This is a genomic window from Streptomyces sp. NPDC047981, from assembly GCF_040653315.1.
Classification (GTDB): domain Bacteria; phylum Actinomycetota; class Actinomycetes; order Streptomycetales; family Streptomycetaceae; genus Streptomyces.
In genome coordinates this window covers 1-45,736 of the sequence record NZ_JBEZNQ010000064.1, presented here as the reverse complement: position 1 = coordinate 45,736, position 45,736 = coordinate 1, and the positions used below count along the sequence as shown (strand labels likewise).

The following is a 45,736-nucleotide window of genomic DNA, read 5'->3' as shown; positions in this document are numbered from 1 at the left end:
TTCGGGGTCACCACCCAGCTGCTCAGCGAGACGGACAAGGGGTTCAACACCGGCTCCATGCGCGGCAGGCCGACCTGCCCGAGGGTCTCGCGCCTGCCTCCGGGCCGCGTGCCCCGCTCCGCCGCCGCCTGGACCGCAGCCCCGTCGCCTCTGTGAAGCTCGCCTCCGGCTGCGACCGCCGGTGCTCGTTCTGCGCCATCCCGTCCTTCCGCGGCTCCTTCGTCTCGCGTCGGCCCTCCGATGTCCTCAACGAGACGCGCTGGCTCGCCGAGCAGGGGGTGAAGGAGGTCATGCTGGTCTCCGAGAACAACACCTCGTACGGCAAGGACCTTGGCGACATCCGCCTCCTGGAGAGCCTGCTGCCCGAGCTCGCCGCCGTCGACGGCATCGAGCGGATCCGGGTCAGCTACCTCCAGCCCGCCGAGATGCGGCCCGGCCTGATCGACGTCCTGACCTCGACCGAGAAGGTCGCCCCGTACTTCGACCTGTCCTTCCAGCACAGCGCCCCCGACGTGCTGCGGGCCATGCGCCGCTTCGGCGACACCGACCGCTTCCTCGATCTCCTGGAGACCATCCGCGGCAAGGCCCCGCTGGCCGGTGCCCGGTCGAACTTCATCGTCGGCTTCCCCGGCGAGACCGAGGCGGACTTCGCCGAGCTGGAACGCTTCGTCACGCACGCGCGGCTCGACGCCATCGGCGTCTTCGGCTACTCCGACGAGGACGGCACCGAAGCCGCCACGTACGAGCAGAAGCTCGACCAGGAGGTCGTCGACGAGCGGCTCGCCCACCTCTCCCGGCTCGCCGAGGAGCTCACCGCCCAGCGTGCGGAGGAGCGGATCGGAGAGACCCTGGAAGTACTGGTCGAATCGGTCGACGAGGAGGACGGCGTGATCGGCCGCGCGGCGCACCAGGCGCCGGAGACGGACGGCCAGGTCGTCGTCACCGCGGACTCCGCCGCGAGCCTGGAGCTGACTCCTGGCCGTATGGTCGTGGCGAAGGTCGTGGCGACGGAAGGCGTCGACCTGGTGGCCGAGTACTGCGGATCTCTGGGGAGCGACCCCCAGACCCCCGGGAGTTTCGAGGAGGCGGGCAGATGACCGGAGTCCCGGCATCCGCGGCGGGCGGGACCGGTAGGCCCGCGCCCGGCGGCAAGCTGGGCTCCGCGGCGGTCGATCAGGCCAGCCTGTGGAACATCGCCAACATCCTCACCATGGTCCGGCTGGTGCTCGTGCCGGCCTTCGTGGTGCTGCTGCTCCAGGACGGCGGGCACGACCCCGTCTGGCGTGCCTGGGCGTGGGCCGCCTTCGCCGTCGCCATGATCACCGACGTCTTCGACGGCCATCTTGCGCGGACGTACAACCTGGTCACGGACTTCGGGAAGATCGCCGACCCGATCGCCGACAAGGCGATCATGGCGGCCGGTCTCATCTGTCTGTCGTCGCTCGGGGACCTGCCGTGGTGGGTGACGGTCGTGATTCTCGCGCGAGAGCTCGGGATCACGCTGATGCGCTTCTGGGTGATCCGGCACGGGGTGATTCCGGCCAGTCGCGGCGGCAAGATGAAGACCTTGGCGCAGGGCACGGCGGTCGGAATGTACGTGCTGGTGCTGACCGGTCCACTCGCGACGTTGCGCTGGTGGGTGATGGCGGTGGCCGTCGTGCTGACGGTCGTCACCGGTCTGGATTACGTCCGGCAGGCGATCGTGCTGCGACGCAGGGGGCTCGCGGAGGAGCGGGCGGCCCGTCGTTCCGATGGTGCCGCGGGCGGCTCCGCGGGCGCTGTGGGTGGTGCCGCGGCGGCTGCCGAGGCCACCGGGTCCGTTGCGGCTTCCGGAGGCTCCGAGGGTCGTGAGGGTGCCGAGAGCGCCGCGCAGCCCGTGCCGGGGCCGGCGAACGGGCCGACGGCCTCCGGGGCGCCCACGAGCGACGCCCCGACGGCAGGGCCCGCTGCGGGGTCGGCGCGATGAACCGGGCCGCCCGCGTGCTGGAGCTGCTGGCGGAGCGTGGTCAGAGCCTCGCCGCCGCGGAGTCCCTCACGGGCGGTCTGGTGGCCGCGGAGCTCACCTCCGTGCCTGGAGCGTCGAAGGTCTTCCGCGGGTCCGTCACCGCCTACGCCACGGCCCTGAAGAGGGATCTCCTGGGTGTCGACGAGTTCCTGCTCGGTGAGCACGGCGCGGTGGACCCCGAGGTCGCACTGCAGATGGCGGTGGGTGCGCGGGTCAGGCTCGGCGCCGACTGGGGCCTCGCGACGACCGGTGTCGCCGGTCCGGATCCGCAGGACGGCCAGCCCGTCGGCACGGTGTACGTGGCGGTGGCGGGGCCCGTGGGGGCCGGGAAAGTCGTCGCGTTGCGGTTGAACGGCGACCGTGCGGAAATCCGTAGAGAGAGCGTCCGGAGCGTGCTGGACCTGCTCGGCGACGAACTCTCGGGAAATGGGCGGGCACAGGATACGGAACAGAACGGGGGGAATTGATGTTTGCAGCCCTGAGTGAACACGACATCGCTCCCCGCACGGCCGCAGCGCGAGGCGGTACGGTGGGGCGTGAAGGATGCGGCTACGCGGTCCGAGGAGGGAGCCACCGATGATTCTGCTCCGTCGCCTGTTGGGTGACGTGCTGCGTCGGCAGCGCCAGCGCCAGGGCCGTACTCTGCGCGAAGTCTCCTCGTCCGCCCGAGTTTCGCTCGGCTATCTCTCCGAGGTGGAGCGGGGGCAGAAGGAGGCTTCCTCCGAGCTGCTCTCCGCGATCTGCGACGCGCTTGACGTACGGATGTCCGAGCTCATGCGTGAAGTGAGCGACGAGCTGTCGCTGGCCGAACTGGCCGAGTCGGCAGCGGCGAGCGAACCGGTGCCGGCGCCGGTACGCCCGATGCTCAATTCGGTGTCGGTGACGTCGGTGGCAGGTGTGCCCACCGAGCGGGTGACCATCAAGGCGCCCGCAGAAGCGGTGGACGTCGTCGCTGCCTGATCCGAAGTGGGCGAAGCCCCGTCGGTGTCCTTGGTGGACATCGGTCGGGGCTTTCGTCGTTCTTTTGGTGGTTCAGAGGTAATTCTTTGGCATTTTGTGGCTCTGGTCACAGATTGTTCCGAGATGCCCCGACTTTGTGGTTCGTGCATGGTGGGGAGCACGTACGACTGGTTGGAGATTCCGTATGTCTGTCGTCAAGAGCCCCCTGTCCGACGCCGACCTGAAGACGGTCGGCTCCGCTCTGCAGGGTGCGCTGGTCGACCTCGTCGATCTGGCCCTGGTCGCGAAGCAGGTGCACTGGAACGTGGTGGGGCCCCGGTTCCGGTCGATCCATCTGCAGCTCGACGAGGTCGTGCTCACCGCCCGTCAGCACTCCGACATCGTCGCCGAGCGCGCCTCGGCGATCGGCGTGAACCCGGACGGACGAGCCGCGACGGTCGCCTCGACGAGCGCGGTGGGGGCGGTCGAGGTGGCGAACGGCTGGATCAAGGACAAGGACGCGGTGGCGATCCTGGTCCAGGCGCTCGACGCGGTGATCGTGGGGATGCGCGAGCGCATCCAGGAGACCGGTGATCCCGACCCGGTCAGCCAGGACGTACTGATCGGCCTGACGGCCGATCTCGAGAAGCATGCGTGGATGTTCCAGGCGGAGAGCGCCTAGCGTGGCGCCCGCGCTGTGCGGCTCGTGCGCCGGGGCTGCCTCCCGTGCGCCCTCCCGCCGGGTGATACGGCCGGTCTAGCGTCGAGCGCAGGAGGCGGCCATGGTACGGCGACGGGTTGCGCTGGTGACGCTCGGGTGGGTGGCGGGCGGCCTGGCGGCCGGCGGGCTGTGGTGGTGGGCGGTGCTGCGGCTGGTACTGGTTCCCGATCAGGCGGGGCTGGTGGAGGGGGCGGTCGCGGCCGGTGGCTGGGGGCTGAGCCTGCTGCCGGTGCACGTGACGGCGTCCGCCGCCGTGGGCGGCCGGACGCCTGGCCGGACCCGGGCGGGGTCGGCGCGCTCCGGACGGGGCGTGCGGGGCGCGGGGGATGCCGGACGGGGCGTGCGGGGCACGGGGGGTGCCTCGCGGGTCACCACGGCATCGCGACGCCGCCGTTGGGGCGGAGGATCTGACCCGTCGTGAAGGCGGCGGCGTCGGACGCGAGGTGGAGGACCGCGTGCGCGATGTCCTGCGGTTCGCCCACCCGGCCCAGGGGGGAACGACGGGCCATGGCCGCCTCCGCCTGCTCCTGCGCCGCGGGCTCGTGCCGGTCGGTCATGGGGGTACGGATCCAGCCCGGAGCGATCGCGTTGACCCGGATGCCGTGCCGGCCGACCTCGGTGGCCAGCGTCTTGGTCAGCTGGACGACGGCGGCCTTGGTGACGCTGTAGCAGAGCAGGCCGGGGCTCGCGGTGTCCATGGCGCCCGAGGCCATCGTGACGATCGAGCCGCGGGTGCCGGTCGTGATCATCGAGCGGGCCGCCTCCTGGCAGGCGTACAGGACGCCCTTGAAATTGACCGCGAGGACGCGGTCCAGATCCTCGTCGCGGGTCTCCAGGACGGTGCTCGTGTGCATGATCCCGGCGACGGCGACCATCGTGTCGAGCGGGGCAGCGCCGGCGACGGCCGCGGCGAGTGCGCGGCGGTCGGTGACGTCGAGTACGTGGAGGTGTGCGGTGCCGCCGCGCTCGGATACCAGTTTCGCGGTCTCGTGGAGGCCGAGTTCGTCCCGGTCCGCGCAGTGGACCGTGGCGCCCGCCTGGGCCAGGAGCGTGGCGGTGGCGCGGCCGATGCCGCTCGCGGCTCCGGTGACGAAGGCGGTGCGTCCGGTGAAGTCGTACGCCGTGAGGGCCATGACCGGACCGTACGACCGGATCTGACGGTCCGTCAATTGGTGTGGAGTGACTTACCGGGCGCGGCTCGCGGTCAGGCCGAGGGGCCCCGCTGGCAGCCCGGGCACCAGTACGTGACGCGGTCTCCGAGCTCGGCGCGGCGGACGGCGGTGCCGCAGCGCAGGCAGGGGCGGTGCTCGCGGCCGTACACATAGAGGTGCTGTGCGGGGTGGCGGGTCGTGGTGGTGCGCCGGTCCGGGCGGTCCTTGTTCGCCTCCAGGAGGCGGTGCGCGGTGGCGACCAGGCGCTCGGGGATGCCGGGCGGGAGCGCACCGATCGGGAGCCAGGGTGTCACGGCGGCGAGGAACGCCAGCTCGGACTTGTACACGTTGCCGATGCCCGCGAGGTTCCGCTGGTCGAGGAGGGCCTCGCCGAGGGAGCGCTCCGGGTCGGCCGTGAGGCGGCGGACGGCCTCCGCCGGATCCCAGTCCGGGCCGAGCAGGTCCGGGCCCAGGTGGCCGACCACGTCCTGCTCCTCGGCCGTACGGATCAGCTCCAGGACCGGGAGGCGGTAGCCGACGGCGGTGTGCTCGGCATTGGCGAGGATCGCCCGGATCTGATGGGCGGGGCCCCCGCTCCAGCGCTCACCGGTGGCGAACACTCGCCAGGCGCCCTCCATCCGGAGATGGGAATGGAGGGTGAGTCCGCCGTCGATCCGGGCCAGGAGGTGCTTGCCGCGTGGCGTCACGTCCAGGACGGGGCGTCCGGTGAGGTCGGCGGTGGCGAAGCGGGGCACCCGCAGATCGGACCGGGTCAGCACGCGGCCGGCCAGCGCCGCGTGCAGGCGGTGGGCGGTCTGCCAGACCGTGTCTCCTTCGGGCATGGCTCCATGATGGGCCTCCTGCGGGCGCCGATCCACGATGGGCCTTCCACGGGCGTCGCTCCCCGATCGGACTTCCTCAGGAGTCGCCTTCTTCAGGAGTCGCTCCACGATGGGCCTTCTACGGGCGAAGGCGCAGTCCTCTCGGGGTGGCGTGGAAACCGGCGGTCTCGAGCGCGCGGGCGAGGGGCGAGGTGAGGGCCGTGGCTCCGTTGACCCGCTCCACCGTGACCGTCCCGAGCGAGCCCGCCAGCGCGGCCGCCGCCAAGGCCTCGGCCGCGGCTCTGAGCGCCGGGTCCTCGGGATCGTCCGGCCAGCACAGCAGGGACTTGCCGCCGCGCTCCATGTAGAGCGTCAGCTCACCGTCGACCAGGACCACCATGGAGCCCGCCTTCCGGCCGGGCTTGTGACCGGCGCCGCTCGGCGGCTCGGGCCAGGGCAGTGCCGCTCCGTACGCGTTGGCCGGGTCGGCGGCGGCAAGGACCACCGCGCGCGGACCCGCGCCGGCCTCCACACCGCGGTCCCGGGCCGTCGCCGCCGCGCGGAGCCGGTCCACGGCCCCGTCCATGGCGAACTGGGCGGCGCCGAGGCCCTCCACCACATAGCCGCGGCGGGCCTGCCCACTGTCCTCGAAGGCGGACAGGATGCGGTACGTCGCGGAGAAACCGCCCTCGACCCCCTCGGCGGCGACGGCGCCCCGGGTGACCACACCGTGGCGATCGAGCAGGGTGCGGGCGAGCGCGTGGGCGCGGTGGGTCGGTTCCGGTTCGGCGGGCGGGAGCAGCGACCAGCGTCCGCTGACGGTGGGCGGACCCGTCCGGGACGCGGGCCGGGCGGCGGCGGTGAGCGTGCCGTAACGGCCGCGTGGGACGGTCCGCTTGGCGCGGTGGGCCGTCGACCCCGCCGTGCGGCCCGAGCCGAGGAGGGAGCGCAGCGGGGCGAGCGTGTCGTTGGTGAGCCGGCCCGACCAGGCCAGGTCCCAGAGGGCGTCGGCCAGTTGGGGGTCGGTGGCGTCCGGGTGGGTGGTGGCCCTGACCTGGTCGGCGATCTGGCGGAAGAAGAGGCCGTAGCCGCCGGACAGGGTGGTGAGCACCGACTCGTGGAGCGCGGTCTGCTCCAGCGGGTGCGGAGGTGAGAGCAACAGGGGGGCCGCGTCCGCGAGATAGAGGGAGATCCAGCCGTCCTTGCCGGGGAGGGCTCCCGCCCCGGCCCAGACGACCTCGCCGGTCGTGGTCAGCTCGTCGAGGAGAGCGGGGGAGTAGTCCCTGACCCGGGACGGCAGGATGAGCTTCTCCAGGGCCGAGGCCGGTACGGGCGCTCCCTGCAGCTGCTCGACGGCGCGGGCGAGGCCGTCGATCCCGCGCAGGCCGTTGCTTCCCAGGTGCTGCCACTGCGGGAGGAAGGTGGCGAGCGCGGCCGGGGGGACGGGCTCCAGTTCGTGCCGGAGCGCGGCGAGCGAGCGGCGGCGCAGGCGGCGCAGCACGGCCGCGTCGCACCACTCCTGGCCGATCCCGGAGGGGTGGAACTCGCCCTGGACGACCCGGCCCGCGGCGGCCAGCCGCTGCAGGGCGCCCTCGGTGACGGCGGGGCCCAGGCCGAAGCGTGTGGCAGCCTCGGAGGAGGTGAAGGGGCCGTGGGTGCGGGCGTGGCGGGCCAGGAGGTCGCCCAGAGGGTCCTTGACCGGCTCCGTGAACGCCTCGGGCACGCCCACCGGGAGGGCCGTGCCGAGGGCGTCCCGCAGTCGGCCGGCGTCCTCGATCGCGGCCCAGTGCTCCGTGCCCGCGATCCGGACCCTGATCGCGCGGCGTGCCGCGCCCAGCTCGTGGACCCAGCCGGGCTCGCCGCCCCGCGCGGTCAACTCGGCCTCGGTGAGCGGGCCGAGGACGCGCAGCGCGTCGGCCACTCCCTCGGCGTCCTTGATCCGGCGGTCCTCGGTGAGCCACTGGAGCTCCCGCTCCAGCTCCGTCAGCACGTCGGCGTCGAGCAGCTCGCGCAGCTCGGCCCGGCCGAGCAGCTCCGCGAGGAGGCGGGAGTCCAGGGAGAGGGCGGCGGCCCGCCGCTCGGCGAGCGGGGAGTCTCCCTCGTACAGGAACTGGGCGACGTAACCGAAGAGGAGGGAGCGGGCGAAGGGGGACGGCTCGGGGGTCGTCACCTCGACGAGCCGGACGCGACGGGACTCGATGTCCCCCATGAGCTCTTCGAGCCCGGGGACGTCGAAGACGTCCTGGAGGCACTCGCGGACCGCCTCCAGGACGATCGGGAACGAACCGAACTCGCTCGCCACCTGGAGCAGTTGGGCGGCGCGCTGACGCTGCTGCCAGAGCGGGGTGCGCTTGCCCGGATTGCGCTTGGGCAGCAGCAGGGCGCGTGCGGCGCACTCGCGGAAGCGGGAGGCGAACAGGGCCGATCCGCCGACCTGGTCGGTGACGATCTGGTTGATCTCGCCCTTGTCGAACAGGGCGTCCGCCGCGCCGATCGGGGCCTGGTCCGCGTCGAACGTCGTGTCCAGGTGCCGTCCGGGGTCGACCGGCTCCTGGTCCAGGAGGTCGAGGCCCATCAGATCGGCGTCCGGCAGCCGGAGCACGATGCCGTCGTCGGCGTGCATCACCTGCGCGTCCATGCCGTACCGCTCGGCGAGCCTGGCCCCCAGGGCCAGCGCCCAGGGGGCGTGCACCTGGGCCCCGAAGGGGGAGTGGATGACGACCCGCCAGTCGCCCAGCTCGTCCCGGAACCGCTCGACGAGGATCGTCCGGTCGTCCGGCACGTGGCCGCAGGCCTGGCGCTGCTCGGTGAGGTACGCGAGCACGTTGTCGGCGGCCCAGGCGTCCAGGCCCGCGGCGACGAGGCGCAGCCGGGCGTCCTCGGTCTCAAGGGAGCCGACCTCGCGCAGGAACGCGCCCACCGCGCGGCCCAGTTCGAGCGGGCGGCCCAGCTGGTCGCCCTTCCAGAACGGCAGCCGGCCGGGCACCCCGGGGGCGGGGGAGACCAGGACCCGGTCGCGGGTGATGTCCTCGATCCGCCAGGAGGTCGTGCCCAGCGTGAAGACGTCCCCGACCCGGGACTCGTACACCATCTCCTCGTCCAGCTCGCCGACCCGTCCGCCGCCCTTCTTGGGGTCGGAACCGGCGAGGAAGACCCCGAAGAGGCCCCGGTCGGGGATGGTGCCGCCGGAGGTGACGGCGAGCCGCTGCGCGCCCGGGCGGCCGGTGACCGTGCCGGCGACCCTGTCCCAGACCACGCGCGGGCGCAGTTCGGCGAAGGCGTCCGAGGGATAGCGTCCGGCCAGCATGTCGAGCACGGCCGTGAACGCCGACTCGGGCAGCGAGGCGAACGGAGCGGCCCTGCGGACCGCCGCCAGCAGGTCGTCCACCTGCCAGGTGTCCAGGGCGACCATCGCCACGAGCTGCTGCGCGAGGACGTCCAGCGGGTTCGAGGGGATGCGCATGGACTCGATGGAGCCGCTGCGCATCCGCTCGGTCACCACGGCCGCCTGCACCAGATCGCCCCGGTACTTCGGGAACACCACGCCCGTCGACACGGCGCCGACCTGGTGTCCCGCACGCCCCACCCGCTGGAGGCCCGAGGCGACCGACGGCGGCGACTCGACCTGCACGACGAGGTCGACCGCGCCCATGTCGATGCCCAGCTCCAGGCTGGAGGTGGCCACCACGGCGGGCAGCCGGCCCGCCTTCAGGTCCTCCTCGACCTGCGCCCGCTGCTCCTTGGAGACCGAGCCGTGGTGCGCGCGGGCGAGGAGCGCGGGCGCGCCCTGCGCGGCCCCCGACTGCGCCATGATCTCGGCCGGTGGCCGGCCGTCGTCGGGCAGCGGCTCGCCCATGGCGCGCTCGTACGCGATCTCGTTGAGCCGGTTGCACAGCCGCTCGGCCAGCCGGCGCGAGTTGGCGAAGACGATCGTGGAACGGTGGGCCTGGACGAGATCGGCGATGCGCTCCTCGACATGCGGCCAGATCGAGGGCTTGTCGCCGCCGTCGGTGCCCTCGGAGGCGGGGGAGCCTCCCAGCTCCCCCATGTCCTCGACCGGGACGACGACGGAGAGGTCGAACTCCTTGCCGGACGGCGGCTGGACGATCTCCACCTTGCGCTGCGGGGAGAGATAGCGGGCGACCTCGTCCACCGGGCGGACCGTCGCCGACAGGCCGATCCGGCGGGCCGGGCGCGGCAACAGCTCGTCGAGCCGCTCCAGGGAGAGCGCGAGGTGCGCGCCGCGCTTCGTCCCGGCGACCGCGTGGACCTCGTCCAGGATGACCGTCTCGATCCCGGCGAGCGCGTCCCGCGTGGCGGAGGTCAGCATCAGGAAGAGCGACTCGGGGGTCGTGATCAGGATGTCCGGCGGCTTCGTGGCGAGCGCGCGGCGCTCGGCGGGCGGGGTGTCACCGGAGCGGATGCCGACCTTGACGTCCGGCTCGGGCAGGCCGAGGCGGACCGACTCCTGGCGGATACCGGTCAGCGGGGACCGAAGATTGCGCTCGACGTCGACGGCCAGGGCCTTCAGCGGCGAGACGTACAGGACGCGGCAGCGCTTCTTGGGGTCCGCCGGCGGCGGGGCGGACGCCAGGCGGTCCAAGGAGGCCAGGAAGGCGGCGAGGGTCTTGCCCGAGCCCGTCGGGGCGACGACGAGCACGTCCGAGCCCGCGCCGATGGCCTGCCAGGCACCCTCCTGCGCCGCCGTGGGCGCGTGGAAGGCCCCGGTGAACCAACCACGGGTCGCGGGGGAGAACGAGTCGAGCGCGGACCTGACCATGCCCCCCATCGTGCACCCAGCCACTGACAACCGCCCGGACCTGGGGATATCCGGTTCGTGGCACGGACGTCCCGTGGCGCAGAATGGGGACATGGCGACTGGCGAACGCGCACGGTACTGGCGGTACGCGGAGCTGCCCGGCGTCGACCTGCTGCACGCCCACTACGTGCGCAAGGCCTTCGCCCGGCACACGCACGAGACCTTCGTCTTCGCCGCGATCACCGACGGCGTCGAGGCCTTCCACTACCGCGACGACCTGGTGCACGCCGGGCCGGGACAGATCGCCCTGGTCAACCCCGACACCCCGCACACCGGGCACGCGGGCGTGCCCGAGGGGTGGACGTACCGCACGATCTACCCCGACGCCGCGCTGATCCGGTCGATCGCCGCCGACACGATCGCGCTCCGCGGCGACGTCGGGTTCACCGCCCCGGTCGTGGACGATCCGTACGCCGCCCAGCTCGTCATCGGCGTCCACCGCGCCGCCGAGGAGGGCAACGCGCTGGCCGCCGACAGCCTGCTGCGCCTGGTGACGGCGAGGATGCTGCGCAGTCACGGCGGCCGGATCGCGCCGCTCGCGCCCCGCTCGGCGGGCGCCCGGAACGCGGCACGCGCGCGTGCCGTCCTGGAGGAGCGGATGACCGAACCGCCGACCCTGGAGCGCCTCGCCGCCGACCTCGGCACCAGCCCGTTCGCCCTGTTGCGGGCCTTCCGCGACGCGTACGGGATGCCGCCGCACACCTGGCTCACCGACGCGCGCGTGCGGCGGGCCCGGCGGCTCCTGGACACCGGGACGGCACCCGCGGAGACGGCCGTCGCGGTCGGCTTCACCGACCAGTCGCATCTCAGCCGGCACTTCGCACGGAGCGTGGGGGTGCCGCCCGGCGCGTACCAGCGCTCGCGGGCGGCGTAGCCAGGAGGAGGGCGAGGGTCCCGACCACGGATGCCAGGCGCCCGAGCGGGGAGGCCGGGCGCCCGAGCGGGGAGGCCAGGCGCCCGAGCGGGGAGGCCGGGCGCCCGAGCGCGGGGACCAGGGCGCAAGAACGTACAAGACCGCGCGCGGGCACCCCCCGTACCGTCGCTGACGTGGCAGAACAGACAGCACCCCCAGTCATACGGGAGTCGACCAAGGCGGACTCGGCGGTCGTGCGCGACGCGCTCGGTGTCGGGATCGCCGTCGGCCTCTCCGGCTTCGCCTTCGGCGTCACCTCCGCCGGGTCCGGGCTCACCCTGCTCCAGACCTGCGCGCTCAGCCTGCTCGTCTTCACCGGCGCCTCGCAGTTCGCGCTGGTGGGAGCGCTGGCGGCCGGCGGGAACCCCTTCACGGCCGCGGCCGGCGCCTTCTTCCTCGGCACCCGTAACGCCTTCTACGGGCTGCGGCTGTCCCAGCTGCTCGCGCTGCCCCGCCCCGTCAGGCCCTTCGCCGCGCAATGGGTCATCGACGAGACGGCCGCCGTGGCGCTGGCCCAGCCGACGAGGCGGGCCGCGCGGATCGGGTTCACCGTCACCGGACTCACGCTGTACGTCCTGTGGAACCTGACCACGCTTCTCGGCGCCCTCGGCGCGGAGGCGATCGGCGACACCAAGGCCTGGGGTCTGGACGCGGCGGGACCCGCCGTCTTCCTCGCCCTCCTCGCGCCCATGCTGAAGACCGCGACGGAGCGGTACACGGCCGGTCTGGCGGTCGTGCTCGGCCTCGGACTGCTGCCCGTGCTGCCCGCCGGCGTCCCGGTCCTGGCGGCGGCGCTGGCCGCGCCCGCGGTGCTGTGGCTGCGGGGCCGCCGCCTGACGTTCGAGAGCGCCGACGGCGAGAGCGCCGACGGCGAGGGTTCCAAGGCCGAGGGCGCCAAGGCCGAGGCCGCGAAGGACAAGGAGGACGACCGATGACCGTCTGGATCGCGATCGGCCTCACGGTCGTCGGCTGCTACCTGGTCAAGCTGCTCGGGCTCCTGGTGCCCGCGGGCGCTCTGGAACGACCGCTCGTCCAGCGTCTCGCCGCCCTGCTCCCGGTCGCCCTGCTCGCGGCGCTGACCGCCCAGCAGACCTTCGGGGAGGGCTCGGGGGTCGTCCTGGACGCCCGCGCGGCCGGTGTGGCCGCGGCGGCCGTCGCCCTGGTCCTGCGCGCCCCCTTCCTGGTCGTCGTCGGCGCGGCCGTGGTCGTCACCGCGGGGGTACGGGCCCTGGGCGGGTAGCGGGCTCACCCGACCCGGGCCACCGCCTCAGTGCGCCACCGGCACCCCGACCGGTGGCGTCTCCGGCACCCCCAGCCGTCGCGCGTCGCGCTCAGGGCGGAGGAAGGCGGTGGTCGCCGCCCCGGCCACGGCCAGGAGGGCCGCGGTGAACAGCCAGCCGCTCTCGTAGCCCTGGGCCGTCGTCGCGGCGGCGTCCACGATGCCGCCGAGGACCAGCGGCGCGAGGACACCGCCCAGCGCGAAGACGCCGACCACCGCGCCCAGCACCACTCCGCGCTGGGACGGCGGGGTGATCCTGGCGCAGGCCGTCTGGCCGACCGTCATCATCACCAGCGCCAGTGCCATCGGGCCGAACATCATCGGCACCCGCAGCCAGTCGGCGTCGGCCGTCGCGAAGACGGTCACTGCCGCCGCCGACAGCAGGAGCAGCACGCCCGCGCCGGCCCCCGCGGGCAGCAGGCCCCGGCGACCTCGGCGGGCCGCCCGCTGCGCCAGGAGGCCGTGGACGAGCAGGACGACGCCGTTGGCGATCGCCCCCGCGCCCACCATGAGGCCCACCCGGTGCGCGTCCCAGCCGAGGACCGTCTCCAGATAGTCCGGCAGCCAGGTCAGCTTCGAGCTCATCAGCCAGTACGCGGCGAAGGAGCCGGCGCAGGCGGTCAGGAACGTACCGCTCAGCAGGATCCGCCGCAGCGGGACCTCGCCGTCCCGCGCGGTCCCGTCTCCTACGGTCCCCACCGGCGGCGCCAGCGGCCCCTCGGAGCCGTACCGCCGCCACACCGCCGCCCAGACGAGCCCGATCAGACCGACCGCGCCGAACGCCCAGCGCCAGCCCCACGCGGAGATCACCGCGGACAGGGCGGGCGCCGCGACCGCCACTCCGGCCGCCGCCCCCACCATCAGGACCGCCGTCGGCAGCGTCCGGTCCCGCTGGCCGAACCAGCCGTGCAGATGGTGGACGGCGACCGGCGCCGCGGGCCCCTCCGCCGCGCCCAGCAGGATCCGGGTGGCCACCAGGGTGCCGAAACCGGCCGCGGTCCACACCATCGGCAGTTGCGCCGCCGACCACAGCAGCGCCATCGCCAGGAGCAACAGCGGCGTCCGGATCCTCCGGGTGAGCGCCGAGACCGCGAGCGCCGACACCGAGAAGAGGGCGAAGAAGGCCGCCTGCGCCATCCCGAACTCCTGCCGGGAGATGCCGAACTCGCGCATGATGCCCGGGCCCGCGAGCCCCAGGACCGCCTTGTCCGCGAAGTTGACCAGCATGAAGCAGAGCAGGAGCCAGGTCGTCGCCCAGGGACCCGTCGTGCTCGTGCTCCGCCCCACCGCCCTGCTCAGCAGCACGGGTCCGCGCCGTCGGGCGTAGCGGCGGACGGCGACGACCCACCGGCGGACGGGCCGGACTCCTGGACCACCCCGACACTGATCGCGCCGCCCGCCCGCGCCCGTCCCTCGGCCGAGCGGGTCAGCTCGGTGGTGACGTCCGTCCCCTCGGCGACCGCCGCCGACTCCGCGGCCGCCCAGTGGAACACCCCGCGCGCCATGGTCGAGGTCTCCCGCTCCGCACGCGTCGCGTAGACCTCGGCGCGCACCCGGGCCACCTCGACGTCCTCGGGCGCGGCCAGGGCCGCCGTCTCCGCGAGATGGGAGGCGAGCCGCAGCTCGCCCTCGGCGAGGAGCCGGGACGCGCGTCGTGCCAGAACGAGCGCTCCACCGGCGGCCGCCGCGAGTTCGGCGGCCACCGCCGCCTCCGGCGCGGGCTTGAGGTGCGCGGGGTTCTGGTCGTACCAACCACCCCAGAGCCGCCACAGGTTCCGTACGACGAACTCCGGCTCGTCGTAGGCGGGACGGAGGTACGGCTTCGCGAGCAGCTCCTGGGGGGCCTTGACGCCGTGGATCACCGCGTCCAGGCGGAGCCCCGCGTTCATCAGGTCCCTGGTCTGCGCGCACAGCGATTCGAGCAGGCTCGCGGTGTCGTCCAGGGCCTGCGCCACCCGGTCCGCGCCGACGATCGGGATGCCGTGGCCCGGGAGCAGCACCTCGGCGCCCAGTCCGGCCATCGCCCGCAGGGCCCGCGCCCACTCCTCCGGGTAGCGCTGGGCCTTCTGCGGGTTGCCCGCGTTGGGGGAGTTCCAGATGAAGAGATCACCGGTGCAGAGGGTCCGCACCTCGGGGACCCACACATAGGTGTGGTCGTCGGTCTCCCCGCGCGCGTGGAACAGCTCGAACGTCAACCTGCCGTGACGGACGGTCATCCGGTCGCGGTAGGTGGTGTCCGGGTGGCGGTACTCGGTGGGCCACTCCAGGGACGGTACGCCGAACTGCCTGCGGTTGATCCAGGTGTTGTAGCCGGAGGTCTCGACGTACCGGTCGAAGCGGGCGGCGACGGCCTCGTGCGCGATGACCTCGGGGCGTACGGGCTCCTGGTCGAAAGGGCCTACCCCGAAGACATGGTCGACATGGCCGTGGGTGTAGACGACCGCCCTGACGGGGTCGGGGCTGAACGCGCGGACGGCCGTGTGCAGGAGACCGGCCGTCCGTATGTCGCCCGAGTCCACGAGGACGAGGCCGGCGCCCGTGTCGAAGGCGGCGACGTTCGCGAACGCGGGGAAGAAGCCGACCCCCTCGCGGACCGTGAACAGCCTCTCCGAGGTGAAGGCGCCCGTGACATGCGCCAGCAGCGTGTCCTCGCCCCGCCAGACCCGGTCGATGTACGTCGGATAGTCGAGCGCGCCAGGGTTGTGCTCGGTCATATCGGGGGCTCCTTCGGTGCGGGTGCGGCGGAACGCCTGGCCACCGAGTTTCGGCCCGTCGACGGAGCTACGACACCCGGCCGCGTCACACCCTCCGGGCGCCGGTACTGTGACCCGTCACAGTCGGGAGGTGGCGTGATGGCCGAGGTGTCCGAAGCGGCGCGGGCGCTCGCCCAGCGCTGCGAGCCGAGGGTCAACGAACTGGCCCGGCGCATGGCCCGCGAATCCTTCGAACGGATCCCCGGGTACGCAGGTCTGCCCAACGAGATGAAGGACCTGGAGATCGCCGCGACCGTACGGCACGGTGTGCGGCTCTTCCTCCGGCAGGCCCTCGACCCGGACGCGGCCGCCACCCCGGGCGCCGGGCGGCTGTTCCGCGAGAGGGCCGCCCAGCGGGCCGAGGAAGGCATGCCGCTGCATCTTCTGCTGCGCACCCACGCCCTCGGGATGTACGTGCTGTGGCAGGCCCTCCGCGAGGCGGCCGAACCCGGCGACGAGGCGGCGCTCGTCGAGCTGGCCGACCTGCTCCTCGCGTCCCACGACGAGATCGTCGGCGCCGTCGCCGAGACCTACCTCGACGAGCGCTCCGCCCTGGAGGCCGAGCAGCGCGCCCAGCGCCGCTCGCTCGTACGCGGTCTCCTCGACGGCACCTCGCCACCCGGCCCCGGCCTGCTGGAGCGGCTCGGCATCGACGGGCCCTGTCTGGTCCTGGCCCTGGGCGCGGACGGAGTACCGCCCGAGGAGGACGTCGCCGTGCGCCGGCGGCTCCGCCGGATCCAGACCGCCCTCGACCACTCCTTCGGAGTGGAGGTGCCCGCCCTGCTCGACGCGGGGACGGATCTGGGACGGGCCATCGCACCCGGTGGCGGAGAGCCGCCCGAGGATCTCACCGCGCGCCTCGCGCGCGCCGCCGGTTCGCCCCTGCGGGTCGCCGCGGTCCCCGCGGCGACGCCGGCCGACGTACCCGAGGCGGCCCGCACCGCGGGGGAGATCCTGCGGGTGGCACGCGCGTGTGGACTGCCGCCCGGGCTCCACCGGCTCGACGACGTCCTGCTGGAGTACCACCTCTCCCGGCCGGGAGAGAGCGGGCGCCGTATCGCCGCCCTCCTCGACCCGGTCGCCGACCGCCCCGAGCTGCTGGAGACCCTTCGGGTCCACCTCGCCGGGGGCCAGGACCGCCGCGCGACCGCGGTCGCCCTCGGCCTGCACCCCAACACCGTCGACAACCGCCTGGCCAAGATCGCCGAGCGCACCGGCATCGACCTGGCCACCCCGCGCGGCACGGCCACGGCCCTCGCGGCGCTGCTGCTGCGCGAGTCCCCGGACGACTCCGGCTGAGCAGGGCCGCCGCACCGCGTGGGAGGGCGCCCGGCGTCAGTCGATCGGGCGGCCGTGGGCGCGCAGCGTCCGCAGCGCCTCGATCGTCACGATCGGCCGCGCCTCCAGCGCCGTCCCCGGTGCCCATCGGCGCCAGGTGACCGGCCAGCCGCCGTCCTCCTGCTGGGCCGAGGCCAGGTGGTCGAGCGAGCGGGCCATCTCCTCCTCCGTGAACCAGCGCCGGGCGAGCGAGTCCGGCACGCGCGCGTAGTCGTACGGGAAGTGGTGCTCCTCCGGCGCGTACCCCGGTGCCACGGGGAACTCGTCGAGCCGCTCCGGATCCAGGACCGCAAGGCGTTGCTCGCGCACCAGCCTCCCCAGCCGGTCGGCGACGGCCTGGGCCCGCGACCGGTCCGGGACGCCGTCCAGGAAGGCGACGGCGGCCTCGATCTCGTACGGGTGCGACTTCTCCAGCGACTCGACCGCCGACCAGCAGAACTCGGTCGCCCGGAACAGCCAGGCGTGCCACACCTGGTTGCGGTGGAGCAGGCCGACCACGGGGCCGGTGGTGAGCAGCGCGCTGGGCGGATCGTCGACGATCGGCACGAACGGCGCCGCGGGGTAGCCGCGCTGGGACGGGTGGACGGCGGGCAGCGCCCCGTCGTGGGTGGAGACCTCGGTGAGGTACCGGCAGATCCGCTCGATCCGCAGCCCGCCGCAGCGGCCGACGGAGTCCAGGACCCGCAGGGCGTGCCCGGTGTGCAGCGGCTGGCTGACCGGGCCGCGCAGATCCGGTTCGAGGGCGTGGCCGTAGCCGCCGTCCTCGTTGAGGTAGGCCGAGAGCGCCACCTCGACCGGTTCCGCGCCACCGCGCAGGAAGTGGTAGGCGAACCGGCGCTGTTCGAGCACACGGGCCGTCAGCCAGACGAAGTTTTCGGCACGCGCGCGTGGAGCGGTGTGCGGAGCCACGGGAGGAGTTCCAGCCATGGTCCGACCGTAGGGCGCCGGGGACGTGTGACAAGGGTTACCGACCGGGCTGCACTCTTGGGGGCGGGATACTGGATTCATGCGGTTGACGATTTTCTGGGAGCGGATGGCGGACCACTTCGGTGGCTCCTACGCCGAGTCCTTCGCACGGGACCATGTGATGTCCGAACTGGGCGGCCGTACGGTGCACGAGGCACTGGACGCCGGGTGGGAGGCGAAGGACGTGTGGCGGGCGGTCTGCGCCGCCATGGACGTCCCGGCCGACAGACGCTGACCGAGACCGGTGTCACGCCGGGGACGGAATGTCGGCGCGGTGCGCGAGACTGGCGGGGTGGCTCCGACTGACGACACCGACGCGACCGGCAACGAGACCGGCAAGACGACCGCCGACGGAACCCTCGACCAGGCCGTGACCGGGCGAACCCCGGAGGCACGGCCGGAGGGGCGATCGCGCGTGGGCAGAGTGCCCGGGGCGACGCCCGACGCCGCCCCCCTGCACGGCGAGCCGGCGCCCGCGAGCCCGGCGGCGGGAGCGGCCGCGTCCGGCTCCGTGCCGGCCCCGACCCGGGGCGCGATCCCGAGCCCGGCGAGCGGGCCCGAGACCTCCCCGGCCGGAGCCGGGGCCGGCGCCGGTGGGCCGGGTTCCGGAATGCGGGCCGGGCCCGCCGCCCGGATGCCCCGCTGGCTGCCCCGGGCCATGGTCCTCGCCCTCGCGCTCTACGCCTGCTTCCAACTGGGCAGCTGGGCGTTCCACCAGCTCATCGGGCTGCTCGTCAACATCGTCGTCGCGTTCTTCCTGGCCCTCGCCATCGAGCCCGCCGTCGGCAGGATGGCCGCCCGGGGCATGCGGCGAGGACTCGCCACGTTCCTCGTCTTCCTCGCCGTGCTCGTCTTCGGTGTGGGCTTCGTCGTCCTGCTCGGCTCGATGCTCGCGGGCCAGATCGTCGACATGGTCGAGAACTTCCCCAAGTACCTCGACTCACTGATCAACTGGATCAACCAGACGTTCCACACCGAGCTGTCCCGCGTCGAGGTCCAGGACAGTCTCCTGCGCTCCGACTGGCTCCAGAAGTACGTGCAGAACAGCGCCAGCGGCGTCCTCGACGTCTCGGCCACCGTCCTCGGCGGCCTGTTCAAGCTGCTGACGATCTTCCTGTTCTCGTTCTACTTCGCCGCCGACGGGCCCCGGCTGCGCCGCGCGCTCTGCTCCGTCCTGCCCCCGGCCCGGCAGACCGAGGTCCTGCGGGCCTGGGAGATCGCCGTCGACAAGACCGGCGGCTATCTGTACTCCCGCGGCCTGATGGCCCTGATCTCCGGCGTCGCGCACTTCATCCTGCTGGAGATCCTCGGCGTCCCCTACGCGCCGGCGCTCGCGGTCTGGGTGGGCCTCGTCTCGCAGTTCATCCCCACCATCGGTACGTACCTGGCGGGCGCGCTGCCCATGCTGATCGCGTTCACCGAGGACCCCTGGTACGCGCTGTGGGTGCTGACGTTCGTCGTGGTCTACCAGCAGTTCGAGAACTACGTCCTCCAGCCGAAGCTGACGTCCAAGACGGTGGACATCCACCCGGCGGTCGCGTTCGGCTCCGTGATCGCCGGTACGGCCCTGCTCGGCGCGGTCGGTGCCCTGATCGCGATCCCGGCAGTCGCCACCCTCCAGGCCTTCCTGGGCGCCTACGTGAAGCGGTACGACGTGACCGACGACCCGCGCGTGCACGGCCACCGGCGCTACGGGGAGGCCGTCGTGGCCCGGCTCCAGAAGGCGCTGCACCACAAGAAGGATCAGGGGCAGGCCCCGTCCGACGAGGACGGCGCCCGCCCCTGAGCGGCGGTTCGACCGGACGTCAGGCGCGTTCCAGCCGGACCTTCGGCAGGATCCGAGCCAGCGGGGCCGGGAGCCACCACGCGCGCCGGCCCAGCAGCTGCATCACGGCGGGCACGATCAGACAGCGGATCACCAACGCGTCCAGCAGGATCGCCACCGCGAGGCCGAGCCCGAACTGCTGGAGCATCCGGTCGGGGCTGAGGACGAAGGCGGAGAACACCACGATCATGATCGCCGCGGCGGCCGTGATGACCTTCCCGGTCGCCGCGAGGCCCTCCCGTACCGCCCCTTCCGGGTCCTGGGTGCGCTCCCACTCCTCGTGGATCCGGGACAGCAGGAAGACCTCGTAGTCCATCGAGAGACCGAAGACGATCGCGAAGATCATCACCGGGATGAACGCCTCGACCGGGCCAGGCTCCACCCCGAACCAGCCGTGCTGGAAGACCAGGGTGATCACCCCGAGGGCCGCTCCGATGCTCACCAGATTGAGCAGCGCCGCCTTGACCGGGATCAGTACGGACCGGAAGACGAGGAGCAGCAGGAGCATGGAGAGGCCGACGACGACGGCCACGAAGAGCGGCATCCGGTCGGCGACCGTGGCGGCGAAGTCCTCGGTCGCCGCCGTCGGTCCGCCGACCAGCAGGTCGGCGCCGGTCGCCCGCTCCACCGGCGGCAGGACGTCCGAGCGGAGCCGGTCGACGAGCTCCGAGGTCGCCTCGGCCTGGGGCGCCGACTCGGGGAAGGCGATGACGGTCGAGACGGCCGCGTCCCGTGTCGGGATCGGCGCGGTCGCCGCCGCGATGCCGTCGGTGTTCTGCAGGGCCTGACGCAGCGCGGCCCCGGCCTGGTCGCCGCCGCCGTCCGCGACCACGATCAGAGGCCCGTTGAAACCGGGCCCGAAGCCCTCGGCCAGCAGGTCGTACGCCTGCCTGCTGGACTTCGCCGGGGCGTCGTTGCCTGCGTCGGCGAAGCCGAGCCGCAGGTCGAGCGCGGGCGCGGCGAGCGCGCCCAGGGCCACCGCGGAGACCAGCAGCGCCGTCCACGGCCGCTTCTGCACGGCCGTCGCCAGGGCCCGCCACCGGGCGCCCTCCGGCCGGGTCGCCTTCGCGGCCCGCCGGGCGACCTGCCGCTGGATACGCCGCCCGAAGAGGGCGAGCAGCGCCGGGAGCAGGGTGAGCGAGGCGGCCATCGTGACGAGGACGGTCAGGGCGACGGCGAGCGCCACGCCCTGCAGCGAGCCGAGGCCCAGCACGACGAGCCCCATCAGCGCGATGATCACCGTGCAGCCCGCGAAGAAGACCGTGCGCCCGGCCGCGTCGAGCGCGGTCCTGGCCGCCTGCTCGGGCTCGGCGCCGTGCAGCAGTTCGGCGCGGTGCCGGGAGAAGATCAGCAGCGCGTAGTCGATGCCGACCCCGAGGCCGACCAGCATCATGATCGGCGGGGTGAAGTCCGCGACGTTCGCTACGTGCGAGGCGAGCGCGATGAGCCCGATGGAGCTGCCGACCGCGAAGAGCGCGGTGACCACGGGCAGGCTCGCCGCGACGAGGGAGCCGAACAGGAAGACCAGGATCACGAGGGCGCCCAGCATGCCGGCGCCCTCGGCCGGACCGCCGCCGCCCTCCTCGGCGCCGCGCGCCGCCTCTCCGCCGACGGCGGCGGTCAGTCCGTCGCCCTGGGCCGCCCGCACGGTGTCGATGATCTTCAGGACCTCCTCGCGGTCGGCGTTCTCCGCGGTCCCGTCGAGGGTGACGGTGGCGTAGGCGACGGCGCCGTCGGCGGAGACCGCCGCCCTCTCCTCGTACGGGCTGCGGACGTCCGTCACGCCGGGGAGCTTCTCGACCGTCTCGAGCAGCCCCTCCACGCGCGCGTGGACGGTCTTCTCCCGGACGCCCCGCTCGTCCTTGACGACGATCTGGAGGGTGGCGTCCGTGGCCTGCCCGGAGCCGTGCCGCTCCAGGACGGTCCTGGCCGCCTGCGCATCCGTGCCGGGCAGCGAGAAGTCGTTGTGGTACGCGCTCCCGACGGCCGTCGACGCGCCGGTCGCGGCGGCGACCACCACGATCCACAGCAGCACCGCGGACCAGCGGTGGCGGTACGAGAAGCCGGCCAGGCGCTCGAAGACGCTGCCCCGCCGCGCGTTCGGCGGAGGCGACGGCAGCGGTGGTGCGGTGTCCCGCGTGGTGGTCATGATCGTTTCCCTTCTGGGAGTCGCAGGTAGGTCCGGGAGTCTCGGTACGTCCGGGAGTCACAGGTACGAGGGACGGGTCACCCGGTGCCGGAAGGTGCGCCAGGTCCACACCTGGGCGGCCACGAGGAACGGGGTGACGACGAGCAGGGCGGGCACGAGCAGGGCGAGCGTGGCGCCGTCGGCGGCCCGCTCGGTCAGCGGGAGGGCGCTCCCGGCGAGCAGCGGCAGGGCCCCGAGGAGGGCCGCGGTGAGCGCGAAGGACTGCCACCTTCCGGTGCGCCCCACCAGCAGTCGGGCGCGTTCGTACGGCAGCCCCGTCAGCCGGAGCGTGGCGAAGCCGAGCCCGTGCGCGGCGAACAGAGCCGCCGTGGCGAGCGCGACGAGCACCGCGGTCGCGCCGTCGGCCCGCTCGTACGGCGAACCGGTCAGCGGCGCGGCCAGCAGCCACCCCCAGGACAGCGCGACCGTCCAGCTGCCGCACACCACGGCGCCGTCGCAGGCCGCCCGCCAGCGTCGGCCCGGTCCCCGGCCGCGCGACCACAGCCCGATGTCACGGACGATCCAGCCGCCCAGCAGGGGCACGAGGACCGCGAACTGGCCGGACAGCAGCTCCCCTTCGAGGTCGGGGAAGCAGCCGACGAGCACGCCCGCCGTGGCGATCAGCCACACCTCGTTGCCCAGGAAGAAGGGCGCGAAGGAGGCGATGACGAGCCGGCGTTCGTGGTCGGAGCGCCCGAGGTACGGGCTGAGCATCCCGGTTCCGATGTCCGCGCCCGCGAGCACGAAGTAGCCGGTGGCGAAGAAGGCGAGCAGGACGATGGCGAGGGTTTCCACGGCCGGGCTCCTCAGTAGCTCGTGGCGGGCAGGGAGTCGGCGGGGTCCTCGGGGCCGCCGTCGGGCCCGTCTCCGGACGTGGTGTCGGGCCCGTCGCCGGATCCGCCCCGGTCGTCGTGGCCGAGGCCCTCGTCGACCGGGCCCCGGCGGGCGGTGCGGGCGAGCAGCCAGGCGTTGAGGACGGCGAGCAGCCCGAAGAGGCTGGTGAAGACGATCAGCGAGGCGCGCATGGCGCCGGGGGAGAGGTCGGAGACCGCGTCCTCGGTCTTGAGCAGGCCGTACACGACCCAGGGCTGGCGGCCGGCCTCGCGGAACACCCAGCCGCTGATCATCGCGAGGTACGGCAGCGGCACGGCGGCCATGAGGGCCAGATGCCAGAGCCGGAAGCGGAGGACGACCTTCTTGAAGCAGGCCAGGATCACGCCGGCGAAGGTGAAGTACATCATCAGGGCGAAGCAGATGAGCATGATGAGACCGCCGCCGCGGGTCCACGCCTCGGAGGGGACGTAGTCCCCGGGGCCGAACCGGGCGACCATGTCCGCCTGGATCCGCGCGATCTCGGATGTCTTCTGGCCGAACACGGCCGACTTCATGGGCTGGAAGGTGCTCAGCGCGGCGAACTGGATGCCGCCGAAGACGGCCGTGACCATCAGCGCGGGGAAGGAGAGGAACACCCCGATCCGCAGGCTCCGGCCGAAGAACTCCCACTCGGGCGTCCGCCGGAACAGGTGGTACGCGCTGACCCCGGCCACGAAGAAGCCGGCCGTGAGCAGCGCCCCCGCGAGGATGTGCCCGAAGGCGAGCAGCGCCGAGGGGTTGGTCAGGACGGCGACCGGGTCGTCCAGGACGAGCGTGTCGCCGCCCTCGGCCACCCGGTACCCGACCGGGTGGTTGAGGAAGCCGTTGGAGACGAGGATCCAGTACGCCGAGAGGTACGCGGTCAGGGTGACGACCCAGATCATCGCCAGATGGACCCACCGGTAGCCCCTCTTTCCAGGGGAAACCCCCGGACCCCCGAGCTGCCAGCCGAAGATCCACAACCCGAGGAAGGTCGACTCGACGAAGAACGCGACGATCGTCTCGACCGCGAGCGAGGCGCCGAAGACATTGCCCGCGTAGTGCGTCAGGCCGCTCCAGCTCATGCCGAACTGGAACTCCATCACGATGCCGGTGACGATCCCGACCGCGTAGTTGATCACGTACAGCTGGCCCCAGTAGCGGACCATGCGCGCGTGCAGGGGCTTCCGCCCGATCGTCGCCACCGTCTGGAGGACCGCGACCACCGTCGCGAGCCCCAGCGTCAGTGCGACGAAGAGGAAGTGGCCGCCCGCCGTGAGGGCGAACTGGAGCCGGGCGAGATCGAGGACGTCTGGGTTCACGCCGTCAGCGTCGGCGTACGGCTACGGCGCCCGCGTCGCCCCGCGGTGGTCAGTGGCCGTACCCCAGGGGTTGCGGCGCCCCACGCGCGCGTACCCCGGCAGTTGCGCCCACGCGCGCGTGCCCCCTAGGGGACACGGGCCCTCAGCCCGTGCCCCCTAGAGGACGCGGGCCCTCAGCCCGTGCTCCTTGGGAAACGAGGGCTCTCAGCCCATCCAGCCGGGCGTGATCATCCCCGACTCGTAGGCCAGGATCACCAGCTGCGCCCGGTCCCGCACATCCAGCTTGGTCATGATCCGGCTGACGTGGGTCTTCGCGGTCGCGGGAGAGAGCACCAGGCGCTGGGCGATCTCGTCGTTGGAGAGCCCCGCCCCCACGAGGCCCATCACCTCGCGCTCCCGCTCGGTGAGGGCGTTCAGGCGCGGGCTCGGATCCGGCTGCTTGGAGCGGCCGGCGAACTCCGCGATCAGCCTGCGGGTCACGGCCGGGGCGATCAGCGCGTCGCCGCGGGCCACCACCCGTACCCCGTGCAGCAGTTCCATCGGCTCGGTGTCCTTGACGAGGAAGCCGCTCGCCCCGGCGCGCAGCGCGCCGTACACGTGGTCGTCGACGTCGAAAGTGGTCAGGATGACCACCCGGACGCCTTCCAGGCGGGCGTCGGAGGTGATCCTGCGGGTGGCCTCCAGGCCGTCGAGGACAGGCATCCTGATGTCCATCAGGACCACGTCCGGGCGCAGTTCGCGGGCGAGCACGATCGCCTGCTCGCCGTCCCCGGCCTCCCCGACCACCTCGATGTCGTCCTCGTCGGCCAGGATCGACCGGAAGCCGGCCCGGACCAGGGTCTGGTCGTCGGCGAGTACGACGCGGATCATCGGGGGTCCCCCTCGGACGTGGTGGTCGTGGACGCGGGTGCGCCGAGCGGCAGCCGGGCGTCCACCCGGAAGCCCTCGGCGGTGCTGTGCGCGGTCAGTTCGCCGCCGAAGGCCCGGGCCCGCTCCGCCATGCCCCGGATGCCGCTGCCCAGCGGCAGCTCCTCGGGCGCCCCCTCGCCGTCGTCCTCGATGCGCAACCGCAGCTCGTCGGCGCGCCAGTCGAGGGCGATCGTGGCGGTACGGGCACCGGAGTGCCGGGTCACGTTCGTCAGCGACTCCTGGACGATCCGGTACGCGGCGAGGTCCACCGGCGGCGCCAGCGGTACGGGAGTGCCCGTCAGCTCCGTGCGGACGTCGAGGCCCGTGCTCCTGGCCCGCTCGACCAGCTCCCCGAGCAGGGCGAGCCCGGACGTCGGGCCGGTCGGCGCGGCCTCGTCGGCCTGGCGGAGCACCCCGAGCGTGGCGCGCAGCTCGCGCAGCGCGTCCTTGCTGGTGGCCTTCACCGCCTCCAGCGCCTCCTCGGCGGAGGCCAACGCGATCTCGGGCTCCGGCTTCTTGCTCAGCCGGTGGAGCACCGCCCCGGACTGCACGTTGATCAGCGAGATGCTGTGGCCGAGCACATCGTGCAGCTCCCGGGCGATCCGCAGCCGCTCCTCGGTGGCGCTCTGCCGTGCGCGCGCCTCCTGCTCGCGCTCGGCGGCCAGCGCCCGCTGCTCCACTTCGTGGAGATAGGCGATCCGGGTCCGCTGGGCGCGGCCGACGGCGACGAGGCTGATCAGCCAGCCGGACAGCATCGCGAGCGAGGTGTCGTCGATCTGCCGATGCCCGCTCTCCTGCCGGAGTTCGCCGAGGCCGACGGCGAGCAGGGTGACGGCGGCCAGCGCGACCGCGGCGACGAACCGACCCTCCGCGGCCGTCGTGTAGAGCGCGAGAGCGAAGGAGATCATCAGCGGCCCGTCCTGCGCCGACACCGGGTAGTAGCCGACGCAGGCGAGCAGGGTGACGACGGCCACGGCGACGGGAGCCCGCCTCCGGAAGGCGAGCGCCCCGCAGCCGACCGCGATCAGCGCCCAGGCGACGACCGTCCTGGCCACCGGCTCGTCCACGTTCCGCGCGGACAGGAGCGTCCAGACGGTCACGACGAGGGTGACGACCAGGGCCACGACGGCATCGGCGGTCCGCGGGGGCATGCCGCCGCCACGGACGCGGAAGGGGAGGGCCATGTCAGGAAGGATAGGCGGGTGCGGCGGGGGGCCGTTCAGACGCGTCGACGCTCCTCACGCGCGCGCATCAGCTCCTCGACCGCGGTCGGCAGGGTCGTGTCGAAGTCGATCAGCTTCGCCCACGTCGGGGTCACGACGATCCGGACCATGCCGTCGGTGTAGAGCGAACGGACCTCGGCCTCCCAGACGACCCGCTGCTCGGGCGTCATCACGTACGAGCTGTTCGCCTGGAGGTACTCGTCCGGGATGCCGTCGACGGCGTCCAGCGCGGCCCGGCCGCGGATGAGCAGGATCTTCGGCGGGTGGACCTCGGTGTCGATGGTCAGGGCCACCGCCGGGTTGACGCGCAGGGCCGCCAGCTTGGGTGCGTTGGGCGGGGTGCACATGACGACTTCCGCGCCGTTCCAGGCGAAGCCGATCGGAATCGCCCGGGGAGTGCCGTCCTCGGCGACGTACGCCAGCCGGGTCACGTCGCGGGCCAGCAGCTCTCGGCTGATCGGACGGTTCAGGACCTCGGTGATCTCACTCGGCTGCACGGTCGGACCCACCTTCCTGGGCGTTGCGCCGGTCCCCCGGCAGTCCCGCAGCAGCCCCCCAGCGGTCCCTCCAGCTTAGGAGGGCCGACCCGCGTGGTGCGCTTGACACCAAAATCGAACATCCATTCTTATGGGATTCCGGCCCTTGGTATCGCGGGGTTGTGGGCGAGTTATCCACAGGTCGGAGGGACGCCGGGGCCCATTGTCAGTGGCAGGGGTTAGCGTCTTTCACATGAAGCGATCGACTCAAGCAAACCGGGTGGAACCCATGGCAGGTACCGACCGCGAGAAGGCTCTCGACGCCGCGCTCGCGCAGATTGAACGGCAATTCGGCAAGGGTGCCGTGATGCGCATGGGCGACCGCACCCAGGAGCCGATCGAGGTGATCTCCACCGGCTCGACCGCCCTCGACGTCGCGCTCGGCGTCGGCGGCCTGCCCCGCGGCCGTGTCGTGGAGATCTACGGCCCGGAGTCCTCCGGTAAGACGACCCTGACCCTGCACGCCGTGGCCAACGCGCAGAAGGCCGGCGGTCAGGTCGCCTTCGTGGACGCCGAGCACGCCCTCGACCCCGAGTACGCCAAGAAGCTCGGCGTCGACATCGACAACCTCATCCTGTCCCAGCCGGACAACGGTGAGCAGGCCCTCGAGATCGTCGACATGCTGGTCCGCTCCGGCGCCCTCGACCTGATCGTCATCGACTCCGTCGCCGCGCTCGTCCCGCGCGCGGAGATCGAGGGCGAGATGGGCGACTCGCACGTGGGTCTCCAGGCCCGACTGATGAGCCAGGCCCTCCGGAAGATCACCAGCGCGCTCAACCAGTCCAAGACCACCGCGATCTTCATCAACCAGCTCCGCGAGAAGATCGGTGTCATGTTCGGCTCGCCGGAGACCACGACCGGTGGCCGCGCCCTGAAGTTCTACGCCTCGGTGCGTCTCGACATCCGCCGTATCGAGACCCTCAAGGACGGCACCGACGCCGTCGGCAACCGCACGCGCGTCAAGGTCGTCAAGAACAAGGTCGCGCCGCCCTTCAAGCAGGCCGAGTTCGACATCCTCTACGGCCAGGGCATCAGCCGTGAGGGCGGCCTGATCGACATGGGCGTGGAGCACGGCTTCGTCCGCAAGGCCGGTGCCTGGTACACGTACGAGGGCGACCAGCTCGGCCAGGGCAAGGAGAACGCCCGCAACTTCCTGAAGGACAACCCCGACCTCGCCAACGAGATCGAGCGGAAGATCAAGGAGAAGCTGGGCGTCGGCGTCCGGCCGGGTGCCGCTCCGGCCGAGGAGACCGCGGACGGCGCGGAGGCGGCTGCCGCCACCGCGACGGACGACACGGCCAAGACCGCCCCGGCGGCCAAGGCCACCAAGGCGACCAAGGCCCCGGCGGCCAAGAGCTGAGCCAGTGACCGGTCGCACCGAATGGCCGGGCGACAGCCCCGACTCGTCGAGGGCCGAGAAGGAGCTGTCGCCCCAGGATCCGGCTGAGCGGGCGCGGGCCATCTGCCTGCGCCTGCTCACCGGGACCCCCCGTACGCGCAAACAACTCGCCGACGCCCTGCGCAAGCGTGAGATCCCCGACGAGGTCGCCGAAGAGGTCCTCTCCCGCTTCGAGGACGTCGGGCTGATCGACGACGCCGCCTTCGCCGACGCCTGGGTGGAGTCCCGGCACCACGGGCGAGGACTCGCCCGCCGGGCTCTCGCGCGCGAACTGCGCACCAAGGGCGTCGACCCCTCCCTCATCCAGGACGCCGTGGGTCAACTGGACTCCGAGCAGGAGGAGATCACGGCCCGCGAGCTCGTCGACCGCAAGCTCCGCGCCACCCGGGGCCTCGACCGGGACCGCCGGCTGCGCCGCCTCGCGGGGATGCTCGCCCGCAAGGGCTACCCCGAGGGCATGGCCCTCAGAGTCGTCCGCCAGGCCCTGGAGGCCGAGGGCGAGGACACGGAGGGCCTCGACGAGCCCTTCTGACCCCGGGGCACGGGGACCCGGGCACAGGGCCCCGGGGATCCGGCGGTCCCGGGCCCGAACCGCTACGCGGGCGTTCCCGGTGGGCCCGGTGGCAGGACCGGCAGGCCGGCCTCCTTCCAGGCCTGGAAGCCGCCGATCACGTCCGTCGCCCGGTGGAGCCCCAACTGCCGCAGGGACGCCACCGCCAGCGAGGACGCGTACCCCTCGTTGCAGAAGACCACCACCCGCAGGTCGTGGCTGTCCGCCTCCGGGGCCCGGTGGCTGCCCCACGGGTCGAGCCGCCACTCCAGCTCGTTGCGCTCCACGATCAGCGCGCCGGGAATCAGCCCGTCCCGCGCGCGCAGCGCCGCGTACCGGGTGTCGACCAGCAGCGCGTCACCCGCCTCGTACGCCTCGTGGGCCGCCCGGGCCTCGATCCGGTCGATCTCCGACCTGACCCGCTCCAACAGCTCGTCGATCCCGACCGGCTCGGCCACCCGCTCCCGCTCGGCCACCCGCTCCTGCTCGGGCACCCGCGCGCCCGCGCCCTCGCCCGCCAGTCGCTCCCGGCGCTCCACCCGCTCACTCACTGCCAGTCCTCCGGACGCTCGACCTGCTCAAGACGGAGCACCGCGCCCGACCGGCTGAAACGCCGGATCAACGGGAGCGGCGGATAGTACGCGTGGACCGAGACGGCGTGCGCGTCGGCGGAGTCGTTGAGCACCTCGTGCACGTGGTGCTGCCCGAACGCGCGCCCCTTGCCCGCCGGCAGGCGCCGCGCCCGGTCGACACCGTCGGCCAGCTCCAGGGTCTTCCAGCCGCCGGCCGGCAGGCGTACCGCGAGGGAGCTCTCCCGCAGCGCGCCGCGCGCCGTGGTGAACGCGCCGTGCGACTCGGCGTGGTCGTGCCAGCCGGTGCCCGTGCCGGGCGGCCAGCCGATCAGCCAGGCCTCGCTGCCACCGGGGCCGTCGAGCCGCACCCACGTACGGCCCTCGGGATCGAGGGGGAGGGAGTCGATCAGCGCGTCGTCCGCGGCCGTCCGACGGACGAAGTCCAGCAGATCGGCCGCCGTCGGCGCCACCGAGGCGGGCGGGCCGACGGGGCGCGAGGAGGCGACGGAGGGCGAGGGTACGGCGGGGGAGGGGAGGGCGGGCTGGGGCACGGAGAACCGTCCTGGAAGTTCGCGGGAGAGCCGCGCGACGGGCCACGCCGACATCGGTCGGCGGCCGGGAGCGCGCGAGGGAAGGGCGAATTCAGCAGGACGGGCGACACACGCAGCCCGCGAAACGGAGGAGATCCATATGGACCCTCCGCCACAGGCGCACATCGGTGTCGGTCACGCTCCGGAGTACACCATGTGCGCCCGCGAGGGTCAATTGATGTCCGCGGTACGGTCGCTCGGCGTGGACCCCCGCGTGATCGCCTTCCGCTCGTCCCCGCTCGCCGAGGGCTCCGCCTTGCCGCCCCGGGTCGCGTCAGCCGCCGCGTACAGCTCGTCCGGCCTGACCCCCGGGAACGAGGCGACCAGGTGCCCGTCGGGGCGCACCAGCAGGACGGTGTGGGCGACCGCGCCCGGGTACGCCTCCGTCACCAGCAGTTCGGCCTTCACCGGCAGCGCCCGAACCGCCTCGGCGAGCCGCGGCATCACGCCCGCGCTCATCCAGTGCCGCCGGTCCCACACCCCTGTCCCGGGGGCGACGAGCACCACCAGGAGCCGCCCCCGGCCGAGCCGGTCCCGGAGCCGCACGGTCGTGCCGTCCGGCGCCGTCACCCGGACGTCCTCGACCGGCGCGCCCGCCCCTGTGCCCACTCCGCTCCGTGACGCTCCGGCGTCCTGGGGCGCGAGGGGGGAGTGCGGGTACGCGGGGGGCGCCCCCAGCGGGCCGCGCCCGAGGTGACCGTCCGTCAACAACACGTCGTGACTGCGCGACCCGCCGGGCAGGTACGTCCGCAGCCCTCCGCCGCCCCGGAGCACCGGAAGCGACTGGTCGGCGGCCCGCAGCCGGGAGGCGACGGCGGCCCGCCGTTCGCTCTGGTAGCTGTCGAGCAGCGTGTCGGAGGCCCCGTGGTGCCAGGCGTACGCGAGCTTCCAGGCCAGGTTGTCGGCGTCCCGCAGCCCCTCGTCGAGGCCCTGCGTGCCCACCGCGCCCAGCAGATGCGCCGCGTCGCCCGCCAGGAACACCCGGTCCACGCGCCAGCGCCGCGCGAGCCGGTGATGCAGGGTGTGGACACCGGTGTCGATCAACTCGTACGGCGGAGTCACCCCACCGCACCAGCCGGCCAGGGTGTCACGGATCTTGGTGACCAGCGCGTCCGGGGTGACGAGGTCGCCGCGGGCCGGCAGGAGCCAGTCGATCCGCCAGACACCGTCCGGCAGCGGACGGGCCGTGACCTCCTCGCCGCCGCCCCGCCACGGTGGCTGACGGTGCAACAGGGCCTCGCCGGGCCAGGGCAGTTCGGTGCGCAGGGCGGCCACCGCGTGCCGCTCCACCGCCGTGCGCCCGGGGAAGCGGATCGAGAGCAGCTTGCGGACCGTGGAGCGGGCTCCGTCGCAGCCGACCAGATGGCTGCCCCGCCACCAGGTGCCGCTCTCGCCGGTCCCCGGGCCGCGCGTGTGCGCCGTGACGCCGCGCGCGTCCTGCTCGATGGTGTCGAGGCGGGCGTCCGCGACGAGCTGGATCAGCTCCTGGCCGGCGATCGCCGCGCGCAGACCGCGCGCGAGGGCGTGCTGCGGGATGTGCAGCGGAGCCGCGGGGCCTTCGGCGTCACCCTCCGTGTCGCCGAGCCCGAGACTGAGTTCGATGTGCCGCATCTGTTGCTTGCGTCGCACGGATCGCCAGCCGACCCACCGGACCCCCTCGTCACGCAGCGTGGCGCAGCCGAGGCGTTCGACCATCGCGGCCATGTCCGCGCGCAGCACGACCGTGCGGGCCGGGCGCGGATCCTCCTTGCCGGGCCCCTCGTCCAGGACGACGCTGGGTACTCCCTGCGAGGCCAGGGCAAGGGAGAGCGCGAGGCCCACGGGCCCCGCGCCGACGATGATCACCGGGTCCACGGCGCGGCTCCTGAAGGCCGTTCGGTCATGCGGGTAGCACAGCGAAGTGTGGCGCGAGCCCGGTGCGTGATCACAGAACGTATGCAACCCATTGCGGGTGCTTGCGTCAAGCGACGGGGGCAGCGGCGCGACCGCCACTGCCCCCGGATGATGTCACATACTGTCAGTTCTTCGAGATGCCGGGCCCGTCGGGGCCGTCGAACCCGCCGCCTGCCGTGTTGCCGAAGGCCTGCCCGGGATCGGCCGCGAGCACGACCTCCTTGGCCGCGGTGTCCGACGCGAGGACGCCCGTCTTGGACCGGCGGCCCCGCTTCTCGATCCACGTGGCGAGCGCGGAGAGCGCCAGGCACAGCGCGATGTAGATGGCGCCGAAGACCACGATCGTGGAGACGTACGGGTACTGGCCGTTGACCTGCGTGTTGGAGGCGATCAGCCGGGCCGAGTACAGCAGCTCGGGGTAGAGGATCACGAAGCCGAGCGAGGTGTCCTTCAGGGTGACCACCAGCTGGCTGATGATCGTCGGCAGCATCGCCCGGACGGCCTGCGGCAGCAGGACCGTCGTCATGACCTGCGTCTTGCTCATGCCCAGGGCGTAGGCGGCCTCGCGCTGCCCCTTCGGCACGGCGTTGACGCCGGCGCGCAGTACCTCGGCCTGGACGCAGCCGTTGTAGATCGACAGACCGATGGCCAGCGCCCACATCGAGTAGTCGACCAGGAAGGCGACCCACACGGCGTAGATGGTGATGAGCAGCGGGATCGAGCGGAAGATCTCGATGAAGCCGGTGGCCACCACCCGGACGGGCGTGTGGTCGGAGAGCCGGGCGACGGCGAGCAGCACGCCGAGGACGAGCGAGCCGACGGCCGCGAGGCCGAACGCCTTCAGGGTGGCGAGCAGCGCGTCGGCGATGTTCTGCCGGATGCCCGCGTAGTTGAAGATGTCCCACATCGCGGGGTCGAAGTGACCCTTGTCGGCCAGCCGCACCACGCTCACGGCGAGCAGCGCGAGGATGGCGAGGGTGCCGACGACCGCGTAGATCCGGTTGCGGACGCGTGCCTTGGGGCCGGGGGTGTCGAAGAGAACGCTGGCACTCATCGGGCGACCTCCATGCGGCGCTCAAGGAGACGGAAGATCCCGCTGATGGTGAAGGTGACGACCAGGTACGCGGCGGCCACCCAGGCGAAGATCGGGCCGATGGCGTAGCCCTGCTCGCTCATCAGTGTCTGCCAGCCGAAGAGTTCGGTGACGCTGAAGGCGCCCGCGATGGCCGAGTTCTTGGTGAGCGCGATGAAGATCGAACTCAGCGGCGGCAGTACGGTCCGGGTGGCCTGCGGCAGCACGATCATCCGCAGCGTCTGCGAGAACGTCATGCCGAGCGAACGGGCCGCCTCCGCCTGGCCGATCGGGACCGTGCTGATGCCGGAGCGGACCGCCTCGCAGACGAACGCCGAGGTGTAGAAACCGAGCGCGAGCGAGCCGAGAACGAAGGGGCTCATACCCGGGAACAGGATCTCCGGGACGACGAAGAACGAGACGAGGAAGAGCAGCGTCAGCGGGGTGTTGCGCAGCAGCGTGACCCAGGCGGTGCCGAAGGCGCGCAGGGGCGGGACGGGCGAGACCCGGAAGCCGGCGACGACGATGCCGAGGAGCAGCGCGATGACCGAGCTGACGGCGGTGATCGACACGGTTCCTATGAAGCCGTCGCGGAACTCCGGGAAATGGTCGAGCAGTACGTTCATGAGGTCTCCGCGTCTGCGGTATCAGCGGCTTACGGGCAGGGTGAGCGGCGCCCCGTACTGCGTACTCCCGTACGGGGCGCTCGACTTCGAGAGGATCAGTAGCGGACGAGCGCCGGCGGCTCGACGTACGAGGAGCCGGACAGACCCAGCGTCGCCTCGTAGATCTTCTTGTACGTGCCGTCCTTGATGTTCTTCTCGAGGATGTCGCTGATCTTGTCGCGCAGGACCTTGTCGTCCTTGTTCAGGCCGACGCCGTAGGGCTCCTCGGTGAACGGCTTGCCGACGACCTTGAGCTTGCCCTTGTTGGCGGCCGCGTAGCCCTTGAGGATCGCGTCGTCGGTGGTGACGGCGTCGACCTGCTTGGTGAGCAGCTGCTGCACGCAGTCCGAGTACTTCGCCAGCTCGGTGGTCTGGGCGCCGTACTGCGGCTTCTTGATCTCCTGCAGCGGGGTGGAGCCCGTGATGGAGCAGACCTTCTTGCCCTTGAGGGTCTCCGGACCGGTGATCGCGGTCTCGTCCTTGCGGACCAGGAGGTCGGCGCCGGCCTTGTAGTACGGACCCGCGAAGCTGACCTGCGCCTTACGCTTGTCGTTGATCGTGTACGTACCGACGTAGTAGTCGACCTGGCCCGTGGAGATCGCCGTCTCACGGAGCTTGGAGTCGACCGTCTTCCACTCGATCTTGTCCTCGGTGAAACCGAGCTCCGCCGCGATCATCTTGGCGATCTCGATGTCGAAGCCGGACCGCTCCTTGGTGGCCTGGTCCTCGAAGCCGAGGTACGGCTGGTCGGCCTTGGAGCCGATGACCAGCTTGCCGCGCTTCTGCGCCTCCTTGAAGCTCGGCGATTCCAGCTTCACGTCGGTGGCGACGATGTACTTGGGGAGCTGCGGCGCGGTCGCGTCGCCGGGCTTCACGGCGGGCTTGTCGCCGGCCGAGCCCTCCTTGCCACCACAGGCGGCGGTCGCGGTCAGAGCGAGTACGGCGACGGCCAGAGCCGCGGACTTGCGGAGCTTCATGGTGAACATCCCTTGATTCGTGGGTTGTTGATCGGCAGGTTGAAGCATGGGGCTGACCGCCGTCAGTGGTGCAGGATTTTCGAAAGGAAGTCCTTCGCGCGGTCGCTCCGCGGGTTGCTGAAGAACTCGTCCGGCGTGGCCTGTTCGACGATCTTGCCGTCCGCCATGAAGACCACGCGGTTGGCGGCGGAGCGTGCGAAGCCCATCTCGTGGGTGACCACGACCATGGTCATGCCGTCCCGCGCCAGCTGCTGCATGACCTCGAGAACCTCGTTGATCATCTCGGGGTCGAGCGCAGAGGTCGGCTCGTCGAAGAGCATGACCTTGGGGTCCATCGCCAACGCCCGCGCGATCGCGACACGTTGCTGCTGACCGCCGGACAGCTGCGCCGGGTACTTGTCCGCCTGGGTGCCGACACCCACACGGTCGAGCAGTGCGCGGGCCTTGGCCTCGGCGGTTGCCTTGTCCGTCTTGCGGACCTTGACCTGGCCCAGCATCACGTTCTCGAGCACCGTCTTGTGCGCGAACAGATTGAAGGACTGGAAGACCATGCCGACGTCGGCGCGCAGCCCGGCCAGTTCCCTGCCCTCCTGGGGCAGTGGCCGGTTGTCGATCGTGATGGCGCCGGAGTCGATCGTCTCCAGGCGGTTGATGGTGCGGCACAGTGTGGACTTGCCGGAACCCGAAGGCCCGATCACGACCACGACCTCGCCTCGGGCGATGGTCAGGTCGATGTCCTGGAGCACATGCAGCGCGCCGAAGTGCTTGTTCACGTTGGACAGCACGACCAGGTCGCCCGCCGCCGGTATGGCGTCTTCCGAGCCCTTGGTCACTGACACTCCGCTCATCGGCTCTAGCTCCGTCCTCCTCGGTTGGGGAGGACACTAGACAGGCCGCAGGATGACCGTCATCACATCTGAGCGGAAATTGAGGATAACGAAAAGGCCTCGGCCGGACACGCTGCGTGAAGAGCCTGCCCGGTGGCGTACCGGCTCCATAACGGAAACCCCTGCGTAACAGGGGGACACTTGACTGTGACGGCGACCATCGGCGTTCATGCCTTGGTACACACATAGCCATACGGATCGCCTAGCCGGGCGATTGCCATCAGGAGATGGCACACCTGAGATCACCGAGCCACCGGAGGGGGCCATGAGACTCCTGCTCGTCGAGGACGACGACCACGTGGCAGCGGCCCTGTCCGCCGTACTCGCGAAGCACGGCTTCTCGGTCACGCATGCCCGGAACGGCGAGGAGGCCCTCCAGGCCGTGCTGCCCGCCGCGCACGGCGAGCGCCCTTCCTTCGGGGTGATCCTGCTCGATCTCGGACTGCCCGACCAGGACGGCTACCAGGTCTGCGGCCGGATCCGTAAGCTCACCGCCACCCCGGTGATCATGGTGACGGCGCGCTCCGACGTACGGTCCCGGATACACGGCCTCAACCTCGGGGCCGACGACTACGTCGTCAAGCCGTACGACACCGGGGAACTGCTCGCCCGGATCCACGCCGTCAGCCGGCGCACGACCACGGGCGACGAGACCGGCCCGGCCGGTGACGACACCGCGCTGCGGCTCGGCTCGGTCGTCATCGAGCTGCCCACCCGCCGGGTCAGCGTCGACGGCGCGGCCGTGCCGCTCACCCGCAAGGAGTTCGACCTGCTGGCCCTGCTCGCCCAGCGGCCCGGTGTGGTCTTCCGCCGCGAGCAGATCATCAGCGAGGTCTGGCGCACCAACTGGGAAGGGACCGGACGCACCCTCGAGGTGCACGTGGCCTCGCTCCGTTCCAAGCTGGCCATGCCCGCCCTGATCGAAACCGTGCGCGGTGTCGGTTACCGTCTGGTCGCCCCTGCCGCCTAGCCGTCCGGGTCCTTCGTGCGCACACGCCTCCTTCCGCTCCTCCTCGTCCTGATGGCCGGGGTGCTCCTCGCCCTCGGCTTCCCGCTCGCCGCCAGCCTCGCCGCGGCCGAGCAGCAGCGCGTGGTCGTCGACCGGCTCGACGACGCGGCCCGCTTCGCCGCGCTCGCCCAGTTCGTCAACGAGTCCGAACCCTTCGTCGACGAGCGCCGGACCACGCTCCGCGGTGAACTCGCCAGCTACCACGACGTCTACGGCATCCGTACGGGCGTCTTCTTCCGCGACAACCGGGCGATGGCCGCCGCGCCCGAGGACTGGGTCGTCCCCTACGAGGGCGAGGGGCGCCGCGCCTTCAACGAGTCGCTGCTCGGGCGGCGCAGCCACGACCCGCCCCAGGTGTGGCCGTGGCAGCCGGACGCCCGGCTCACGGTCGCCTCGCCGGTCGTACGGGACGGTGACGTCATCGCCGTCGTCGTGACCGACTCGCCCACCGGGCAGCTGCGCTCGCGCATCCTGAGCGGCTGGCTGATCATCGCGGCCGGGGAGTTCGCGGCGATGCTGGTCGCCGTCGGCGCGGCCTTCCGGCTCACCGGCTGGGTGCTGCGGCCGGTCCGTGTCCTGGACGCGGTCACCCACGACATCGCCACCGGGCGGATGAAGTCCCGGGTCGCCGCGGCCGGAGGACCGCCCGAACTGCGCCGGCTGGCCCGCTCGTTCAACGAGATGGCCGACAACGTCGAGGACGTCCTGGAACAGCAGCGGGCCTTCGTGGCGGACGCCTCGCACCAGTTGCGCAACCCGCTCTCGGCGCTGCTGCTCCGCATCGAGCTGCTCGCCCTCGAACTCCCCGAGGGCAACGAGGAGATCGCCTCCGTCAGAACCGAGGGCAAGCGCCTCGCGCAGGTCCTCGACGACCTGCTGGACCTCGCGCTCGCCGAGCACGCCGCCGCGGACCTGCGCCTCACCGACATCGGCGCGCTCGTGACCGAGCGGATCGCCGCGTGGCGACCGCTCGCCGACGAGCAGGGCGTACGGCTCCGGGGCGATCGGCGGGCGGTGACGGCCTGGGCGGACCCGGTGGCGCTCTCCAGCGCGCTGGACGCGGTGATCGACAACGCGCTGAAGTTCACCCCGGAGGGCGAGGAGGTCACGGTCGCCGTGGCCTCCGAGGGCGAGCGCTGCACGATCGTCGTGGCGGACCTGGGGCCTGGGCTCACGGAGGAGGAGCTCGACCGGGTCGGCGACCGTTTCTGGCGCAGCAACCGCCACCAGAACATCAAGGGCTCGGGGCTCGGTCTGTCGATCTCCCGGGTCCTGCTCGCGGCGGGAGGCGGCTCGATCGCCTACGCGCCGAACGAGCCGCACGGGCTGCGCGTGACGCTCACGGTGCCGAGGACGGGGCCGCAGGGGCGGTAGGGGTGCTGGCTTCGGGCGCAGGCTCGGGGCCTTGGGTCCAGGGCCGGGGGCCCTGGACCCGGGCTTCAGGGGCCTACGGCTTCGTCGGGAGGAGTGGTTTCATCCGGCGCCACGGCTTCGTCGGGAGCTACGGCTTCACCGAGCGGTAGTAGCGGCGGGCGCCCTCGTGGAGGGACAGCGGCTCGGTGTAGATCGCGGTGCGGAGGTCGACTAGCTGGGCCGAGTGGACCCGGCGGCCGATCCCGTCCCGGCTTCTGATCACCGTACGGGTGAAACCCTCCACCAGCGCCGTATCCGCCGAGTCGGTCGTCACCAGCAGGTTCGCCACGGCCAGCGTCTTCACCGGCTGCCCGTCCTGAGCCAGGGCGTAGGCGTCCGCGGGGATGACGGCGGACCGGTAGTGACGCGTCGCCTCGCCCATGTCGTGGACCTTGTCCACGAGGGCGGTGTCCAGCGGGACCAGCCGTACGGGCATGCGCTCGGAGAGGTCCTGGACGGCCTGGGTGGGCAGACCGCCCGACCAGAAGAAGGCGTCCAGCCGCCCGCTCTCCAGGAGGCCCGGCATGGTGTCGATGCCGGCCGAGACCGGCTCGACGTCGGATTTCGCGGTGAGACCGCCTGCCGCGAGGACCCGGTCCGCGATGAGCCGGACACCGGAGCCCTCCTGGCCGACGCCGACCCGCATCCCGCGCAGATCGGCCACCGATCGCACGGGCGAGTCCTTGCGGACGACGAGCTGGACGTAGTCGTCGTAGAGGCGGGCGCAGCCGCGCAGCCGGTCGTTGCCCGGCTTGAGGTCGCGCTGGTACTGGGCCACGGCGTCGGCGGTCGCCACGGTGAAATCCGCTTCGCCCGAGGCCAGGCGGGCGAGGTTCTGCTGGGATCCCTCGCTGTTCTTCAGCTGGACCGAAACGTCCGGCAGATCGGTGGCCAGGGCCTGCCGCAGCAGCTCGCCGTACCGCTGGTAGACGCCGGTGGGCACGCCCGTGCTGAACGTGACCCGTCCGCTCGGCGCCGGTGTACCGAAAGGAACCAGCCACCAGACCAGGAGTCCGCAGACCACCAGAACCGCCGCCGACGCCTGAAGAAGGCGGCGACGGGCGGAACGGGAGTACGAGGCGAGCATGGCGCGATCCTGCCAGCTCACTCCCCACCCTGGCCAGGCCGGGAGACGGTGGGCTGCTTCACGCGCGCGTGGAGGGCGGTCGGGTTCACGCGCGCGTGGAGGGCTCGGGCCGGGGCGTCACAGACCGGTCGCCTGGATCCGGGTGTCACAGACCGGTCGCCTGGGTGCGCAGCCACCCGAGCAGGGCGGCGATCCTTTCGTCCCGCTCGGGCGGCCGCAGGCTGAGCAGGTGGTAGCCGGTGCCGTCCTCGACCAGGCCGAAGGGCGCCACGAGCTGTCCGCTCACCAGATCGTCGTGGACCAGGGCGTAGGGACCGATGGCCATGCCGACGCCGGCCACGGCCGCCTGCAGCGCGAGATAGAAGTGCTCGAAGGTCTGCTCGCCGACGGGATCGACGCGGCGCCGCGTGATCCGCTGCCAGTCCGCCCACGCGCGAGGCCGCGTGCTGGTGTGCAGAATCGTCACACCAGAGACCCCGCTCCCGGCCGTGAGCCGCTCCGCCACGTCCGGCCGGCAGACCGGACCGATGCGTTCGAGGAAGAGGGGGGAGCGGGTCACGTCCGCCGGTACGGGAAAGTCGTCGCGGCGCAGGGCGACATCGACCGGGTCCCGGTCGAAGGCGACGGGGCCGCCGCCCGCCGACAGGTGCACGGTGAGGCCGGGCACCTGGGTGGTGAGGTCCGGCAGGCGCGGGATGAGCCAGCGCATGAGGAGCGTCGGCTCGCAGGACAGCGCGAGCGGGCCCCCGATCGCACGCCCCGAGACCTCTCGTGCGGCCGTGTCGACCTGGTCGAGCGCGTCCCGGACGGCGGCGGCGAGACGACGGGCCTGAGGGGTCGGGCGCAGGGAGCGGGTCCCTCGCTCGAAGAGCGTGACGCCGAGCGACTTCTCCAGATTCTGGATCTGCCGGCTGACGGCGCCATGGGTCACGTGGAGTTCCTGCGCGGCCCGGGTCATGCTCGCGTGCCGCACGGTCGCCTCGAACGGGAGCAAGGTGTTCAGCGGGGGGAGATCGGGCCAGCGCATGCGTGAAATCTACTCACAGGTGGGGTGAGAAGGAATCGCTTGTCCAGCGGCTTTGCGAGCGCCAGGGTTGACGGCAGTGGCGGCGACCTCGAGAGGACGAGACATGCGGAAACCCCCGGCGGATCCCGTGCGGACCATCGCCGTGCTCGCGGACGACCTGACGAGCGCCGGCGATGGCGCGGCGCCCTTCCGTGGCGGGGGGCACCGGGCGAAGGTCCTGCTGCCCGAGGCCGTCGAACCGGGCGCGGCAGCCCTCGACGGCGTCGTGGCCGTGGACCTCGGGAGCCGACTGCTCGACGAGGCGTCGGCGGTGGCTCTCGCCGGGCGGTTCGCGGAGGCGTTCGCCGGTTCCGACCTGCTGATCAAGACCGTCGACTCGACGCTTCGGGGGCACGTGGCGGCCGAGGTCCGTGCCGCCCACGCCGGCTCGCGCCGACGGGCCGTCGTCGTCGCGCCCGCGTTCCCCGCCGAGGGCAGGACCACCGTCCGGGGGATCCAGTACGTCCATGGCGTGCCGGTGGACGAGACCGAGTTCGCCCGCGACCCGGTGCATCCCGTCCGGACCGCCGACCTGACCCGGCTGCTGCCCGAGGCGGAGGTTCTGGAACCGGAGCAGTTCGGGAAGTTGCCGGAACTGATCGACGGGGGAGGCGTGTTCGTGTGCTCGGCTGCGACCGACGCCGACCTCCGTCTCCTCGTGGACTCCGTGCCCCTGCCCGGTGACGTGCTCTGGGTCGGCTCCCCGGGCCTCGCCGCAGCGTTGGCCGGACACCACATCCCTGTCCGGTCCGCCCGTCCGCCCGAACCACCGATGGCACGGCGGCCGTTGGTCGTGGTGGGCAGCGCGAACCCGGCGACACGCCGCCAGCTGGACCGGCTGCGCACACGGACGGACGTGACCTCGGTGGAGGCCGCCGAGGCCCCGGCCGAGGGGCTGAGGACCCTGCGCCGGACCACCGCGCCCGTGCTCGTCGTGCACACCCCGGACGCACGTCGCGCGGACGCCAGCTCGCTGACCGTCGATCTCGCCCACTTCGTAAGGGAGTTGGTGGCGGACGAGCTGATCGACGGGCTGGTGCTCACCGGCGGGGAGACCGCGGTGGCCGCCCTCGAAGCCCTGGGCGCGGCCGGCATCGACCTCGTCGACGAGCCCGAACCGGGAGTCGCCCGAGGCGTGCTGGTCAGCCCACCCCACCTCCCCGTGCTGATCAAGGCGGGCGGCTTCGGTGACGACGGAATACTCGACAGGCTCCTTCGGCTGCTCATGGAGGGCAGCCCGATCGCGGAGAGTCTGCCGATCGCGGAGCGCGGGCCCTTCGCAGGACATGCGCCGATCGCGGAGGGTGGGCCGACGTCATGACGCCGCCCATCGCGCTCACCATGGGCGACCCGAACGGCATCGGCCCCGAGATCACGGTCAAGGCGTACGCCGACCCGAGGCGCCGACCTCCTGTCGTCGTCATCGGCGATCCGGCCGTGCTCGCCCGGGCCTGCCGGATCACGGCCACCGCACTCACCGTGCGACCGATCGCGTCCGTCGCGGACGCGGCCCACGAACCCGGCATCCTCGATGTCCTCGCCGAGGGCACGCTACCCGAGGACCTGCCGCTCGGCACGGTGGACGCCCGCGCCGGAGCCGCGTCGTTCGCGTATGTACGCCGAGGTGTGGAGCTCGCCCTCCGCGGCGAGGTCCGCGCCCTGACCACCGCCCCGATCAACAAGGAGGCGCTCGGTCTTGCCGGGCTGCCCTACCCCGGCCACACCGAGATCCTGGCCGATCTCTCGGGCACGAGCGACTACGCCATGATGATGGCCAACGACGACCTCCGGGTCGTCCTGGTCACCATCCACCAGTCGCTGCGCACCGCCATCGACTCCCTCACCACCGCCCGCGAGCTGGAGATCATCCGGCTGACCGACCGGACGCTCCGGGCCGGGCACACAGGGGGACGCTCGGGCGCCCCACGCCCCCGTATCGCCGTCGCCGCGGTCAACCCGCACGCGGGGGAGAACGGCCGCTTCGGGCGCGAGGACCTCGACATCGTGGCACCGGCCGTGCGGGCCGCCCGCAGCGAAGGCATCGACGCCAGCGGCCCCTGGCCCGCCGACACCGTGTTCATGCGCGCCCGCGCGGGCGAATTCGACGCGGTCGTGGCCCAGTACCACGACCAAGGGCTCATACCGGTCAAGTACCTGGGCCTGGAGCACGGCGTCAACATCACGATCGGCCTGCCGTTCGTGCGTACGAGCGTCGACCACGGTACGGCCTTCGACCTGGCGGGACAGGGCACCGCCGACCACACCAGCCTGCTCACCGCCCTGGCGCAGGCCGATGAGCTGGCCGTCGCACCGGAGCCGTCCGGCTCGTAGCCCGCGCCCGCCCCCGACAGGACCCCGTAGGCGGGTCCCCACAGGCAGGACCCCGCAGGGCGGGTCCGTGCAGGCGGGTCCGCTGGGGCAGGACCTCGCAGACCGCGCAGACCTTCGCACGCCCCCGAGACCATCGGCCCCCACCAGTTCGCGCGCCCCCCAAGACCACCACCCCCACCAGGAGGACCCCGTGGATTTCATCTTCATGCTCACCCGCGACGACAGGACCGTCACGGACTGTCTCGACGTCCTCGACACCGTCCGGGACCTCGGCGTCGTCCACATCGGCTTCAAGGACGTCGGGGTCGAGCCCGCCGTCCTCGACAGGCTCCACCGGCAGATCAAGGACATGGGCGCCACCAGCTACCTCGAGGTGGTCAGCACCACTCGTGAGGAGGCGCTCACCTCCGTCCGGCGCGCGGTCGACCTCGGCGTCGACCGCCTGATGGGCGGCACCTGGATCGACGAGACCCTGGAGCTCGTCGCGGGCACGTCCGTCGCGTACCTCCCCTTCGTGGGTGAACCGCTCGGCCACCCCACCCGCCTCGCAGGCGACCCCGACCGGATCTCGGACGACTGCCTCCGGGCCGAGGCCGCGGGTTGCGCCGGTGTCGACCTCCTCGCCTACCGGGCCACCGACGCGGACCCGCTCGACCTGGTCCGGGCCGCCCGAGCAGCCACCAGAGGCAGCCTGGTCGTGGCCGGCGGCATCTCCTCCACCGAGCGGATACGGGCGGTGGCGGCCGCCGGAGCCGACGCCTTCACCATCGGATCCGCCGCCTTCGACGGGTCCCTGCGGCCCCGTGCGGGCACCCTCGCCGCCCAGCTCGGCGCGGCCCTCGAAGCGGTCGCGAGCGTCCCGGCGCCGTCGCCCCGGCTCCACGGGGACGGGCAATCCCCGGCACCGCATACCCTTGTGCCATGACCAGCAGCGACCGGAGCCAGACAGTGGACGTCCAGCGAACCTACGAAGTGCGCACCTACGGGTGCCAGATGAACGTCCATGACTCCGAGCGGCTCTCCGGTCTGCTGGAGGACGCCGGCTACGTCCGAGCCCCCGAGGGCTCCGACGGTGACGCCGACGTCGTCGTCTTCAACACCTGCGCGGTCCGCGAGAACGCCGACAACAAGCTCTACGGCAACCTCGGCCGGCTCGCCCCCCGCAAGACCACGCGCCCGGGCATGCAGATCGCCGTCGGCGGCTGCCTCGCCCAGAAGGACCGCGACACCATCGTCGAGAAGGCTCCCTGGGTCGACGTCGTCTTCGGCACGCACAACATCGGCAAGCTGCCGGTCCTCCTGGAGCGCGCCCGCGTCCAGGAGGAGGCCCAGATCGAGATCGCCGAGTCGCTGGAGGCCTTCCCCTCCACGCTGCCCACGCGCCGCGAGTCCGCGTACGCCGCCTGGGTCTCGATCTCCGTCGGCTGCAACAACACCTGCACCTTCTGTATCGTCCCGGCGCTGCGCGGCAAGGAAGAGGACCGCCGCCCCGGCGACATCCTCGCCGAGATCGAGGCCCTGGTCGCCGAGGGCGTCTCGGAGATCACCCTGCTCGGCCAGAACGTCAACGCCTACGGCTCCGACCTGGGCGACCGCGAGGCCTTCTCCAAGCTGCTGCGCGCCTGCGGCCAGATCGAGGGCCTGGAGCGGGTCCGCTTCACCTCCCCGCATCCCCGCGACTTCACGGACGACGTCATCGCCGCGATGGCCGAGGCCCCGAACGTGATGCCGCAGCTCCACATGCCGCTCCAGTCCGGCTCGGACACGATCCTCAAGGCCATGCGCCGCTCGTACCGGCAGGAGCGTTTCCTCGGCATCATCGAGAAGGTCCGCGCCGCCATCCCGCACGCCGCGATCTCCACCGACATCATCGTGGGCTTCCCCGGCGAGACCGAGGAGGACTTCGAGCAGACCATGCACACGGTCCGTGAGGCGCGCTTCGCCAACGCCTTCACCTTCCAGTACTCCAAGCGGCCCGGGACCCCCGCCGCGGAGATGGACGGGCAGATCCCGAAGGAGGTCGTGCAGGCGCGCTACGAGCGTCTTGTCGCCCTGCAGGAGGAGATCTCCTGGGAGGAGAACAAGAAGCAGGTCGGCCGGACCCTCGAGGTCATGGTCGCCGAGGGCGAGGGCCGCAAGGACGGCGCCACTCACCGCCTCTCCGGCCGCGCCCCCGACAACCGGCTCGTCCACTTCACCAAGCCGGACCAGGAGGTCCGCCCGGGTGACGTGGTGACCGTCGAGATCAGCTACGCCGCGCCGCACCACCTGCTCGCCGAGGGCCCGACGACGGCGGTACGCCGCACCCGCGCCGGCGACGCCTGGGAGAAGCGCACCGCCGCAGCCGCCGCGAAGCCCGCGGGCGTGCTGCTCGGACTCCCCAAGATCGGTGTGCCGGACCCGCTCCCCGTGGCTTCGGCTCCCGCCTGCGGAAGCCACTGACATCCGGGGCGACTCCTGACATCCTCGGACATGCCGACAAGGGGCATGTTCGAGGAATCGGGGGCCGGCATGGGGAAGTGGATCGTCGTCGCACAGCGCGGGGCCGGCGGTGACACGTACCGCACCGAGGTGGTCCAGCGGATCACCGGCACGCGCGAGGACGCACAGGAAGCGCTGCGCGTCGCCACGCTGACCTATCACGAGCCGTGGCGCGAGAAGTCGCGTGAGGTGTACCGCCTCCCCAGCGGTGACAGCTACGTCGTGATCGTCAGAGGGCTGATGTCGGAGACGTACGTCGTGATGAGCATGGGCGAGCTGATCCACGACTCCGCCGACCCCGACGGCGCGCAGGCGGATCAGACCGGCGAGCCGCAGGACCGCGTCCCGCCGATGGAGTGGAGGCCGTCGCAGTAGGCTGCTGATCATGCTTGTCGCCGCAGCCGTCTGCCCCTGCCCTCCCTTGCTCGTGCCCGACGTGGCGGCCGGAGCCGCCGGTGAGCTCGACGCGGCCCGGACGGCCTGCGCCGACGCCCTCGGGCTGCTCGCCGCGTCCCGGCCCGACCGGCTCTTCGTCGTCGGACCCGCCGACGAAGGGGCGAGCGGGAGGTTTCCAGGCGGTTCGACCGGCGGCTTCGCGGGCTTCGGTGTCGACCTGTCCGTACGACTCGGTGCGGGGCCCGGCGGGGAGCGACCGCTGCCCGCCTCGCTCGCCGTCGGCGCGTGGCTCCTGCAGCGCGCCGACTGGGCCGACGCTCCCGTCGAAGGCCTCGGGATCGGTCAGCCACTGGAGGCCGACCGATGTGTCTCCACGGGCCGTGAGCTGGCCGCGGCCGCCGACCGCGTGGCTCTCCTCGTGATGGGCGACGGCAGTGCCTGCCGGACGCTCAAGGCCCCCGGCTACCTGGACGAGCGGGCCGCCGCCTTCGACGCGGAGGCCGCCCGGGCGCTGGGCGCGGCGGATGTGGAGGCCCTGCTCGCCCTCGACGAGGACCTCGCGCACGAGCTGAAGGTGGCAGGCCGGGCCCCTTGGCAGGTCCTCGCGGGCGCGGCGGAGGGGGCGGACCTCGACGGCAGGCTCCTCTACGAGGACGCCCCCTACGGCGTCGGCTACTTCGTGGCGACCTGGTCGTGACGACCCCCACGGGACAGGCGTGAGCAGAACGGCGGAGGCGGCGCGCGGCGGCCGGAAACAGAGGCGGAGCCCGCGCGGCGGGCCAGCGGGA

43 protein-coding genes and 1 pseudogene are annotated in these 45,736 nt (G+C 72.4%); 22 read left to right on the top strand and 22 right to left on the bottom strand.

Going from position 1 to position 45,736, the window contains the following annotated elements; all coding sequences use genetic code 11:
- Positions 1-68: 68 nt before the first annotated feature.
- From AB0E14_RS29710 to AB0E14_RS29685, 6 genes and pseudogenes are all read left to right on the top strand, one after another.
- Positions 69-1,097: pseudogene (locus AB0E14_RS29710) on the top strand (MiaB/RimO family radical SAM methylthiotransferase); the annotation flags it as partial.
- Positions 1,094-1,966: a CDP-diacylglycerol--glycerol-3-phosphate 3-phosphatidyltransferase gene (gene pgsA / locus AB0E14_RS29705; protein WP_362424864.1), complete on the top strand. Its 873-nt coding sequence runs from the start codon at positions 1,094-1,096 to the stop codon at positions 1,964-1,966. The pseudogene AB0E14_RS29710 and the gene pgsA, both read left to right, overlap by 4 nt.
- A complete protein-coding gene (locus tag AB0E14_RS29700; RefSeq protein ID WP_362424861.1) occupies positions 1,963-2,472 on the top strand; it encodes a CinA family protein in 510 nt (169 codons plus the stop codon). The genes pgsA and AB0E14_RS29700 overlap by 4 nt, the downstream gene beginning before the upstream one ends.
- 109 nt (positions 2,473-2,581) lie before the next feature.
- Complete coding sequence (locus AB0E14_RS29695) at positions 2,582-2,965, top strand: helix-turn-helix transcriptional regulator (RefSeq protein WP_019889909.1); 384 nt, start codon at positions 2,582-2,584, stop codon at positions 2,963-2,965.
- A gap of 184 nt (positions 2,966-3,149) precedes the next feature.
- Positions 3,150-3,626, top strand: a complete 477-nt coding sequence (locus tag AB0E14_RS29690; protein WP_362424858.1) for a DNA starvation/stationary phase protection protein — start codon at positions 3,150-3,152, stop codon at positions 3,624-3,626.
- A 100-nt stretch (positions 3,627-3,726) separates the two neighbouring features.
- Positions 3,727-4,086, top strand: coding sequence for a hypothetical protein (locus AB0E14_RS29685; RefSeq protein WP_362424855.1), 360 nt, complete (start codon positions 3,727-3,729; stop codon positions 4,084-4,086).
- On the opposite strand, the gene AB0E14_RS29680 is transcribed toward AB0E14_RS29685, so the two are convergent.
- From AB0E14_RS29680 to AB0E14_RS29670, 3 genes are all read right to left on the bottom strand, one after another.
- Entirely contained in the window at positions 4,034-4,798 is a 765-nt protein-coding gene (locus AB0E14_RS29680; RefSeq protein WP_362424852.1) for an SDR family NAD(P)-dependent oxidoreductase, read from the bottom strand. The genes AB0E14_RS29685 and AB0E14_RS29680 overlap by 53 nt on opposite strands.
- Positions 4,799-4,869: 71 nt before the next feature.
- Positions 4,870-5,658 (bottom strand): DNA-formamidopyrimidine glycosylase family protein, encoded by a 789-nt coding sequence (locus tag AB0E14_RS29675; RefSeq protein ID WP_362424849.1) that lies wholly within the window; start codon positions 5,656-5,658, stop codon positions 4,870-4,872.
- 118 nt (positions 5,659-5,776) lie between these two features.
- Positions 5,777-10,417: an ATP-dependent helicase gene (locus AB0E14_RS29670; protein WP_362424846.1), complete on the bottom strand. Its 4,641-nt coding sequence runs from the start codon at positions 10,415-10,417 to the stop codon at positions 5,777-5,779.
- A 91-nt stretch (positions 10,418-10,508) separates the two neighbouring features.
- Between AB0E14_RS29670 and AB0E14_RS29665 the strand changes: the two genes are divergently transcribed.
- The 3 genes from AB0E14_RS29665 (at position 10,509) to AB0E14_RS29655 (ending at position 12,609) form a co-directional block, all read left to right on the top strand.
- Complete coding sequence (locus AB0E14_RS29665; RefSeq protein ID WP_362424843.1) at positions 10,509-11,330, top strand: AraC family transcriptional regulator; 822 nt, start codon at positions 10,509-10,511, stop codon at positions 11,328-11,330.
- A gap of 173 nt (positions 11,331-11,503) precedes the next feature.
- Positions 11,504-12,304 (top strand): AzlC family ABC transporter permease, encoded by an 801-nt coding sequence (locus AB0E14_RS29660; protein WP_362424840.1) that lies wholly within the window; start codon positions 11,504-11,506, stop codon positions 12,302-12,304.
- Positions 12,301-12,609, top strand: a complete 309-nt coding sequence (locus AB0E14_RS29655; RefSeq protein ID WP_362424837.1) for an AzlD domain-containing protein — start codon at positions 12,301-12,303, stop codon at positions 12,607-12,609. The genes AB0E14_RS29660 and AB0E14_RS29655 overlap by 4 nt, the downstream gene beginning before the upstream one ends.
- Before the next feature lie 27 nt (positions 12,610-12,636).
- Here AB0E14_RS29655 and AB0E14_RS29650 read toward each other — a convergent pair whose 3' ends face one another.
- A complete protein-coding gene (locus AB0E14_RS29650) occupies positions 12,637-13,953 on the bottom strand; it encodes an MFS transporter (protein ID WP_362424834.1) in 1,317 nt (438 codons plus the stop codon).
- The gene (locus AB0E14_RS29645) at positions 13,944-15,362 is read right to left on the bottom strand and encodes an alkyl sulfatase dimerization domain-containing protein (protein WP_362424831.1); all 1,419 of its coding nucleotides are present in this window, start codon (positions 15,360-15,362) and stop codon (positions 13,944-13,946) included. The genes AB0E14_RS29650 and AB0E14_RS29645 overlap by 10 nt, the downstream gene beginning before the upstream one ends.
- A gap of 138 nt (positions 15,363-15,500) precedes the next feature.
- On the opposite strand from AB0E14_RS29645, the gene AB0E14_RS29640 reads away from it, so the two are divergent.
- On the top strand, positions 15,501-16,700 hold the full coding sequence (locus tag AB0E14_RS29640; protein ID WP_362424828.1) for a helix-turn-helix domain-containing protein: 1,200 nt from the start codon (positions 15,501-15,503) through the stop codon (positions 16,698-16,700).
- A 36-nt stretch (positions 16,701-16,736) separates the two neighbouring features.
- On the opposite strand, the gene AB0E14_RS29635 is transcribed toward AB0E14_RS29640, so the two are convergent.
- A complete protein-coding gene (locus AB0E14_RS29635; RefSeq protein ID WP_362424825.1) occupies positions 16,737-17,666 on the bottom strand; it encodes a hypothetical protein in 930 nt (309 codons plus the stop codon).
- Between the two features lie 79 nt (positions 17,667-17,745).
- Here AB0E14_RS29635 and AB0E14_RS29630 point away from each other — a divergent pair, with 79 nt between their 5' ends.
- Positions 17,746-17,940 carry a DUF3046 domain-containing protein gene (locus AB0E14_RS29630; RefSeq protein WP_361966227.1) on the top strand — a complete coding sequence of 65 codons (195 nt, stop codon included), beginning with the start codon at positions 17,746-17,748 and terminating at the stop codon, positions 17,938-17,940.
- 399 nt (positions 17,941-18,339) lie between these two features.
- Entirely contained in the window at positions 18,340-19,491 is a 1,152-nt protein-coding gene (locus tag AB0E14_RS29625) for an AI-2E family transporter (protein WP_362424877.1), read from the top strand.
- Between the two features lie 19 nt (positions 19,492-19,510).
- Here AB0E14_RS29625 and AB0E14_RS29620 read toward each other — a convergent pair whose 3' ends face one another.
- The 6 genes from AB0E14_RS29620 to AB0E14_RS29595 form a co-directional block, all read right to left on the bottom strand.
- Positions 19,511-21,679, bottom strand: a complete 2,169-nt coding sequence (locus tag AB0E14_RS29620) for an MMPL family transporter (protein ID WP_362424821.1) — start codon at positions 21,677-21,679, stop codon at positions 19,511-19,513.
- 57 nt (positions 21,680-21,736) lie between these two features.
- The gene (locus AB0E14_RS29615; RefSeq protein ID WP_362424818.1) at positions 21,737-22,513 is read right to left on the bottom strand and encodes a cytochrome d ubiquinol oxidase subunit II; all 777 of its coding nucleotides are present in this window, start codon (positions 22,511-22,513) and stop codon (positions 21,737-21,739) included.
- An 11-nt stretch (positions 22,514-22,524) separates the two neighbouring features.
- Complete coding sequence (locus tag AB0E14_RS29610; protein WP_362424815.1) at positions 22,525-23,892, bottom strand: cytochrome ubiquinol oxidase subunit I; 1,368 nt, start codon at positions 23,890-23,892, stop codon at positions 22,525-22,527.
- Positions 23,893-24,096: 204 nt separating this feature from the next.
- Positions 24,097-24,762, bottom strand: coding sequence for a response regulator transcription factor (locus AB0E14_RS29605; RefSeq protein ID WP_362424812.1), 666 nt, complete (start codon positions 24,760-24,762; stop codon positions 24,097-24,099).
- Positions 24,759-25,985, bottom strand: a complete 1,227-nt coding sequence (locus AB0E14_RS29600; protein ID WP_362424809.1) for a sensor histidine kinase — start codon at positions 25,983-25,985, stop codon at positions 24,759-24,761. The genes AB0E14_RS29605 and AB0E14_RS29600 overlap by 4 nt, the downstream gene beginning before the upstream one ends.
- Positions 25,986-26,020: 35 nt before the next feature.
- Positions 26,021-26,521 carry a pyridoxamine 5'-phosphate oxidase family protein gene (locus AB0E14_RS29595; protein ID WP_362424806.1) on the bottom strand — a complete coding sequence of 167 codons (501 nt, stop codon included), beginning with the start codon at positions 26,519-26,521 and terminating at the stop codon, positions 26,021-26,023.
- A 259-nt stretch (positions 26,522-26,780) separates the two neighbouring features.
- On the opposite strand from AB0E14_RS29595, the gene recA reads away from it, so the two are divergent.
- Both recA and recX read left to right on the top strand, forming a co-directional pair.
- On the top strand, positions 26,781-27,920 hold the full coding sequence (gene recA, locus AB0E14_RS29590) for a recombinase RecA (protein ID WP_362424874.1): 1,140 nt from the start codon (positions 26,781-26,783) through the stop codon (positions 27,918-27,920).
- Between the two features lie 4 nt (positions 27,921-27,924).
- On the top strand, positions 27,925-28,491 hold the full coding sequence (gene recX / locus AB0E14_RS29585; protein ID WP_362012093.1) for a recombination regulator RecX: 567 nt from the start codon (positions 27,925-27,927) through the stop codon (positions 28,489-28,491).
- A gap of 62 nt (positions 28,492-28,553) precedes the next feature.
- Here recX and AB0E14_RS29580 read toward each other — a convergent pair whose 3' ends face one another.
- From AB0E14_RS29580 to AB0E14_RS29545, 8 genes are all read right to left on the bottom strand, one after another.
- The gene (locus AB0E14_RS29580) at positions 28,554-28,967 is read right to left on the bottom strand and encodes a rhodanese-like domain-containing protein (RefSeq protein ID WP_362424871.1); all 414 of its coding nucleotides are present in this window, start codon (positions 28,965-28,967) and stop codon (positions 28,554-28,556) included.
- Positions 28,968-29,056: 89 nt separating this feature from the next.
- Positions 29,057-29,632, bottom strand: coding sequence for a cysteine dioxygenase (locus AB0E14_RS29575; protein ID WP_362424802.1), 576 nt, complete (start codon positions 29,630-29,632; stop codon positions 29,057-29,059).
- Between the two features lie 91 nt (positions 29,633-29,723).
- The gene (locus tag AB0E14_RS29570; RefSeq protein ID WP_315893453.1) at positions 29,724-29,795 is read right to left on the bottom strand and encodes a putative leader peptide; all 72 of its coding nucleotides are present in this window, start codon (positions 29,793-29,795) and stop codon (positions 29,724-29,726) included.
- Positions 29,796-29,842: 47 nt separating this feature from the next.
- Entirely contained in the window at positions 29,843-31,525 is a 1,683-nt protein-coding gene (locus AB0E14_RS29565) for an FAD-dependent monooxygenase (RefSeq protein ID WP_362424799.1), read from the bottom strand.
- A gap of 163 nt (positions 31,526-31,688) precedes the next feature.
- A complete protein-coding gene (locus tag AB0E14_RS29560; RefSeq protein ID WP_362424796.1) occupies positions 31,689-32,618 on the bottom strand; it encodes an amino acid ABC transporter permease in 930 nt (309 codons plus the stop codon).
- The gene (locus AB0E14_RS29555; RefSeq protein WP_362424794.1) at positions 32,615-33,262 is read right to left on the bottom strand and encodes an amino acid ABC transporter permease; all 648 of its coding nucleotides are present in this window, start codon (positions 33,260-33,262) and stop codon (positions 32,615-32,617) included. The genes AB0E14_RS29560 and AB0E14_RS29555 overlap by 4 nt, the downstream gene beginning before the upstream one ends.
- A 95-nt stretch (positions 33,263-33,357) precedes the next feature.
- Complete coding sequence (locus tag AB0E14_RS29550; RefSeq protein ID WP_362424790.1) at positions 33,358-34,278, bottom strand: glutamate ABC transporter substrate-binding protein; 921 nt, start codon at positions 34,276-34,278, stop codon at positions 33,358-33,360.
- Positions 34,279-34,340: 62 nt separating this feature from the next.
- A complete protein-coding gene (locus tag AB0E14_RS29545; protein WP_362424787.1) occupies positions 34,341-35,126 on the bottom strand; it encodes an amino acid ABC transporter ATP-binding protein in 786 nt (261 codons plus the stop codon).
- A 304-nt stretch (positions 35,127-35,430) separates the two neighbouring features.
- Between AB0E14_RS29545 and AB0E14_RS29540 the strand changes: the two genes are divergently transcribed.
- Together AB0E14_RS29540 and AB0E14_RS29535 are read left to right on the top strand one after the other, a co-directional pair.
- Positions 35,431-36,135 carry a response regulator transcription factor gene (locus AB0E14_RS29540; protein ID WP_362424784.1) on the top strand — a complete coding sequence of 235 codons (705 nt, stop codon included), beginning with the start codon at positions 35,431-35,433 and terminating at the stop codon, positions 36,133-36,135.
- A gap of 15 nt (positions 36,136-36,150) precedes the next feature.
- The gene (locus AB0E14_RS29535) at positions 36,151-37,548 is read left to right on the top strand and encodes a HAMP domain-containing sensor histidine kinase (protein ID WP_362424781.1); all 1,398 of its coding nucleotides are present in this window, start codon (positions 36,151-36,153) and stop codon (positions 37,546-37,548) included.
- Positions 37,549-37,675: 127 nt separating this feature from the next.
- Here the strand turns inward: AB0E14_RS29535 and AB0E14_RS29530 are convergent, their stop codons facing one another.
- Entirely contained in the window at positions 37,676-38,674 is a 999-nt protein-coding gene (locus AB0E14_RS29530) for a TAXI family TRAP transporter solute-binding subunit (protein ID WP_362424867.1), read from the bottom strand.
- Between the two features lie 145 nt (positions 38,675-38,819).
- Entirely contained in the window at positions 38,820-39,701 is an 882-nt protein-coding gene (locus tag AB0E14_RS29525; RefSeq protein ID WP_362424779.1) for a LysR family transcriptional regulator, read from the bottom strand.
- A gap of 103 nt (positions 39,702-39,804) precedes the next feature.
- Between AB0E14_RS29525 and AB0E14_RS29520 the strand changes: the two genes are divergently transcribed.
- From AB0E14_RS29520 to AB0E14_RS29495, 6 genes are all read left to right on the top strand, one after another.
- Positions 39,805-41,061: a four-carbon acid sugar kinase family protein gene (locus AB0E14_RS29520; RefSeq protein ID WP_362424777.1), complete on the top strand. Its 1,257-nt coding sequence runs from the start codon at positions 39,805-39,807 to the stop codon at positions 41,059-41,061.
- Positions 41,058-42,071 carry a 4-hydroxythreonine-4-phosphate dehydrogenase PdxA gene (gene pdxA, locus AB0E14_RS29515; protein WP_362424773.1) on the top strand — a complete coding sequence of 338 codons (1,014 nt, stop codon included), beginning with the start codon at positions 41,058-41,060 and terminating at the stop codon, positions 42,069-42,071. The genes AB0E14_RS29520 and pdxA overlap by 4 nt, the downstream gene beginning before the upstream one ends.
- A gap of 190 nt (positions 42,072-42,261) precedes the next feature.
- Positions 42,262-42,996 carry a HisA/HisF-related TIM barrel protein gene (locus AB0E14_RS29510; RefSeq protein ID WP_362424770.1) on the top strand — a complete coding sequence of 245 codons (735 nt, stop codon included), beginning with the start codon at positions 42,262-42,264 and terminating at the stop codon, positions 42,994-42,996.
- Positions 42,993-44,513, top strand: a complete 1,521-nt coding sequence (miaB, locus tag AB0E14_RS29505) for a tRNA (N6-isopentenyl adenosine(37)-C2)-methylthiotransferase MiaB (protein ID WP_362424767.1) — start codon at positions 42,993-42,995, stop codon at positions 44,511-44,513. Before AB0E14_RS29510 ends, miaB begins: the two co-directional genes overlap by 4 nt.
- A 45-nt stretch (positions 44,514-44,558) precedes the next feature.
- A complete protein-coding gene (locus AB0E14_RS29500; RefSeq protein ID WP_362424764.1) occupies positions 44,559-44,927 on the top strand; it encodes a hypothetical protein in 369 nt (122 codons plus the stop codon).
- A 10-nt stretch (positions 44,928-44,937) separates the two neighbouring features.
- Positions 44,938-45,645, top strand: a complete 708-nt coding sequence (locus tag AB0E14_RS29495; RefSeq protein WP_362424761.1) for a class III extradiol dioxygenase subunit B-like domain-containing protein — start codon at positions 44,938-44,940, stop codon at positions 45,643-45,645.
- The last annotated feature ends 91 nt before the right edge of the window (positions 45,646-45,736 follow it).

What these genes read in the sequence shown, in the direction of transcription:
- AB0E14_RS29530 (WP_362424867.1), bottom strand. Translation starts at nt 38,674, where the DNA reads ATGCTCGCCTCGTACTCCCGTTCCGCCCGTCGCCGCCTTCTTCAGGCG.
- AB0E14_RS29695 (WP_019889909.1), top strand. Translation starts at nt 2,582, where the DNA reads ATGATTCTGCTCCGTCGCCTGTTGGGTGACGTGCTGCGTCGGCAGCGC.
- AB0E14_RS29655 (WP_362424837.1), top strand. Translation starts at nt 12,301, where the DNA reads ATGACCGTCTGGATCGCGATCGGCCTCACGGTCGTCGGCTGCTACCTG.
- AB0E14_RS29635 (WP_362424825.1), bottom strand. Translation starts at nt 17,666, where the DNA reads ATGGCTGGAACTCCTCCCGTGGCTCCGCACACCGCTCCACGCGCGCGT.
- AB0E14_RS29665 (WP_362424843.1), top strand. Translation starts at nt 10,509, where the DNA reads ATGGCGACTGGCGAACGCGCACGGTACTGGCGGTACGCGGAGCTGCCC.
- AB0E14_RS29550 (WP_362424790.1), bottom strand. Translation starts at nt 34,278, where the DNA reads ATGAAGCTCCGCAAGTCCGCGGCTCTGGCCGTCGCCGTACTCGCTCTG.
- AB0E14_RS29690 (WP_362424858.1), top strand. Translation starts at nt 3,150, where the DNA reads ATGTCTGTCGTCAAGAGCCCCCTGTCCGACGCCGACCTGAAGACGGTC.
- AB0E14_RS29495 (WP_362424761.1), top strand. Translation starts at nt 44,938, where the DNA reads ATGCTTGTCGCCGCAGCCGTCTGCCCCTGCCCTCCCTTGCTCGTGCCC.
- AB0E14_RS29545 (WP_362424787.1), bottom strand. Translation starts at nt 35,126, where the DNA reads ATGAGCGGAGTGTCAGTGACCAAGGGCTCGGAAGACGCCATACCGGCG.
- AB0E14_RS29520 (WP_362424777.1), top strand. Translation starts at nt 39,805, where the DNA reads ATGCGGAAACCCCCGGCGGATCCCGTGCGGACCATCGCCGTGCTCGCG.
- AB0E14_RS29560 (WP_362424796.1), bottom strand. Translation starts at nt 32,618, where the DNA reads ATGAGTGCCAGCGTTCTCTTCGACACCCCCGGCCCCAAGGCACGCGTC.
- AB0E14_RS29640 (WP_362424828.1), top strand. Translation starts at nt 15,501, where the DNA reads ATGGCCGAGGTGTCCGAAGCGGCGCGGGCGCTCGCCCAGCGCTGCGAG.
- AB0E14_RS29555 (WP_362424794.1), bottom strand. Translation starts at nt 33,262, where the DNA reads ATGAACGTACTGCTCGACCATTTCCCGGAGTTCCGCGACGGCTTCATA.
- AB0E14_RS29645 (WP_362424831.1), bottom strand. Translation starts at nt 15,362, where the DNA reads ATGACCGAGCACAACCCTGGCGCGCTCGACTATCCGACGTACATCGAC.
- AB0E14_RS29605 (WP_362424812.1), bottom strand. Translation starts at nt 24,762, where the DNA reads ATGATCCGCGTCGTACTCGCCGACGACCAGACCCTGGTCCGGGCCGGC.
- AB0E14_RS29675 (WP_362424849.1), bottom strand. Translation starts at nt 5,658, where the DNA reads ATGCCCGAAGGAGACACGGTCTGGCAGACCGCCCACCGCCTGCACGCG.
- AB0E14_RS29600 (WP_362424809.1), bottom strand. Translation starts at nt 25,985, where the DNA reads ATGGCCCTCCCCTTCCGCGTCCGTGGCGGCGGCATGCCCCCGCGGACC.
- AB0E14_RS29685 (WP_362424855.1), top strand. Translation starts at nt 3,727, where the DNA reads ATGGTACGGCGACGGGTTGCGCTGGTGACGCTCGGGTGGGTGGCGGGC.
- AB0E14_RS29670 (WP_362424846.1), bottom strand. Translation starts at nt 10,417, where the DNA reads ATGGTCAGGTCCGCGCTCGACTCGTTCTCCCCCGCGACCCGTGGTTGG.
- AB0E14_RS29625 (WP_362424877.1), top strand. Translation starts at nt 18,340, where the DNA reads ATGCCCCGCTGGCTGCCCCGGGCCATGGTCCTCGCCCTCGCGCTCTAC.
- AB0E14_RS29525 (WP_362424779.1), bottom strand. Translation starts at nt 39,701, where the DNA reads ATGCGCTGGCCCGATCTCCCCCCGCTGAACACCTTGCTCCCGTTCGAG.
- pdxA (WP_362424773.1), top strand. Translation starts at nt 41,058, where the DNA reads ATGACGCCGCCCATCGCGCTCACCATGGGCGACCCGAACGGCATCGGC.
- AB0E14_RS29540 (WP_362424784.1), top strand. Translation starts at nt 35,431, where the DNA reads ATGAGACTCCTGCTCGTCGAGGACGACGACCACGTGGCAGCGGCCCTG.
- miaB (WP_362424767.1), top strand. Translation starts at nt 42,993, where the DNA reads ATGACCAGCAGCGACCGGAGCCAGACAGTGGACGTCCAGCGAACCTAC.
- pgsA (WP_362424864.1), top strand. Translation starts at nt 1,094, where the DNA reads ATGACCGGAGTCCCGGCATCCGCGGCGGGCGGGACCGGTAGGCCCGCG.
- AB0E14_RS29500 (WP_362424764.1), top strand. Translation starts at nt 44,559, where the DNA reads ATGTTCGAGGAATCGGGGGCCGGCATGGGGAAGTGGATCGTCGTCGCA.
- AB0E14_RS29680 (WP_362424852.1), bottom strand. Translation starts at nt 4,798, where the DNA reads ATGGCCCTCACGGCGTACGACTTCACCGGACGCACCGCCTTCGTCACC.
- AB0E14_RS29700 (WP_362424861.1), top strand. Translation starts at nt 1,963, where the DNA reads ATGAACCGGGCCGCCCGCGTGCTGGAGCTGCTGGCGGAGCGTGGTCAG.
- AB0E14_RS29620 (WP_362424821.1), bottom strand. Translation starts at nt 21,679, where the DNA reads ATGACCACCACGCGGGACACCGCACCACCGCTGCCGTCGCCTCCGCCG.
- AB0E14_RS29630 (WP_361966227.1), top strand. Translation starts at nt 17,746, where the DNA reads ATGCGGTTGACGATTTTCTGGGAGCGGATGGCGGACCACTTCGGTGGC.